This is a genomic window from Ensifer sp. NM-2 (assembly GCF_003024455.1).
In the GTDB taxonomy this organism is placed as follows: domain Bacteria; phylum Pseudomonadota; class Alphaproteobacteria; order Rhizobiales; family Rhizobiaceae; genus Ensifer; species Ensifer canadensis.
Map to the genome: position 1 here is coordinate 1 of NZ_PVZR01000012.1, position 56164 is coordinate 56164.

General features: G+C 62.8%; 56 protein-coding genes (1 of these 56 cut by a window edge). 31 read left to right on the forward strand and 25 right to left on the reverse strand.

From position 1 onward, the window contains the following. Together C6558_RS22160 and C6558_RS22165 are read left to right on the forward strand one after the other, a co-directional pair. The coding region (locus tag C6558_RS22160; RefSeq protein WP_245449194.1) for a Gfo/Idh/MocA family oxidoreductase at positions 1–602 on the forward strand (602 nt) is incomplete at its 5' end. Between the two features lie 161 nt (positions 603–763). Further along, the gene (locus C6558_RS22165; RefSeq protein WP_038576503.1) at positions 764–2131 is read left to right on the forward strand and encodes a GH1 family beta-glucosidase; all 1368 of its coding nucleotides are present in this window, start codon (positions 764–766) and stop codon (positions 2129–2131) included. 309 nt (positions 2132–2440) lie between these two features. Here C6558_RS22165 and C6558_RS22175 read toward each other — a convergent pair whose 3' ends face one another. Beyond that, positions 2441–3331, reverse strand: a complete 891-nt coding sequence (locus C6558_RS22175; RefSeq protein WP_025424901.1) for an NAD(P)-dependent oxidoreductase — start codon at positions 3329–3331, stop codon at positions 2441–2443. A 241-nt stretch (positions 3332–3572) separates the two neighbouring features. On the opposite strand from C6558_RS22175, the gene C6558_RS22180 reads away from it, so the two are divergent. The 5 genes from C6558_RS22180 (at position 3573) to C6558_RS22200 (ending at position 7650) form a co-directional block, all read left to right on the forward strand. Continuing rightward, positions 3573–4205: a TerC family protein gene (locus C6558_RS22180; RefSeq protein ID WP_025424900.1), complete on the forward strand. Its 633-nt coding sequence runs from the start codon at positions 3573–3575 to the stop codon at positions 4203–4205. Positions 4206–4583: 378 nt separating this feature from the next. After that, positions 4584–5666 carry a methionine ABC transporter ATP-binding protein gene (locus C6558_RS22185; RefSeq protein ID WP_025424899.1) on the forward strand — a complete coding sequence of 361 codons (1083 nt, stop codon included), beginning with the start codon at positions 4584–4586 and terminating at the stop codon, positions 5664–5666. Continuing rightward, complete coding sequence (locus C6558_RS22190) at positions 5656–6321, forward strand: methionine ABC transporter permease (RefSeq protein WP_025424898.1); 666 nt, start codon at positions 5656–5658, stop codon at positions 6319–6321. The genes C6558_RS22185 and C6558_RS22190 overlap by 11 nt, the downstream gene beginning before the upstream one ends. A gap of 38 nt (positions 6322–6359) precedes the next feature. After that, complete coding sequence (locus C6558_RS22195) at positions 6360–7136, forward strand: MetQ/NlpA family ABC transporter substrate-binding protein (RefSeq protein WP_025424897.1); 777 nt, start codon at positions 6360–6362, stop codon at positions 7134–7136. Positions 7137–7251: 115 nt separating this feature from the next. Continuing rightward, on the forward strand, positions 7252–7650 hold the full coding sequence (locus tag C6558_RS22200; RefSeq protein ID WP_025424896.1) for a GFA family protein: 399 nt from the start codon (positions 7252–7254) through the stop codon (positions 7648–7650). 225 nt (positions 7651–7875) lie between these two features. Here the strand turns inward: C6558_RS22200 and C6558_RS22205 are convergent, their stop codons facing one another. The 3 genes from C6558_RS22205 to C6558_RS22215 all read right to left on the reverse strand — a co-directional run bounded on the left by C6558_RS22205 (position 7876) and on the right by C6558_RS22215 (position 10277). Further along, the gene (locus C6558_RS22205; RefSeq protein ID WP_025424895.1) at positions 7876–8820 is read right to left on the reverse strand and encodes a rhodanese-related sulfurtransferase; all 945 of its coding nucleotides are present in this window, start codon (positions 8818–8820) and stop codon (positions 7876–7878) included. A 78-nt stretch (positions 8821–8898) separates the two neighbouring features. Further along, a complete protein-coding gene (locus C6558_RS22210) occupies positions 8899–9807 on the reverse strand; it encodes a CHAD domain-containing protein (RefSeq protein ID WP_025424894.1) in 909 nt (302 codons plus the stop codon). Then, the gene (locus C6558_RS22215; protein WP_025424893.1) at positions 9804–10277 is read right to left on the reverse strand and encodes a CYTH domain-containing protein; all 474 of its coding nucleotides are present in this window, start codon (positions 10275–10277) and stop codon (positions 9804–9806) included. The genes C6558_RS22210 and C6558_RS22215 overlap by 4 nt, the downstream gene beginning before the upstream one ends. 199 nt (positions 10278–10476) lie before the next feature. Here C6558_RS22215 and C6558_RS22220 point away from each other — a divergent pair, with 199 nt between their 5' ends. From C6558_RS22220 to C6558_RS22235, 4 genes are all read left to right on the forward strand, one after another. Further along, positions 10477–11115, forward strand: a complete 639-nt coding sequence (locus tag C6558_RS22220; RefSeq protein WP_025424892.1) for a 2-dehydro-3-deoxy-phosphogluconate aldolase — start codon at positions 10477–10479, stop codon at positions 11113–11115. Positions 11116–11317: 202 nt separating this feature from the next. Continuing rightward, positions 11318–12025, forward strand: a complete 708-nt coding sequence (locus C6558_RS22225; protein WP_025424891.1) for a tellurite resistance TerB family protein — start codon at positions 11318–11320, stop codon at positions 12023–12025. 145 nt (positions 12026–12170) lie between these two features. Continuing rightward, complete coding sequence (locus tag C6558_RS22230) at positions 12171–12860, forward strand: GNAT family N-acetyltransferase (RefSeq protein ID WP_038575716.1); 690 nt, start codon at positions 12171–12173, stop codon at positions 12858–12860. A 2-nt stretch (positions 12861–12862) separates the two neighbouring features. Continuing rightward, positions 12863–13099: a hypothetical protein gene (locus C6558_RS22235; protein WP_057207582.1), complete on the forward strand. Its 237-nt coding sequence runs from the start codon at positions 12863–12865 to the stop codon at positions 13097–13099. Between the two features lie 68 nt (positions 13100–13167). Here the strand turns inward: C6558_RS22235 and C6558_RS22240 are convergent, their stop codons facing one another. From C6558_RS22240 to C6558_RS22255, 4 genes are all read right to left on the reverse strand, one after another. Further along, complete coding sequence (locus C6558_RS22240; RefSeq protein WP_025424889.1) at positions 13168–13479, reverse strand: hypothetical protein; 312 nt, start codon at positions 13477–13479, stop codon at positions 13168–13170. Positions 13480–13591: 112 nt separating this feature from the next. Continuing rightward, entirely contained in the window at positions 13592–14641 is a 1050-nt protein-coding gene (locus C6558_RS22245; RefSeq protein ID WP_025424888.1) for a nickel/cobalt transporter, read from the reverse strand. Beyond that, on the reverse strand, positions 14635–15279 hold the full coding sequence (locus C6558_RS22250) for a DUF1007 family protein (RefSeq protein ID WP_025424887.1): 645 nt from the start codon (positions 15277–15279) through the stop codon (positions 14635–14637). Before C6558_RS22250 ends, C6558_RS22245 begins: the two co-directional genes overlap by 7 nt. Before the next feature lie 92 nt (positions 15280–15371). After that, the gene (locus C6558_RS22255) at positions 15372–16265 is read right to left on the reverse strand and encodes a LysR family transcriptional regulator (protein WP_025424886.1); all 894 of its coding nucleotides are present in this window, start codon (positions 16263–16265) and stop codon (positions 15372–15374) included. 707 nt (positions 16266–16972) lie between these two features. Here C6558_RS22255 and odc2 point away from each other — a divergent pair. Together odc2 and C6558_RS22265 are read left to right on the forward strand one after the other, a co-directional pair. Further along, the gene (odc2, locus tag C6558_RS22260) at positions 16973–18106 is read left to right on the forward strand and encodes an ornithine/lysine decarboxylase (protein ID WP_025424885.1); all 1134 of its coding nucleotides are present in this window, start codon (positions 16973–16975) and stop codon (positions 18104–18106) included. Between the two features lie 88 nt (positions 18107–18194). Continuing rightward, on the forward strand, positions 18195–18785 hold the full coding sequence (locus C6558_RS22265) for a GNAT family N-acetyltransferase (RefSeq protein WP_025424884.1): 591 nt from the start codon (positions 18195–18197) through the stop codon (positions 18783–18785). A gap of 96 nt (positions 18786–18881) precedes the next feature. Here the strand turns inward: C6558_RS22265 and C6558_RS22270 are convergent, their stop codons facing one another. Genes C6558_RS22270 through C6558_RS39710 form a run of 4 tightly spaced genes read right to left on the reverse strand, consistent with a single transcriptional unit; the run spans position 18882 to position 20763 of the window. Then, positions 18882–19289 (reverse strand): VOC family protein, encoded by a 408-nt coding sequence (locus C6558_RS22270; RefSeq protein ID WP_025424883.1) that lies wholly within the window; start codon positions 19287–19289, stop codon positions 18882–18884. Between the two features lie 29 nt (positions 19290–19318). After that, the gene (locus tag C6558_RS22275; protein ID WP_025424882.1) at positions 19319–19891 is read right to left on the reverse strand and encodes a hypothetical protein; all 573 of its coding nucleotides are present in this window, start codon (positions 19889–19891) and stop codon (positions 19319–19321) included. 1 nt (position 19892) lies between these two features. Next, the gene (locus C6558_RS22280) at positions 19893–20522 is read right to left on the reverse strand and encodes a LysE family translocator (RefSeq protein WP_025424881.1); all 630 of its coding nucleotides are present in this window, start codon (positions 20520–20522) and stop codon (positions 19893–19895) included. A gap of 31 nt (positions 20523–20553) precedes the next feature. Beyond that, entirely contained in the window at positions 20554–20763 is a 210-nt protein-coding gene (locus C6558_RS39710; RefSeq protein WP_038575712.1) for a hypothetical protein, read from the reverse strand. 272 nt (positions 20764–21035) lie between these two features. Between C6558_RS39710 and C6558_RS22290 the strand changes: the two genes are divergently transcribed. The 3 genes from C6558_RS22290 to C6558_RS22300 all read left to right on the forward strand — a co-directional run bounded on the left by C6558_RS22290 (position 21036) and on the right by C6558_RS22300 (position 24112). Next, positions 21036–21479, forward strand: a complete 444-nt coding sequence (locus C6558_RS22290) for a glyoxalase superfamily protein (protein ID WP_057207659.1) — start codon at positions 21036–21038, stop codon at positions 21477–21479. A 363-nt stretch (positions 21480–21842) separates the two neighbouring features. After that, entirely contained in the window at positions 21843–22928 is a 1086-nt protein-coding gene (locus C6558_RS22295) for a multicopper oxidase domain-containing protein (RefSeq protein ID WP_171520449.1), read from the forward strand. Further along, positions 22925–24112: a ZIP family metal transporter gene (locus tag C6558_RS22300; protein WP_025424877.1), complete on the forward strand. Its 1188-nt coding sequence runs from the start codon at positions 22925–22927 to the stop codon at positions 24110–24112. The genes C6558_RS22295 and C6558_RS22300 overlap by 4 nt, the downstream gene beginning before the upstream one ends. Before the next feature lie 224 nt (positions 24113–24336). Here C6558_RS22300 and C6558_RS22305 read toward each other — a convergent pair whose 3' ends face one another. Both C6558_RS22305 and C6558_RS22310 read right to left on the reverse strand, forming a co-directional pair. Then, positions 24337–25326, reverse strand: a complete 990-nt coding sequence (locus C6558_RS22305; RefSeq protein ID WP_025424876.1) for a WD40 repeat domain-containing protein — start codon at positions 25324–25326, stop codon at positions 24337–24339. A gap of 110 nt (positions 25327–25436) precedes the next feature. Beyond that, on the reverse strand, positions 25437–26531 hold the full coding sequence (locus C6558_RS22310; RefSeq protein WP_025424875.1) for a GTP-binding protein: 1095 nt from the start codon (positions 26529–26531) through the stop codon (positions 25437–25439). Between the two features lie 198 nt (positions 26532–26729). Between C6558_RS22310 and C6558_RS22315 the strand changes: the two genes are divergently transcribed. Next, complete coding sequence (locus C6558_RS22315; protein ID WP_025424874.1) at positions 26730–27821, forward strand: glycosyltransferase family 1 protein; 1092 nt, start codon at positions 26730–26732, stop codon at positions 27819–27821. A gap of 31 nt (positions 27822–27852) precedes the next feature. Here the strand turns inward: C6558_RS22315 and C6558_RS22320 are convergent, their stop codons facing one another. The 3 genes from C6558_RS22320 to C6558_RS22330 form a co-directional block, all read right to left on the reverse strand. Further along, positions 27853–28731, reverse strand: a complete 879-nt coding sequence (locus C6558_RS22320) for a glycosyltransferase family 2 protein (RefSeq protein ID WP_025424873.1) — start codon at positions 28729–28731, stop codon at positions 27853–27855. Positions 28732–28819: 88 nt separating this feature from the next. Next, positions 28820–30217: a hypothetical protein gene (locus tag C6558_RS22325; protein ID WP_025424872.1), complete on the reverse strand. Its 1398-nt coding sequence runs from the start codon at positions 30215–30217 to the stop codon at positions 28820–28822. A gap of 100 nt (positions 30218–30317) precedes the next feature. After that, on the reverse strand, positions 30318–31109 hold the full coding sequence (locus C6558_RS22330; RefSeq protein ID WP_025424871.1) for a creatininase family protein: 792 nt from the start codon (positions 31107–31109) through the stop codon (positions 30318–30320). A gap of 113 nt (positions 31110–31222) precedes the next feature. Here C6558_RS22330 and C6558_RS22335 point away from each other — a divergent pair, with 113 nt between their 5' ends. From C6558_RS22335 to C6558_RS22350, 3 genes are all read left to right on the forward strand, one after another. Further along, positions 31223–31720 carry a MarR family winged helix-turn-helix transcriptional regulator gene (locus tag C6558_RS22335; protein WP_025424870.1) on the forward strand — a complete coding sequence of 166 codons (498 nt, stop codon included), beginning with the start codon at positions 31223–31225 and terminating at the stop codon, positions 31718–31720. Positions 31721–31813: 93 nt separating this feature from the next. Continuing rightward, complete coding sequence (locus C6558_RS22340) at positions 31814–32836, forward strand: LacI family DNA-binding transcriptional regulator (RefSeq protein WP_025424869.1); 1023 nt, start codon at positions 31814–31816, stop codon at positions 32834–32836. A 130-nt stretch (positions 32837–32966) separates the two neighbouring features. After that, entirely contained in the window at positions 32967–33935 is a 969-nt protein-coding gene (locus C6558_RS22350; RefSeq protein ID WP_025424868.1) for a 2-hydroxyacid dehydrogenase, read from the forward strand. A 98-nt stretch (positions 33936–34033) separates the two neighbouring features. On the opposite strand, the gene C6558_RS22355 is transcribed toward C6558_RS22350, so the two are convergent. Next, positions 34034–34792, reverse strand: a complete 759-nt coding sequence (locus C6558_RS22355) for a gamma-glutamyl-gamma-aminobutyrate hydrolase family protein (RefSeq protein ID WP_025424867.1) — start codon at positions 34790–34792, stop codon at positions 34034–34036. Between the two features lie 419 nt (positions 34793–35211). Between C6558_RS22355 and C6558_RS22360 the strand changes: the two genes are divergently transcribed. The 6 genes from C6558_RS22360 to C6558_RS22385 all read left to right on the forward strand — a co-directional run bounded on the left by C6558_RS22360 (position 35212) and on the right by C6558_RS22385 (position 42258). Then, a complete protein-coding gene (locus C6558_RS22360; RefSeq protein WP_025424865.1) occupies positions 35212–37521 on the forward strand; it encodes a bifunctional diguanylate cyclase/phosphodiesterase in 2310 nt (769 codons plus the stop codon). 281 nt (positions 37522–37802) lie between these two features. Then, positions 37803–38525, forward strand: a complete 723-nt coding sequence (locus C6558_RS22365; protein WP_234907904.1) for a hypothetical protein — start codon at positions 37803–37805, stop codon at positions 38523–38525. A 189-nt stretch (positions 38526–38714) separates the two neighbouring features. Then, positions 38715–38939, forward strand: coding sequence for an aa3-type cytochrome c oxidase subunit IV (locus C6558_RS22370; RefSeq protein WP_025424863.1), 225 nt, complete (start codon positions 38715–38717; stop codon positions 38937–38939). Between the two features lie 341 nt (positions 38940–39280). Then, positions 39281–40429, forward strand: a complete 1149-nt coding sequence (locus tag C6558_RS22375) for a Re/Si-specific NAD(P)(+) transhydrogenase subunit alpha (RefSeq protein ID WP_025424862.1) — start codon at positions 39281–39283, stop codon at positions 40427–40429. Next, complete coding sequence (locus tag C6558_RS22380) at positions 40429–40848, forward strand: proton-translocating transhydrogenase family protein (protein WP_025424861.1); 420 nt, start codon at positions 40429–40431, stop codon at positions 40846–40848. The genes C6558_RS22375 and C6558_RS22380 overlap by 1 nt, the downstream gene beginning before the upstream one ends. A gap of 9 nt (positions 40849–40857) precedes the next feature. Next, the gene (locus C6558_RS22385) at positions 40858–42258 is read left to right on the forward strand and encodes an NAD(P)(+) transhydrogenase (Re/Si-specific) subunit beta (RefSeq protein WP_025424860.1); all 1401 of its coding nucleotides are present in this window, start codon (positions 40858–40860) and stop codon (positions 42256–42258) included. A gap of 153 nt (positions 42259–42411) precedes the next feature. Here the strand turns inward: C6558_RS22385 and C6558_RS22390 are convergent, their stop codons facing one another. The 3 genes from C6558_RS22390 to rpsU form a co-directional block, all read right to left on the reverse strand. After that, entirely contained in the window at positions 42412–42888 is a 477-nt protein-coding gene (locus C6558_RS22390) for a DUF992 domain-containing protein (protein WP_025424859.1), read from the reverse strand. Between the two features lie 258 nt (positions 42889–43146). After that, on the reverse strand, positions 43147–44031 hold the full coding sequence (locus C6558_RS22395; RefSeq protein WP_038575705.1) for a tetratricopeptide repeat protein: 885 nt from the start codon (positions 44029–44031) through the stop codon (positions 43147–43149). A gap of 263 nt (positions 44032–44294) precedes the next feature. Continuing rightward, a complete protein-coding gene (gene rpsU / locus C6558_RS22400; RefSeq protein WP_025424858.1) occupies positions 44295–44507 on the reverse strand; it encodes a 30S ribosomal protein S21 in 213 nt (70 codons plus the stop codon). A 337-nt stretch (positions 44508–44844) separates the two neighbouring features. Here rpsU and C6558_RS22410 point away from each other — a divergent pair, with 337 nt between their 5' ends. The 5 genes from C6558_RS22410 to C6558_RS22430 all read left to right on the forward strand — a co-directional run bounded on the left by C6558_RS22410 (position 44845) and on the right by C6558_RS22430 (position 51322). Beyond that, positions 44845–46098, forward strand: coding sequence for a sarcosine oxidase subunit beta family protein (locus tag C6558_RS22410; protein ID WP_025424857.1), 1254 nt, complete (start codon positions 44845–44847; stop codon positions 46096–46098). Positions 46099–46115: 17 nt separating this feature from the next. Next, positions 46116–46436: a sarcosine oxidase subunit delta gene (locus C6558_RS22415; RefSeq protein WP_025424856.1), complete on the forward strand. Its 321-nt coding sequence runs from the start codon at positions 46116–46118 to the stop codon at positions 46434–46436. Further along, positions 46433–49426: a sarcosine oxidase subunit alpha gene (locus C6558_RS22420; RefSeq protein ID WP_025424855.1), complete on the forward strand. Its 2994-nt coding sequence runs from the start codon at positions 46433–46435 to the stop codon at positions 49424–49426. The genes C6558_RS22415 and C6558_RS22420 overlap by 4 nt, the downstream gene beginning before the upstream one ends. After that, on the forward strand, positions 49419–49970 hold the full coding sequence (gene soxG / locus C6558_RS22425; protein ID WP_025424854.1) for a sarcosine oxidase subunit gamma family protein: 552 nt from the start codon (positions 49419–49421) through the stop codon (positions 49968–49970). The genes C6558_RS22420 and soxG overlap by 8 nt, the downstream gene beginning before the upstream one ends. Before the next feature lie 200 nt (positions 49971–50170). Beyond that, on the forward strand, positions 50171–51322 hold the full coding sequence (locus C6558_RS22430; RefSeq protein WP_051509185.1) for a zinc-dependent alcohol dehydrogenase family protein: 1152 nt from the start codon (positions 50171–50173) through the stop codon (positions 51320–51322). A gap of 46 nt (positions 51323–51368) precedes the next feature. On the opposite strand, the gene C6558_RS22435 is transcribed toward C6558_RS22430, so the two are convergent. From C6558_RS22435 to glgA, 4 genes are all read right to left on the reverse strand, one after another. Continuing rightward, positions 51369–51857 carry a MaoC family dehydratase gene (locus C6558_RS22435; RefSeq protein WP_025424852.1) on the reverse strand — a complete coding sequence of 163 codons (489 nt, stop codon included), beginning with the start codon at positions 51855–51857 and terminating at the stop codon, positions 51369–51371. A gap of 75 nt (positions 51858–51932) precedes the next feature. Further along, entirely contained in the window at positions 51933–53897 is a 1965-nt protein-coding gene (gene glgX, locus C6558_RS22440) for a glycogen debranching protein GlgX (RefSeq protein ID WP_025424851.1), read from the reverse strand. A 65-nt stretch (positions 53898–53962) separates the two neighbouring features. Beyond that, a complete protein-coding gene (locus tag C6558_RS22445) occupies positions 53963–55591 on the reverse strand; it encodes an alpha-D-glucose phosphate-specific phosphoglucomutase (protein WP_057205618.1) in 1629 nt (542 codons plus the stop codon). A gap of 6 nt (positions 55592–55597) precedes the next feature. Beyond that, positions 55598–56164: the final stretch of a glycogen synthase GlgA gene (gene glgA, locus C6558_RS22450; protein WP_025424849.1), read on the reverse strand. It continues 876 nt past the right edge of the window; the window shows 567 of its 1443 coding nt (coding positions 877–1443); its start codon lies off the right edge, out of view — the gene reads right to left on this strand; it ends in the stop codon at positions 55598–55600.

Here is a 56164-nt window from a genome sequence, read left to right on the forward strand (position 1 = left end):
GCACCGATCCGGCCCGCTCCGGCGCCGGCGGCTCGACCGGCGACATCGGCACCCATGCCTATAATCTCGGCGCCTTCGTCTCCGGGCTGGAACTCGAGGAACTTGCCGCCGACCTCGACAGCTTCGTTGCCGGCCGAAAGCTCGACGACAATGCCCATGTGATGATGCGCTTCAAGAAAAAGGACGGCGAGCGCGCCAAGGGGCTGCTCTGGTGCAGCCAGGTGGCGCCCGGCCACGAGAACGGCCTGATGGTGCGGGTCTACGGCACCAAGGGTGGGCTCGAATGGACGCAGAAGGACCCGAACTATCTCTGGTACACGCCGTTCGGCGAGCCGAAGCGGCTGCTCACCCGGGCTGGTGCCGGCTCCGGCCCGGCCGCCGCTCGCGTCAGCCGCATTCCTTCTGGCCACCCTGAAGGCTATCTCGAAGGGTTTGCCAATATCTACACCGAAGCGGCCCGGGCGATCTTCGCCAAACGAAAGGGCGAGGCGATCGATGCCGCCGTCACCTATCCGACAATCGACGACGGTATGAAGGGCATGGCCTTCGTCGATGCCTGCGTGCAGTCGTCAAAACGAAACGGCGCATGGGTAAAGGTGTAGTCGGAAAGCATGCCGGGGGGCAGGGCGAGGGGTGCCTCGCCCTTTTTCGCGAGTTGACTTTTGCCGGTGTCGCTTTAGGCCCGCCCGCAACAAGAATGAAAATACACAAGGTGAGCGGCCGCCCGCCGGATGCGGGCCGCTGCAAAGGACGAGACAGGCTGATGATCGAAGCAAAAACCCTTGCCCAACGTTTCCCGGGCGATTTCGTGTTCGGAGTGGCGACGGCCTCCTTCCAGATCGAGGGAGCCACCAAGATGGACGGGCGCAAGCCATCGATCTGGGATGCCTTCTCCAACATGCCGGGCCGGGTCTTCGGCCGGCACAATGGCGATATCGCCTGCGATCACTACAACAGGCTCGACGATGATCTCGATCTGATCAAGAGCCTCGGCGTCGAGGCCTACCGGTTCTCGATCGCCTGGCCGCGCATCATTCCCGAAGGCACCGGCCCGATCAACGAGAAGGGCCTCGACTTCTACGACCGTCTCGTTGACGGCCTGAAGGCGCGTAACATCAAGGCCTTCGCCACGCTTTATCACTGGGACCTGCCGCTGGCGCTGATGGGCGACGGCGGCTGGACGGCGCGCACCACGGCCTACGCCTTCCAGCGTTATGCCAAGACTGTCATCGCTCGGCTCGGCGACCGGCTCGACGCGATCGCGACCTTCAACGAGCCCTGGTGCTCGGTGTGGCTCAGCCATCTCTACGGCATTCACGCGCCGGGCGAGCGCAACATGGACGCGGCGCTGCACGCGCTGCATTTCACCAACCTGGCACATGGCCTCGGCGTCGACGCCATCCGCTCGGAGCGGCCGAACCTGCCAGCCGGCATCGTTATCAACGCTCATTCGGTCTATCCCGGCAGCGACGCTGCTGCCGACAAGGCGGCCGCTGAGCGCGCCTTCGATTTCCACAACGGCGTCTTCTTCGGTCCGATCTTCAAGGGCGAGTATCCCGAAAGCTTCATGAGCGCGCTCGGCCATCGCATGCCCGATATCGAAGACGGCGACATGGAAACGATTTCGCGGCCGCTCGATTGGTGGGGCCTTAACTACTACACGCCAATGCGCGTCAGTGATGATGCTGCCGCCGGTGCCGAATATCCCGCGACGATCAACGCCAAGCCGGTCAGCGACGTGAAGACGGATATCGGCTGGGAGGTCTATGCGCCGGCGCTCGGCCAACTGGTGGAGACGCTTAACGCCCGCTACGACCTGCCCGATTGCTACATCACCGAGAATGGCGCCTGCTACAACATGGGCGTCGAAAATGGTGCGGTCGACGACCAGCCGCGGCTCGACTACATCGCCGAGCACCTGTCGGTGACGGCAGACCTGATTTCCAAGGGCTACCCCATGCGCGGCTACTTCGCCTGGAGCCTGATGGACAATTTCGAGTGGGCCGAAGGCTACAAGATGCGCTTCGGCATCGTGCATGTGGACTATGAGACGCAAGTGCGCACGATCAAGAAGAGCGGCCACTGGTACAAGTCATTGGCCGAAGAGTTTCCCGCGGGCAACCACATCTGATGGCTGGTGCCTTGCGCGCCCGTTGAGGCGTGCAGAGCTCAGGTTGATGGCAAACCACTGCGATAGCCTGGTTGACGGGCGAAACATGCTGTTCTCCTCATCCTCGCCCTTGTAGCGGGGATCCAGCGGCCCGACGTCTGTCGGGCCAACAGATCTTTCAACCCAAGGACTTGGGCTGGCTGGATTCCTGTGACAGGCACAGGAATGAGGGCGCTTTGGGAGTCAACAAGACACGTGAATGTCGAACAGGTCATATGGATGACTTTGTCATCAGTCTTGCGCGCCCATTGAGGCGCGCAAGACGTCCTGTCAATCGAAGCGCCCTGGGGCCGCTTTGCGCACCGGCAGCACCTCGAGGCTGCCGCGGTCGAGCTGGGCCAGGACTTCCTTGAAACCGAAACGCGGCTTCCATCCGAGCGCGCCGATGGCGGCACTCGGATCGTAGATACGGTCGATCGATGCCGGCAGCGACCAGCCGCGCTCGGCAAAGGCCTGAGCAAATTTGCTCGCCCGCTCCCGCAGAACCGAGGCTGCATCGCTTGCCAGATGACGGCAATCGGTCGGCAGGAAGGCCGGCTCGCCTGAAATGACGAACCGCTGAAAGGCAGGCCCGTCATTGTCGAGCGCCGCCACATGCGCGTCCGCCACATCGCGGACGTCGATGCCGCGGTGCAGCCGATACGCCGCCATGCGGTCGGCCTGCTCCGGAAAACATCTGGACATACGCAGGACACGGATATGCAGCGCCCGGTCGGCGGCGTTTTCCAACAAAGCCTCGGCGGCAAGCTTGGTGTGATGGTAGATCGTGTGCGGTTGCGGTGGCGTTTCCTCGGTGATCCAGGTGCAGGCACCCTCTTTCACCGCATGGCCGTACAGTGCCGTCGTGCTGGTGAAGACGATACGGCGGACGCCGGTGGCTTGAGCCGCGGCAATGACGAGATGGGTGCCCATCACATTGACGCGCTCGAATTCCGCGTCCGGGATCGTATCGACGTGTGGCGCATGCAGAGCAGCCGCATGGATGACGGCATCGGCCCCCTGCATGGCGCGTTCCAGGAGGACACCGTCGACAAAGTCACCTGTGATCTCCGTCGTCGCAAAAGGCGCGCGGTCGATGCCGATCACGTCGTGATCGGGCGTCAGGGCATTGTAGATCGCCCGGCCGATGCGCCCCGAACTTCCGGTCAAAACGATGCGCATCCGCTCTCCTGCCTTTCGACTCAGTCTTGTTGTGTTTCGTATCAGAGAACTGTGCTCAGTAAACTGTGAAGTCCGCCACAATCTCTGCATAGCCGTTGAAGCAACAACGCGCTGCGCAGTGCCATCATTCCGGTGCGTATTGCGAAGCTGTCCGTCTCAACCCCTTGATCCGCCAACGCCCCTTGTTCTATGCGTTAGCGACAGCGAATAGGCGTGCGGGGCGCCTGGGGGACTATCGATCATGGAAATCTTCACCTCTGCCGGGCTGCTGGCGCTTCTGCAGGTCATCGTCATCGACCTGGTTCTGGCCGGCGACAATGCCGTCGTCATCGGCCTTGCAGCCGCCGGTCTGCCGACCGAGCAGCGCCGCAAGGCGATCCTGGTCGGCATTCTTGCCGCCACGGTCCTTCGCATCGCGCTTGCCAGCGTCACGGTACAGCTTCTCGATATCATCGGGCTGCTGCTGGCCGGTGGCCTTCTGCTTCTCTGGGTCTGCTGGAAGATGTGGCGCGAGATCCGCGCCGGCGGGGCCGAAGATTTTGAGGGCGAGGGGGCCAATTCGGCGCCGCGAAAGACCTTCCTTCAGGCAGCCATCCAGATCGTCATTGCCGACGTCTCGATGTCGCTCGACAACGTGTTGGCGGTCGCCGGCGCTGCGCGCGAGCATCCGACGATCCTCGTCTTCGGCCTCATCCTTTCGATCGCGCTGATGGGCATTGCCGCCAGCTTCATCGCCCGGCTGCTCAACCGCTATCACTGGATCGCCTATGTCGGTCTCGCCATCATCCTCTATGTGGCACTCAACATGATCTATCGCGGCTCACTCGAAGTCTGGCCGCATCTGGCGCCGGTCGCTCACGCCATCGGCGTTTGACCGTCATCGGCAGATCGTGCGCATCGGCCCGCTTATCGGGCCGGTGCGCAGCAGGCTTCTTTCAGCGCCATTTGCGAAAGAGCGGTTTTTTCCGCAAACGTGAAGCAACCCGGAAAATCATACCTGTAAAAGCCGGGATCTATTGTCCATAAGGGCCGTAGATTATGTCGCATGTTCTTCCTGCGGCAACGACGTTGAACTCACCGGTTGGCTAATGCTAGAGAAGTGCTCCCTGTTCCGAATGCGTTGTCGAATGTCGGCCTGACAAGACGCGCCTTCCATCCCGCGCCCCGAGTCCGGGATTTTGAGTTTCGAGCATCCGAGAGCACCTATGTACCCGTCCATAACGATAACGCCTCTTTCGGGGGTATCCGAACGATGAGCGTTTCCGCCTATAAAGCACCGGCGCCCGGCGATGCCGCCGTCATCTTCGACGGCGTTTCAAAGCATTTCGCAGCGTCCGGCAAGAGCGGCGGCTTTACCGCGCTCGACAACGTCTCCCTTTCGGTCGGCCGCGGCTCGATCACCGGTATCATCGGCCGCTCCGGCGCCGGCAAGTCGACGCTGATCCGCCTGGTCAACGGGCTGGAGAAGCCGACGGGCGGCAAGGTGCTCGTCGACGGCGTCGATGTCGGCGCGCTCGACGAGGCGGGTCTTCGCACGTTGCGCCGCTCGGTCGGCATGATCTTCCAGCATTTCAATCTGCTGTCGTCGCGTACCGTGTTCGGCAATGTGGCGCTGCCGCTCGAAATCGCCGGCATGGACAAGGGAGCCATCGAAAAGCGCGTGCGCCCGCTGCTCGACCTTGTCGGGCTTGCCGACAAGCATGGCCGTTACCCCTCCGAGCTTTCCGGCGGCCAGAAGCAGCGGATCGGCATCGCCCGGGCGCTTGCGACCGAGCCGAAGCTGCTTTTGTCGGACGAAGCGACATCGGCGCTCGATCCCGAGACGACGCAATCGATCCTGGAACTGCTGAAGCGCATCAATGCCGATCTCGGCCTGACCGTGCTGCTCATCACCCACGAGATGGAAGTGGTGAAGGCGGTCACCTCCGATGTCGCCGTCATCGATCACGGCCGCATTGTCGAACGCGGCCACACCTTCGATGTCTTCACCCATCCGAAGCACGAGACGACACGGGCGATGCTCTCCGGCCTGCCGGGCTCGAAGCTGCCCGACGCAGTGTCCCGCGCGCTGAAGCCGCAGGCTGCCGTCGGCGACCGCGCCGTCGTGCGCCTGACCTTCTTTGGCGCGGCGGCAGAACGGCCGCTGATTTCGCAGCTGATCAAGTCGGTCGGCGCCGAGGTCAACATCATCGCCGGAACGATCGACGAGATCGGCGGCCGGCCCTACGGCTCGCTGGTCGTCGCCTATGGCGCGGATGCGGAAACCGCAGGCCGTGCCGAACGCTTCTTCACTGAAAACGGTCTGGTCACGGAGGTGCTCGGCTATGTCGCCTGATATCCTGTTAAAGATCTGGGGTGCCACGCTCGACACGCTCTACATGGTCGCGGCCGCCGGCCTGATCGGCTCACTGATCGGCTTGCCGATCGGCATATTCCTGGCGACCAGCGGCAAGGGCGAACTCTTTCCGGCACCGACGATCAACCGCATCGTCGGGCTGATCGTCAATGCGGCGCGCTCGACCCCGTTCATCATCCTGGTCGTTGCCATCATTCCCTTCACCCGGCTTCTCACCGGAACGTCGATCGGCACCAAGGCGGCGATCGTGCCGCTGACGATCGCGACCATTCCCTTCGTTGCACGTCTGGTGGAGGCGGCGATCCGCGAGATTGACAAGGGACTGATCGAGGCGGCCCGTGCCATGGGTGCCACGCCGATGCAGATCGTCTTCAAGGTTCTGCTCGCGGAGGCCCGCCCGGCGCTGACGATGGCGCTGACCATGACAGCCGTCAGCCTCATTGGTTACTCCGCCATGGTCGGCGCGGTCGGCGGCGGCGGGCTCGGCGATCTCGGCATCCGCTACGGTTACCAGCGCTTCATGCCCGACGTGATGCTCGTCGTCGTCATCGTGCTCATCGTGCTGGTGCAGCTGGTGCAGAGTGCCGGCGACGGACTGGCACGCCACTTCGACAGGCGTAGCCGCAAGAACTGATTTCCCAGGACATTCAAATCACCAACAAGGAGATACCCATGAAGAAGCTCATCATTGCTGCGGCAATCGCAGCCCTTACGGCCGGTACCGCACTGGCCGAAACCATCAAGGTTGGCGTGACGCCGGGCGAGCACGCCCAGATCATGGAGAAGGTGAAGGAAGTCGCGGCGCCCAAGGGCCTCGACATCGAGATCCTCGAATTCTCCGATTACGTCGTTCCGAACCAGGCGCTTGCCGACGGCGACCTCAACGCAAATTCGTTCCAGCACCAGCCTTACCTCGACAACCAGATCGCCGATCGCGGTTTCGATATCGTCAGCGTCGGCACCACCATCACCACGCCGATGGGCGTCTATTCGAGCAAGGTGAAGAGCCTCGACGAGCTGAAGGATGGCGCGACGATCGGCATCCCGAACGATCCGACCAATGGTGGCCGCGCGCTGCTCGTGCTCGCGTCCAAGGGTCTCATCAAGGTCAAGCCGGAAGTCGGCCTGAAGGTGACCCCATCCGACATCACAGAAAACCCGAAGAACATCACATTTGCCGAACTGGATGCGGCCCAGCTTCCGCGCTCGCTCGCCGATGTCGACGCAGCAGTGATCAACACCAACTACGCGCTCGAGGCCGACCTGCATCCGAAGGAAGACGCCATCGCCATCGAAGGCGAGAAGTCGCCCTACGCCAACGTCATTGCCGTGCGCACCGCCGACAAGGACGCGCCCTGGGTGAAGACGCTCGTCGAAGCCTACCACGACGAAAAGGTGAAGACCTTCATCAACGAGACCTTCAAGGGCGCGCTGATCCCGAGCTGGTAATTTCCAGCCCGTAGAAACCCGATATCGAACCGCGCGCCGTACCCCGGCGCGCGGTTTTCTTTTGAATGCTGGCTGCGGCGCGCTATCTCCTCTGCAATCACAGGAGGAGGCCGGCATGAAGGGTGGATGTCACTGCGGCGCCATACGGTATGAGGCGAAGCGGTCGCCGTCCTATTCCGGCTTTTGCCATTGTCGCGATTGCCAGCGGATCACCGGTACCGGGCATTGCTGCTACATGATTTTCGATCGTTCGGATGTGATTGCGACGGGGTCTTGTCGCGGCTACCAGACCATTGCTGCGAATGGCAACATTTCCATCCGCCATTTCTGCGAGACCTGCGGCAGCCAGGTTTTTGGAAGTGGCCTGCCGGATGATGGTCGACTGACGGTCTATGCCGGCACGCTTGACGATCTCTCCGAGTTCACGCCAACGGATGCGATCTTCACGCGCAGCCGGCCCAAATGGGATCGGGCGGCGATGGCCCTGCAGGAATGCGAGGCGCTGCCGGGCTAGAGGCGAGACAGCAAGATTTGCCCCTCGCTCTAACCCTCTCGCCGCATGCGGGGAGAGGGTACGTGGCCCGGGTGCAGGGTTGCCGGCGGTTCCGTTACGGAAAATACTGACTTGATGTGAATGGGCGGTTCTTTGGGATACGGATGGCGCGGCATCTCCCTTCGCCCCGCTTGCGGGGAGAAGGTGCCGGCAGGCGGATGCGGCGCGACTTCTTCGACAGCCGCTTCAGCTTCCGAGATGTTTCTCGCCGCGCTTTTTGGCAAGCGTGATCTGGCGTTGCCGCTGGCGGTAACGCTCGCGGTCCTCGTCGGTGCGGACTTCGTGGCAATGGATGCAGGACACGCCTTCCTCGTGGTGCGGGGAGGCGAGGTCGGCCGGGGTCAGCGGCTGGCGGCAGGCGTGGCAGAGCGTGTGCTCGCCCTCTTCAAGCCCGTGCGTGACCGACACGCGGTCGTCGAAGACGAAGCAGGCGCCTTCCCAGAGGCTTTCCTCCTGCGGCACCTCTTCGAGATACTTCAGGATGCCGCCCTTGAGGTGGAAGACCTCGTCGAAGCCCTGCTCCTTCATGAAGGCGGTCGCCTTCTCGCAGCGGATGCCGCCGGTGCAATACATGGCGATCTTCGGCTTGTTGTGCAGGCCGGCATTGTTGCGCACCCAGTCTGGAAACTCGCGGAAGGTCTTGGTCTGCGGATCGACCGCGCCCTTGAATATGCCGATCGCGGTCTCGTAGTCGTTGCGCGTGTCGATGACGATCGTTTCGGGATCGGAGATCAGCGCGTTCCAATCCTTGGGATCGACATAGGTGCCGACGATCTTGTTGGGGTCGATGTTGTTGACGCCCATGGTGACGATTTCCTTTTTCAGCCGCACCTTCATGCGCAGGAACGGCATCGAGGAAGCACGGCTTTCCTTGTGCTCCAGGCCCGAAAATTCCGGCTGCGAGCGCAGATAGGAAAGCACCGCCGTGATGCCGGCGTCGGTGCCGGCGATCGTGCCGTTGATGCCCTCATGGGCGAGAAGCAGGGTTCCCTTGACGCCATTCTCGTCGCAAACGGTCTGCAGCGGTTCGCGGAATTCGGCGAAACGCGGGAAGGCGACGAAATGATAGAGCGCTGCGACCATGAACTGGCCATGCGTCTCGGGGCGCGGGGTCGTTGAAATGTCGGTCATGGGGCGTGCAAATACAGCTTTCGCGCCGCAAGTGCAATCCGGACCTCCCCTCCAGGGGCCATCTGTCGCGGCCGGCGGCTAGCGACTGGCCTCCAGCCAAAGGAGCCGGATGGTCCGGCTCTCGACATCCGGCGCATCGAGAAAGACGTTGGCTGCGCGATCCAGCGCCTCTAAGCGCAGGCTTTCCTGGCGAGCGATGACAGCGGAGATCAGATGAGCCTGATCCTGGCTGTCGCCGGCAAGGCCTGGATCCTCGTTGACGAGCGAGGTCATGACGTCGAGGTCGTTGAGGTGGCCGAGAATTTCGACCAGCGCTTTGGCATCCAGGCGTTTTGCCTGCATCGCCGAGGGCCAGGCCTCACGCATCAAGGCAAGGTGCATGCGATAATCCTGCGCGCGCTTGCGCAACTCGTGGAAGGCGGCGGCCTCGGTGCTTGCCTGGCAGGCCTCAACGGCGCGGGCAGCGCGCTTCAACGTGCGCCGCCAGCCCTTCGCCAGCCGGTCGGCCGTCTTGCGGCGACGGTCGTCGAAGGAGACATGGGCAAGCGCCGCCATGGCCTGTTCGCAATTGACGATGGTGGCTGCGATCCTGTCCTCGATATCGGTTTGGCCGGCGGCAATCCGGTCGCGTCGCTCGGCCAGTCGCGAGCAGACGCGGTCGAGCGCCTTCTCCTCGTCGTCGCTACGGGCGCCCTCATGCAGATAGCGGGCATTTTCGACGAGCGCGGCGGCGTCCCTGACAGCCGAGAGATTGCGCGCCATGTTGCGAATGCGGGCATTCTCCTGTTTTTGAAACAGCGGCGCGTCGGAGGCGATGAGCCGATAGAGTGCACGCAGGCGCTTGAAACACTTGCGGGCGTCGTGGATTGCCTCGTGCACGCCATCAGGGCGCAGCCGCAGGACCTCGATCGCCTGCTCGAATTGTTCGGCGCCGACATTTTTGAAATCGTCGGTGAAGGCCCCGCCTGGGCGGAAGGCGTAGCTCATGCTTGTTCTTCCACAGGCCCGTTGGTGGCGAGCGCCTGGTTGGAATAGCGCCGGTCCCCGGTGATCTCCGGTCCCAGCCAGTCGGGAAGTGCGGGCAGATCGGTCTCCCGCTTCATCTCGACCTCGGCGACGACGAGCCCCTCAAGTGCGCCTTCGTAGACGTCGACCTCCCACACAAAGCCCTTGTGCGGCACCCGGTAGCGCCGTTTCTCGATAACGACGCCCACTGCCTGGGTCAGCATTTCGCTGGCGTCGTCCATCGGCAGATCATATTCGTATTCATTGCGGACCAGCGCCGACTTGCCGATCTTGATTGTCAGCCGCGCCCATTTGTTGCCGTGGATCCGCACGCGCACGGACCGGTCGTCCATAGTGACGACATAGGCCTGCCGGAGCTGGGTGCCCTTGTCGGCACGCTCCCGCCAACCGTCGGAGGCCACCAGGAACTTGCGCTCTATCTCCTTCGCCATGGGTATCCCGCATTTCGAGAGGGTCGATGTCATCAAACTATCGTTTTACGGGCAAGGCTCAAGCATCTCTTTGTTGTCGAAGTTATTTTCTTTTTTGCTTATGTATGAATGGTGAACCGGCTTGGTGTTCGGCCTCGACAAGCGGCAGCAGGCGGAGTATGCGGAACGCATATTCAATCGTTTTAAAAGGACGATCTGCATGAGTGCGAAAACCGACAAGCTTCTTTCCATCCTCAAACTGCAGCCGGTCGTCCCGGTTCTGGTGATCGACGATGTGGCGACCGCCGTGCCGCTGGCGCGGGCGCTCGTCGCCGGTGGACTGAAAGCGATCGAGATCACCTTGCGCACGCCCGCGGCGCTCGAAGCGATCCGCGCCGTTGCCAACGAGGTCGAGGGTGCGGTTGCCGGTGCCGGCACCATCCTCAATGCCGCCCAGTTCGAGGCGGCGATCGAAGCCGGTTCGCAGTTCATCGTCAGCCCGGGCACGACGCAGGAGCTGATCGACGTTGCCAACGACCACGACGCCCCGTTGCTCCCGGGTGCTGCGACCGCCAGCGAAGTCATGGGCCTGCGCGAAGAAGGCTACGACGTCATGAAGTTCTTCCCGGCGGAACAGGCCGGTGGCGCTGCCTATCTCAAGTCGCTGTCGTCGCCGCTTGCCGGCACCTTCTTCTGCCCGACCGGCGGCATCTCGCTTTCGAACGCCCGCGACTACCTGTCGCTGCCGAACGTCATCTGCGTCGGCGGCTCGTGGGTGGCGCCGAAGGATCTGGTGACGAAGGGCGACTGGGCCGGCATCACCAAGCTTGCGGCCGAGGCCTTTGCGCTCAAGGGCTGAGGCTCGCCCGATCGCTTGAGAATTTCGAGGCCGGGCGTCAGTCCGGCCTTTTTCGTGTGCCCGGCCATTTTCGTGCGCAACGCGAGTTTGTATTTCCAGTGCAACGTTCCTATGTCTCAATCGGTTTGATGGAGCGGGTGCAGGCGGCGCCCTGTTCCGCATGGTTTTTAATCCGCCTGGAACCGACAAGGAGCGAAACCCCATGTTCGACGCGAAGAAATTGCTGGACCAGTTTCTCGGATCGCAGGTGCCGGGAGCGGGTGGCTCGGTGCGCGACCGCGCCGGCCAGGTTACGCAACTCGCCAAGGACAATCCGCTGGCAACCGGTGCCATCGCCGCCGTTCTGCTCGGCACCAAGTCGGGCCGGCAGCTGACCGGCAATGCGGCCGTGCTCGGAGGGCTCGCAGCCATCGCCGGCCTCGGCTATCAGGCCTACAAGAACTATCAGTCCGGCAACGCGCCGGTCACCGATCCCACCGCCCAGAAGCAGCCTGAACTCTTGCCGCCGCCGACCGATTCCGGATTTGCCGCCGAGCCGGAAAAGATCAGCCACGACTTCGCGCTTATTCTCGTGCGCGCCATGATCGCCGCCTCGCGCGCCGACGGCCATATCGACGAGGTCGAGCGCCGCCACATCATGGATAAGCTTTCGGTGTCCGGTCTGTCGGCCGATGCGTCGGCGTTCCTCGAGGGCGAGCTGGCCAATCCGGTCGATATCGACGCCATCGTCAACGCTGCGAAGACCGAGGAAGAGCGCGTCGAGGTTTATACCGCGTCGCGCCTGACGATCGAGCCGGAAAGCCGCGCCGAGCGGGGCTATCTCGATCTGCTCGCCGGTCGCCTCGGCCTTCCCGATGCGCTGGTCGATCATATCGAAGCGACCGTGTCGTCGGCCAAGGTCCCGGCCTGATCATTTCGCTCATGGATTGATCACCAGTTTGAATTTGTGTCGGCCGCTTCTCTGCCCTATGCCGAAGTCGATAGCGCCGCGCGTCTTACCAGACGCGCAAAGGTCGCTATAGCACTTTGAATTGCTGCAGCCGGAGAGGTGGCCGATGCGTGATCTGAGCAACTGGAAGGGATGCCCGGCACCGAAGCCGGTGGCGATCGAGGGTCGCTATGTCCGGCTTGAACCCTATGACCGTGCGATGCACAGGCAGGACCTCTGGGATGGGCTCGGCGGTATGGGCATCAATCCGCTGCTCAAGTATTTCGCGCAGGCCGATTTCCGCGGCATCGACGATTTCGACACCTGGCTGACCACTGCCCAGGAAAAGGGCGGCTGGGTCACGGAAGTGTTCCGCGACAAGGCGAGCGGCAAGGTCGTCGGTATGGCGAACTACATGCGCGCCGATCCTGCCAATGGCGTCGTCGAGGTCGGGTCCGTTGCGCATGGTGCGGCGATGGCCCGTTCGCCGCTGTCGACCGAGGTGCATTACCTCATGGCCAAGCATGTCTTCGAGGATCTCGGCTATCGCCGCTACGAGTGGAAGTGCAACAGCGAGAATGAGCCAAGCCGGACGACGGCACTCCGCCTCGGCTTCAGTTTTGAAGGCATTTTCCGCCAGCATATGATATCCAAGGGCGGCAACCGCGACACGGCCTGGTTCTCGATGATCGACAGCGAATGGCCGCTGCTCAATGCCGCATTCGAAAACTGGCTGTCGCCTGATAATTTCGATGCCGATGGTCGTCAGAAGCGGCGGCTGGAAGATATTCGCGCGGACCTCGCGCCAAAGGAGTGAGCGTGAACGCGCCCGAGAAGACGAGAGAAAACCAAGCCCCTAAGGAAAAGTCGCCGGCGATCGCCGCGGCCGTCATTCTGGCCGTCGTCGGCGTCGGCTTCTTCGTGCTACCGTCGATCATGCTGAGGCTTGGCGATATCTCGGTGTGGCTCGCCGGCGCCTTTGGCGTCGTCTTCGTTCTCGGCTTCTTCCTGATCTTCTGGCTGCGCGCGCGGCATCAGCGCAAGCGCGGGCTGTGATGGTAAGGTCTAGGGGCCGACGTGCAGGGAGTTGCCTCGGAAGACCCGTCCACAGCGTGCCTGGTTCCTCAATAGCGTTTTTTCTTTCGCACACGCGTGAAGCCGATTTGATCGGGCGTTAGCTCTGGGTCGTCTTCAAGACGGTAGCCGAATGAGTACCACGCGTCAGAGACATTCCGCGCGCCGGATGGCGGCGCCCAATAGTGATCGACAACCCAGAACGAGTAGCCGCCTCCAACGTCGGTCGCCGCAATCCCGTGCGTTTCGGAAAGCCAGAGCCTGAAAGCGGTGGCTTCACCGGACCAGATGTATTTGATTGCCCAGCCGGCCCGTGCGAGGTTGGCGGCGATTTCCTCGAACTCAAGCGTGTCGAAATTCATCTACCGTGTCCGTGTGGCGGCTCCACGCACGACGTACGTTGACCTCCCCCGGGGTGGGGGAAAGGGGCGGGCTTGCGGAAGCGGCGCACGTCCTGGCGAACACATAGCTGCCTTATCCTTGCAGCGCGGCGCCCAGCAAGACCAGTCCCAAGATAATCACGAGCAGGGCGCCTGCGATCTCGATGCCGTTCGAGACGCGGGCGGCCGATGCGGCGCTTGACGCGTAGCGCACGGCGAAACCCTTTGCCGTGACGGCCAGCGTCGCCAGGATCGATACCGTGATGGCGGTGCCGATCGACATGGCGAAGACCGACAGGATGCCGCCGAGATAAAGGCCGTTGAGTAAGGCGAAGGACAGCACGATCAGTGCGCCCGAGCACGGACGCAGACCGACGGCGACGATCGCCGACCAGGCCTCGCTGATGGCGAAGCGATCGCCCTTGAGCATCGACGGATCCGGCGCATGCGCATGGCCGCAGGTGGAGCAGACTTCGCCGGCGCCATGGTCGTGGTGATGATGCGTGTGGTCATGGCGATGGTGGGCATGGTCGTGATGATCGTGTTCGTGCTCGACGTGAACATGCCCGCCGCCGGCCGTTGCCATGAGAGCCGTCGGACGCATCATCGAGCGCAGTTTGCGAAACAAGAGCCAGCCGCCGAAGGCTGCGATCAGGGCGTAGCTGGCAATTTCCAGAGAGCGCGTCGCGTCAGTCATGCTGATCGAGGATCCGCGCAAAAGAAGATAAACCGCGCCGACAAGCAGGATGGCGACGACCCCCTGCAGGATCGACGACATGAAGGAGAGCAGCACGCCGCGCTTCAGCTCAGTCTCGTTGGCGATCATGTAGGAGGAGATGACCGCCTTGCCATGGCCGGGGCCGGCGGCATGGAAGACGCCATAGGCAAAGGAAAGGCCAATCAGCGACCAGAGCTGCCAGGGGTTTTCGCGCATGCCCTTCAGCGAGCCTGTCAGCGTGCGGTAGAAGCCCTGCTGCTCTGCATTCACCCAGGCAAAGAAGCCGCCGAGAAAGCCGGTGGTCTGAAACGACGGTTCGGCAGTGCCGATGCCGAGCGGCGATTGCGCCGCGGCAAGGCCGGCCGACAGAGCGGTCAACACGAGCGTCGCGGCAATCAGGCGGCCGATCCTGCGGGTGTTCAGCATGTGATCTCTATCCTGGTTGCAAAGAGCTTCGACATGTCGGTGCCGGTCGGGTCGCTCCAGAAAGCATCGGTCAGCGTGTCCTTGTTCTCGGCAAGGACTTCGTCAGGATCAGGGCGGACGACCTTGTGTTCGCAGGCGGCGATCTTGTCGCCGACCACGGTCAGGTCGTCATCGGTCGGGAAATCCATGGCCGTGTACATGGTCGGGTCGTAGACGCCGAAGGAGAGCTTGCCCTTGAGCGGCATCGGCTCGGCCGGCTTGACCGCGAAGATCATCAGCAACTGGCCGTCCTTGTAGTCGACGGTGATGTGCTCAGGTTTGCTGACCTTGATGGATTTGCCGTTTTCCAGGGCCGTCGTGTAGTAGTTGTACTCCGACAGTGACTCCAGCACGGTCTGGCCGACTTCCGCCAGTTCGTCCGGGTCGAGCGTGGCGTTCGAGTTCTTGTCGAAGTCGAGAACGACACTTGCGGAAAATAGCTCGTCGAAACGCCAGACATTTCTCAGCTCGCTCACCTCACCCTTGTCGTCGGAGGCCACTTCCAGGCGGGCCTCGGCGAAGATGTGCGGATGGGCAAAGGCCAAAGTCGGCGCAAGCAGGATGGCAAGGCCGGCCACGACGAGGCGCTTAATTCTCATGAAACGGCAATCCTTTCAGTCAGGGCGCAGCAGTGCCTTCGAATCGTTCCCGCAATGTACTGGAAATGGGACGGATTTGGGACCTTGCCGCGTCAATGCGGCTTGCGGAACCAGGCGTGCAGGTAGTCGACGAGGGTGCGCACTTTGGCCGGCAGGTAGCGGCGGTGCGGATAGATCGCATAGATGCCGCGGTCCCTGGGCAGGAAATCGTCAAAGAGCGTGACGAGTTCGCCGGTGGCAACCTTGGGCCGTGCGATGAAATCGGGAACCAGCGCCACACCGATGCCGGAGACGGCAGCGCGCACCGAGGCAAGCGGACTGTTGACCTCGATCGGGCCACTGACGGGAACGGTGAAGGAGGAACCGTCAGGCTCGATGAAGCGCCAGTTGGAATAGGACTTTCCATTGGTGTCGAGAATGCAGGGGATCTTCGAAAGGTCGGTCGGATGTGCGATCGGCCCGACCTTCTCCACGAAGTCCGGAGCGGCACAGATCAGGACCTGGAAGTCGTCGAGCTTGCGCGCGATCAGCGTCGAATCCTCAAGTCGGGTGATACGGATGGCGACATCGAAGCCCTCTTCGACGAGGTCGACGAAGCGGTCGTCCGAAACGATCTCCAGCGACAGTTCCGGATGCTGCTTGCCGAAATCGACCAGCGACTGGCCGATCTCGGCGTCGACGAAAGTGCGGGGCGCGGTGATGCGCAGCCGGCCCTTGAGGTCGGAATTGTTGGCGCGCACGAGATCGGCGAGATTGTCGATTTCCTTCAGGATTTCCGACGCGGTGCGATAATAGGTGTGGCCGGCTTCCGTCATCGAGAATTGACGTGTCGTGCGGTTAAGCAGAAGCGCGCCGAGTTCGTCCTCAAGCTCGCGCACATATTTCGACAAGAGCGCCTTCGACCTGCCGACGCGGCGGGCGGCGGCCGAAAACCCTTCGGCGTCCACGACATCGATGAAGGCGCGGATGCGGGTGAGCGTGTCCATGGCCGGTGTTTCCTTCGTCTTTCCTGGTCGCGGGAGCCTTGATTCGCCGCGAATGCTTCTTTCACGTTTCTCTGTTCGGCGGCTGTCTTTGTGGCCGGTTCGGTCCGCTCTTCGAATTTTGACGACCGGATAGGCGAGGTCTTAAAATAAATCCAGTTCTTTCAAGCGTTTGTGGCGGTCACTGCGTCGCTGTCGATTGTTCAGTAAACGTGAACACTGACAGTGTTGCCGGTCTCGAAAAAAATTCAACAGCGGCCGCGAAAAAACTCTTGATTACGACAAGGTTTTTTCTTACCTACGCCCTTGCCCAAAGTCGCACGTGCCTGTGGGTGTCCGCCGACCCTCGATTAGGTGAGGGTATCGGTAAGGTACCTGGAACTAACCCCTCCAGTCGCTATTCCGGCCAACCGGGAAATGCGAGGACATCTTGAAGCAACGACGGTGCGGGCCTTTCTGGTGTCTGCCGGCTCTCCAACAGCCGGGGTTACTGAAGAGGCACACCTTCATTGCCGGAAGTGCGGTTGGGTTATCCCCTCCAATCCATGGCAGACAAAGCCGAATTGAAGCCTAGGCGGGCTTTGATTCACCGTTCGCGCATCGAGCGCATGCTTGGTTCCGGGGTCTCCACCGGCTGGTTCCAGAGCATTCGCGCGTATGCCCTTTGTCCTCCGCGAAAGCGGAGCATTTTGGATCAGGGGAATAAGGCCATGACCACGGCACGCATCATCGACTTCATCAACACCCGACGACCCGACGGCCCTTGCCTCGTTGTCGACCTCGACGTCGTGCGCAACAATTTCAAGGCCTTCCGCCACGCGATGCCGGACAGCTCGATCTATTACGCCGTCAAGGCAAACCCGGCGCCGGAAATCCTGCGCCTGCTCGCCGGCATGGGCTCCTCCTTCGATTGCGCGTCCGTCGCTGAAATCGAAATGGCGCTCGACGCCGGTGCGACCGCCCAGCGCATTTCCTATGGCAACACCATCAAGAAGGAGCGCGACATTGCCCGCGCGCACGCTCTCGGTGTGTCGCTCTTTGCCGTCGACAGCCATGAGGAAGTCGAGAAGGTTGCACGTGCCGCCCCTGGTGCCCGCGTGTTCTGCCGCGTCCTGACCGATGGCGAAGGCGCCGAATGGCCGCTGTCGCGCAAGTTCGGCTGCGTCCCGCAGATGGCTGTCGACGTGCTCGTCTACGCCCATCAGCATGGCCTCGTTTCCTACGGCGTCTCGTTCCATGTCGGTTCGCAGATGACGAAGCTCGACGCCTGGGATTCGGCTCTTGCCGATGCCAAGCGCGTCTTTGTGCAGCTGGCCAAGCAGGGCATCGAGCTCAAGATGGTCAACATGGGCGGTGGCTTCCCGACGAAGTACCTCAAGGACGTGCCGACCGCTGAAGCCTACGGCCAGGCGATCTTCGGCGCGCTGAAGAAGCACTTCGGCAACCACATCCCGGAAACGATCATCGAGCCGGGTCGCGGCATGGTCGGCAACGCCGGCGTGATCAAGGCGGAAGTCGTTCTCGTTTCGAAGAAGTCTGATAACGACAGCCACCGCTGGGTGTTCCTCGACATCGGCAAGTTCGGCGGTCTCGCCGAAACCATGGACGAGGCGATCCGCTACCCGATCCGCACGGCCCGTGACGGCGACGAAATGGAGCCCTGCGTGCTTGCCGGCCCGACCTGCGATTCGGCCGACGTGCTGTACGAGAAGAACATGTATCCGCTGCCGATCACGCTCTCGATCGGCGACGAGGTTCTGATCGAAGGCACCGGCGCCTACACCACGACCTACTCGGCCGTCGCCTTCAACGGCTTCGAGCCCTTGAAGTCCTACGTGATCTGATCCGGTTTGCTCCCGTCCTCGGGCGGGAGCGCCATTTCACAATTTCCTTAGATGCCGCCTGAAGCGGTTTTGATGACGGGAGGCCCGGATGGCCGCTGTTGTTGATGCCCTGCGCGCGTTTTTCGCGCCGTCCACATTCGTTATCGATAACGAAAACCCGGGTGACGTCGTTGCCCGCGAAAACCTGCTCGATCGGGCGATGGGGCCGGAGCGGCGTCGCAAGTCGTCGGAAAAGCTGCGCAGCGGCCGCGTGCCTGCCGAAGGCCTCGCCTTCGTCGCCCGCGATCTCGATGGTCACGTGATCGGCACCGTTCGCCTGTGGAATGTCGAGGCCGGCGTCAGCCGCGAAGGCCACAGCATTCCAGCCCTGCTGCTCGGTCCGCTGGCAGTCGATCCCGCCCATGAAGGCAAGGGCATCGGCGGCATGCTGATGCGTGCAGCGATCGAAGAGGCCAAGAACCGCGGTCACGGCGCGATCCTGCTGGTCGGGGATGCCGCCTATTACGAGCGTTTCGGCTTCTTCGCCGCGCGCACGCAGCATTTGGTCATGCCCGGTCCGTTCGAGCGCAACCGTTTCCTGGCGCTTGAGCTTCGGGATGCCTGGCTCGAGGGCGCTGCCGGCCTCATCGTCGCCAATGGCCGCAAGTTGGCGCTGCCGCCGGTCAGGCGCGCGGCCTGATCTCTTTCCGTCTCCAACCCTGCGGGGGCGGATTTTTCGCTGCTCCCCCATCCGCCTCATGCGAGGGGTGGGGGAGCAGGTCATAAAAACCCGAGATCACGCCTCCGTGGCAGACGGTCGCGCGTCGTAGCAGACGAAGGCAAGCTTGTTGCCATCGGGATCGCGCACATAGGCGGCGTAGAAGCCGTCTCCGTATTGCGGGCGAAAGCCCGGTTCGCCCTCGACACTGCCGCCCTGTTCCATCGCCGTTGCAAACAGCCGGTCGATGATCGCAGCGCTTGGCACGAGGAACGCGGTCATGGCGCCATTGCCGATGCCGGCGGGATTTCCGTCGAAGGGATAGCCGGTGAAGAAACGCGGCGCGCGGTCATCATCCTTGCGTCCCCAGGACGCCACCTGCTCGTCGCACCAGCAGCGCTCCTGACCGATCAACGCCATCAGCGGATCGTAGAACCGTTCGGCGCGTTTGAGATCGGTCGTTCCGACCATCGTATATCCGATCATGTCTTCTCCCTTGTCTTGGCTGGCATCGCTCATACCTGGCTAAGGAAGGACCGTCCGCGCGGCGACAGCCGATAGCCGACCGTCAGGCTTTCCGTCAGCCCTAGTTCCTTCAGTTTGCGGATGCGTGGCTTGAGCTTGAGTTTATCCATGCCGACCTGTTCAGCGATCTCGGCGGCGGTAATCCCGTCGCGCGAAGCAATCAGGCGGAGTGTCGCTTCGGCCCAGATCTGACCGGCGGCCTCGTCAAAGCGGGCGAGCCTGGCGGCAATCTTGGCCCAGTCGGATTTCGCAAGCGTCGCGTCATCGCGCAAGGACAGACGCGGATCGTCGCCCGCGCGGTGGAAGGCGATGCGGTAAAGCGTGCCATCGGGCCTGCCGTCGAGTTCGGCGAGCAATGCCTCACGCGTCGGGAACCCGGCGCGACGTGCGTCCTCTATGCTGATGTCTTCGGCCTCGGTGGTCTCGATCGCGTCGATCGACAATATGCCGGCCGCTGTGCGCAGGCTGCCGCCGGCCTTGACTGTTGGCCTGGTCCAGCGCCGAAAGGCCAGTGTCACGTCGCCCTTGGCGATCTGGTAGAGAATGGCCTTGCGGAACAGCATGTCAGTTTGTGGCGCGGCGATAGAAAGCGAGGGAACCGGCAAGGGCAAGCAGGGCGCCGCCACAGATACGCTCGAGCCAGACGGCCCCGGAATGCTTGAGAAAACGAGCCGCCTGGGAGCCGAGTAGCGCGTAACCGAGCATCACGGCAAAATCGACAGCGGCGAAGACCAGGGCAAGTACTGCGTATTGCGGCGCCTGCGGCAAGGCGAGGTCAATGAACTGCGGCAGGAAGGCCGAGAAGAAGAGATAACCCTTCGGGTTGGTGACGGCGACCAGAAAGCTCTTCAGAAAAATCGCAGGCGTCGCGACGTCGGCGGCGCCTTTGTCGATGGCGACATCGAGCGTTCCCTTCGACCGCAACAGCATGACGCCGAGAAAGGCGAGATAGGCGGCGCCGAGCCATTTGACGACCGTAAACCAGAATTCCGAGGCAGCGAGTAGCGCGCCGAGACCCAGCGCCACCGCGCCGATCAGCACGAAATCCGAGAGAACGGCGCCGATCATGCCCACAAGCGCACGCTTGATGCCGTAGCGCGAACCGTTGGTCAGCGCCAACAGCACGGTCGGGCCCGGCGTGGCGATACCGATGAAAGCGACAAAGGCGAATGCGAGGATGGTTGTACCGCCCATGGGACACTCCGGTGTGCAGGGCGAATCTGTCTCACACCTTTGGCGTCGGAGCAACCGCCAGAATGCGTTCAGAAAGATCCACCGAGCGCGCGACGACGAGATCGACGCGATGGTCCTTCTCGGGATCGGTCTCGCGCTGGAGGGAGTGGGGGTAATCGACTTCGAGTTGAGGCTTCCTCTCCGGCCCGAGCAGCAGCGATGCCGTCAGCGCCTGCGTTTTGCGCGGTAGAGATAGGCGCAATAGGTGCTGCGTCTCGTCTTGAGACGATGAGCTGATGACCCCCAGACATGTTATCCGCTCTTTTTCTTCGTCGGCAAGGCAAAACGCCGGATTTGACAGTTCAGGTCGCTGGCCCTAATGGACGCGGAGGGCAAGGGCCCCTGCCGTCCGCGAGCGTCATGCTTTGGTGAAGCCCTTCTTTCAGACACGGTCAGCCGAAACGGCATGCGAACCGGTGGCAATGCGGGCTCCCATCTCTGATAATGCATGCCGCAGCAGGAGACCCTGTCATGATGCGCGGATCAAACACGCTACCATCGCTCGATGCCCTCAAGGACCAGGCGAAACGCCTGCGATCGCGGCTATCCTGCGAAGGCGAGAATATCAACCACTCCCGTTCCCTCGAACTGGTCGCCGCCCAATATGGCTACCGCGATTGGAACACGCTTCACGCTGCCGCCGGCAATCGGCCGCCGTTCAATCCCTGGATGCTCGGCTCGCGGGTGAAGGGCCTTTATCTCGGTCAGCCCTTCGAAGGCGAAATCCTTTCAGTGCAGGCGCTGACGGCCCAGCCGGGGCGCTACCGGTTGACGATGAAATTCGACGAGCCGGTCGATGTCGTTACCTTCGAGAGTTTCTCCGCGTTTCGCCAGCGGGTGACCGCGACGGTCGACGAGACCGGGCGCACGATCGAGAAGACGTCCAACGGCCGCCCACAGTTGGAGCTGGAATGGTGAGCGGCCCTTGCTGCTGCCGTGCGATCATCACGGTTGCGACTTGCCGGCTGTTGGCTTTTCAGCAGACTTCCCCGAAGCCAAGTGCTTCGGGGACTTAATCACCGTAGCTTTTCGCGCGACGATACCCCACTGATGCACCAATCCGTTCATCGCATCCGTTGGCATCATCATTAGTTGCGAATGAGTTGCATTTGCATTATCAATGTAGTTGCGAACGGTTCGCAATAAGGCGAGCCGATCAAATCGGGCCTTGTGGCATCGCCTCTGCAATCCGGAGCGGACACGTGGAGCCGTATCGGGCGAGGGGCGACTTCTATGGACAATTCGGTGAGGCAAGATCTGCTGAAACGGCGCAGCCTGCTGATGGGTGGGCTGGCGGCCGCCGGCGGCACCGCGATCTGCGCCGGCGCGGCGCCGGCGCAGATCGCGTCCCACGGTGGCGGCCACCAGATGGCCGCGCGGGCGTCCGAAGGCATGGCGGCACCGATGCCGGCGATGGGGCACGGCGCCATGATGACGGTCGGCGACGTCGATAACACCGCCAACGGTTTCGATCCGACCGACATGCTGACCGACTGGGACACCGGCACCGTCTCGGTACTGCCGGATGGGCGAACGCTCCGGACCTTCGAGATGGCTGCCGAGGATCGCGACATCGAAATCGCGCCGGGCATCACCTTTCCGGCCTGGACCTATAACGGCCGCGTGCCTGGCCCGGCGCTTCGGGCCAAGGAGGGCGAGCGCCTGCGCATCGTCTTTCGCAACTACGCCTCACACCCGCATTCGATCCACTTTCACGGCATTCACGCGGCGCGGATGGATGGCGTACCGGGGGCCGGCATGGTCGATCCCGGCGATGAGTTCGTCTATGAATTCGACGCCAAGCCTTTCGGCTGCCATCTCTATCATTGCCATGCGATGCCGCTGCGTCGGCATATCCACAAGGGCATGTACGGCGCCTTCGTCATCGACCCGGACCCGGAGCGCCATCCGGATCAGATCGACGTCGCCCGCTCGCGGCTCATCGGCACGCCGGAGAACGCCGGCTGGCAGGAACTGGTGATGGTGATGAACGCCTTCGACACCAACTTCGATGCCGAAAACGAATTTTACGCGGTCAACACCGTCGCCCATGCCTTCATGAAGCGGCCCATCCGGATCGTGAAAAGCAAGCCGGTGCGCATCTACCTCATCAATGTCATCGAGTTCGATCCGATCAATTCGTTCCATCTGCACGCGAACTTCTTCGATTATTACGACCAGGGAACGACGTTGACGCCGACGCTTAGAACTGTCGACCTCATCACCCAGTGCCAGGCACAGCGCGGCATTCTGGAGTTCACCTTCGCCGAGCATGAACCCGGCCTCTACATGTTCCATCCGCACCAGACCGAGTTTACCGAACTGGGTTGGGTCGGCATGTTCGACGTCGTGGAGGCGCTGGCATGAACGAAACCCTGCCGAGGGCCGCTATCCGTGCGGCGAAAACCAATCTGGTTTGGCTGGCGCTGCCGCTCATCGCGTTGGCCATCGCCGTCGCCTGGATCCTGTCGGCCGATCCGCTGTCGGGCTTTCGCAACGGCGCGCCGCCGGTGGAAAACCTGACCTTCGAACGAACCGTGCTCGACGACAGCGGCCTTCGCCTCTTGGTTCGCGCCGGTGGATCGGAGCCGATGACGGTGGCGCAGGTTCAGGTGGATGACGCCTACTGGCAATTCACCCAGGATCCGCCTGGTCCGATCGCGCGGGGCAAGGCGGCATGGCTGAGCCTGCCCTTCCCATGGATGCTGGGCGAGGCGCATGCGCTGAAGGTGGTGACCAACACTGGCGCCACCTTCGCCCACGACATTGCCGTTGCCGTGCCGACGCCGCAGGCGACGGCAGGTCAATTGCGACTGCAGGCGCTGGTTGGCATCATCGTCGGCATCGTGCCGGTCGCCGTCGGCCTGATGTTCTACCCGCTGCTGCGTGGCGTCGGCCAGGCGGGCATGGCGTTTCTATTGTCGCTGACGATCGGCCTGCTCGCCTTCCTGCTGATCGATGCAAGTGCGGAAGCCCTGGAACTGGCGTCGCAGGCCGCGGCAATTTTCCAGGGGCCGGTCATGGTGGTGCTTGCGGGGCTTGGCAGCTTCCTGTTGCTGATGGCGATCGGCCGGCGCGGCGGCGTGCCGACCGGGCTGGCGCTTTCCACCTATATCGCGCTTGGCATCGGGCTGCACAATCTCGGCGAGGGGCTGGCGATCGGTGCTGCCTTTGCCGCAGGATCGGCCGGGCTCGGTACCTTCCTGGTGCTCGGCTTCGCCCTGCACAATGTGACCGAAGGCATCGGCATCGCCGCGCCGATCCTGAAACAGCGGCCCTCGCTATGGGTCTTTGTCGGCCTGACGCTGCTTGCCGGCGGGCCGGCGGTGATCGGCATGTGGCTCGGCAGCCTGGCAACGTCGGCGCAATGGTCGGCGCTGGCGCTGGCGATCGGGGCCGGCGCGATCCTGCAGGTGATCGTCGAGGTCAGCGCTTACCTGATGCGCCAGAGCGGAAAGCGGATCGAGGTCCTCCTGACGCCGCCCGTCATGAGCGGGCTCGTTGCCGGCGTCGCCTTCATGTACGTGACCGCGGCAGTGGTGAAAATCTGATTGTTTGTGGATCGCTGTCATGAGCGATTTGGCAGCCCCTCATCCCGCTGCCGCGACCTTCTCCCCGCAGGCGGGGAGAAGGGACTCGTGGCGCGGTTTCGTCCGGCCAGATATTTCGGCATTCTTTGACAGAGCGTATGCCACGTCCCCTCGCCCCGCTTGCGGGGAGAGGGTTAGGGTGAGGGGCAACTGCGCTAACGCCGTCGAAGAGCGTCGAGCGAATGTTATCCGGCGATATCGACGATGCCGCAGTCGCCCTCGGCCGAGCCGAAAACGAGCTGGCGCCCGTCCTTGCTCCAGGCCATGGCGGTGACCGCACCCTTGCCGGGACGGCGCAACAGCACTTCCTTGCTGTCGGCGAAACGGGCGGCGAGGATCATGCCGTCCTGATAGCCGATGGCGACGATGTCTTCGGCCGGATGACAGGCGACGGAAGTCACCATGATGTCGGCGCGGGTGCCGAGTTCCAGCGGCGCCTTGCCCATCGGTCCGTCTTTGCCCTGGAAGGGCCAGACGATGGCGGCCGGCGCGCCCGAAGATGCGAGCCACTTGCCCTTCGCGGACCAGGAGAGCGACTTCACCTTGGCCGGGTAGCCGGTCATGCGCATGTGGCGTGCCTCGCCGCCGGGCTTTGCGTCGAGCTTCCAGCCGTGCAGGGCATTTTCCTGCATCGTGGTCACGAGGAAACGGCCGTCGGGCGAGAAGGTGACGCCGGTATGGGCGCCCTTCCAGTCGAGATCAATCGGCTGGCCCGCGGTCGCGACCCAGTGCATCGACACGCCGTTGTAGCGGGCGGCGGCAACACGCAAGCCCTTCGGCGCAAAGGCGACGCCCTCGACCGTGCGCTCCTCGGCAAATTCTTTCGTCGTGCCGTCGGCCAGCCGCACATGGGTGGTCTTGCCATAGGCATAGCCGACGGCGCCCTGCGGGCCGGCTGCGACTTGGGCGATCCACTTGCGCGGCGCTTCGGCAACCAGCGTCGCGGTGCCGTCGGCAGCCGTGCGCATCACCTTGCCGTCCTCGCCGCCGGTCAGAAGCGTTTCGTTCGCCTCGTCGAGAACCAGAGACAGCAGGCCCTCGTGGACTTCCGTCGTCTTGTGGCCGTGGTCGAGGCGGTGGATGGCGCCGGTGGCTTCGGCGAAGAAAGGTATGCCCTTGAGAAAGGCCACGCCAACGACGTGGCCTTCGAGATCGAGCGGAGCGACTGTCGGCATCAGATTGTCATGGTCCCCTGGTTCGGCATGCTGTTGGAGCATGATGCCGAAAAGGACCGACGCCATGCTCTCCTTAATTTGATCTTAGAGCCGCATCGCGGCTTCCGGAATCAGGCTGAAGCTTCGCAGGCCTTGAACGTGCGCTCCAGCTTTTCGCGGTCGAGGTCGCGGCCGATGAAGACCAGGCGGCTTTCGCGCTTTTCGCCTTCCTTCCAGGCACGCTGATGGTCGCCCTCGATGATCATGTGCACGCCCTGCACGACATAACGCTCGGCGTCGCCGGCAAAGGCGATGATGCCCTTCAGGCGCAGGATGTTCGGGCCGTCCGTCTGGGTGATCTTCTGGATCCAGGGGAAGAAGCGATCAGCGTTCATCTCGCCGCCGCGCAGCGAGATCGATTGCACCGTCACATCATGGATCGGCGAGGGGGCGTGGTCATGGTGGTGATGGTCGTGATCATGATGGTGGTGATGATCATGGTCATGATGATCGTGGTGATCGTGGCCGCAATCCGGGCCGCAGGTGTGATCGTGCTCGTGATCGTCCTGGTCGAGGAAATGCGGGTCGTTTTCCAGCGCTCTCTCAAGGTTGAACGCGCCCTGGTCGAGAACCTTGGTGAGGTCGATCTCGGAGCGCTGCGTTCTGTAGATGCGGGCCGACGGATTTATGACGCGAACCGTCGCCTCGATCCGCTCCAGCTCTTCCGGGCTGACGAGGTCGGTCTTGTTGAGGAGCACGACGTCGGCAAAGGCGATCTGGTCTTCGGCCTCGCGGCTGTCCTTCAGCCGGAGCGGCAGGTGCTTGGCGTCTACCAGCGCGACGACGGCATCAAGCTCGGTCTTGGCGCGCACATCGTCGTCCATGAAGAAGGTCTGGGCGACCGGAACCGGATCGGCAAGACCGGTGGTTTCCACGATGATCGCATCGAAGCGACCGGGCCGGCGCATCAGGCCTTCCACCACGCGGATCAGGTCGCCGCGCACGGTGCAGCAGACGCAGCCGTTGTTCATCTCGTAGATTTCCTCGTCGGATTCGACGATCAGGTCGTTGTCGATGCCGATCTCGCCGAATTCGTTGACGATGACGGCGTATTTGCGCCCGTGGTTCTCGCTGAGGATGCGGTTCAACAGCGTCGTCTTGCCGGCGCCGAGATATCCGGTGAGCACGGTGACGGGAATCGGCTTCTGCGGGGATGTTTCGGTCATGGGAACCTCTGGGATCTCGGGATGCGGGGAGCGGGCATCCATGTCGCGTTTCATATAGGAGATGCGGCGGCGATGCGCAAATGGCGAAGCCGATTTTGGCCACGCCTTTGCCGCCTCCGGGACGGGCGAACCGGGCAGCGATAACGCTCCTTTCATCAAAATCAGGGAGAGTTCGCGTCCTACCGAAGGGGTGCATGCGTGAAGACGATTTCCATCAACGGCCGGTTCCTGACTCAGCCGCTCACCGGCGTGCAGCGCTTTGCCCGCGAGATCACCCGCGCGCTCGATGCCCGCATTGCCGCGGGCGACGTGCCGCCGGCGCTGAAGGATGTGCGCTGGCGGTTGCTGGCTCCAGCGTCCGCGCCGGATGATCTGCCACTGTCGGCGATATCGATCGAGCGTTTCGGCTCAGGCCCGGGCCATCTCTGGGAGCAGGGGCCGCTCTATTGGCGGACGCGGCGCGATACGCTGGTCGGCCTCGGGGGCAGCGGACCGGTGCTGCATTCCGACCAAGTGGTGGTGATCCACGACGTCACGCTCTTCCGTCATCCGGCTTCCTTCGGGCGCGGCTACCGGCTGTTCCACGGCGCGCTCGGCTACATCCTGACGCGTCGCGCGAAGATCGGCACCGTTTCCTATTTTTCGCGCGGTGAACTGGCGGATGTCTTTCGCGTTCCAGCATCGGGTATTGACGTGATCTACAACGCCACAGATCACTTTTCCGACCTTCAGCCGGACCGGGAGATCGTTGCGAAGCTGGGGCTTGCCGAGACCCCCTTCTTCCTTCTCGTCGGCACACTGAAGCCCAACAAGAACGTCGAGTTTGCGGTGCGTGCCTTCGAAGCCCTGGGTGCTACCGGCAGCAAGCTCGTGGTCGTCGGCGGTACGGATCCCAGCGTTTTTCGCGACATCGCCCCGACGTCGCGGGGCAACCTGATCTTTCCCGGGCGGCTGACGGACGCCGAGATCGCCGGGCTGCAGCGCCACGCCACCGCCTTCCTGTTCCCGAGCCTCTATGAAGGGTTCGGTATCCCGCCGCTCGAGGCGATGACACAAGGGTGCCCGGTGCTGGCCGCTGACATACCCCCGGTCAGGGAAGCCTGCGGCGAGGCGGCTCTCTATTTCGATCCGGCGAAGGCGGAAACCCTCGTCGAGGTTATGCGGAAGATATCCGCCGATGATGCGCTTCGGCGACAGCTGGGGCGTTCGGGGCATGAAAATGCAATGCGGTTCTCATGGAACGCAAGCGCGGTCATTCTGCTCAACCTGCTGGTCGCAGGGCAGGGCTGACTAGCTTGCTTATTCGGAACTGAACGCGCGATTAGAGTTCGAGTGTGCGCAGCGGATCTATCCTGCCGCGTAGGAGATCTACGAGGGCGATAAGGTTTCCCTTAAGGCGGCCCCGTCTGTCGACAAGCCCCTGAGATTTCAGACTGCCGACGATGTTTGCGGCGATGTTGGAGCTCAAAAGCTTCAATGCCCAGCCCAGACCGACCGTGCCTTTGCGGAAAAGGTAGAGCGGGTTTGCCACCTGTGAGTAACCGAAGCGCAAACCCGAAGTACGTCCCCGTTTGTTGCCGAGATGGACGCCGCGCAGGGTGGCGCTGCGCACAATGCGGCCGTGGCGGGCGAGGCGGCGGCAGAAGTCGACATCCTCCTGCCAGCCGTAAAGCGGCAGGTTTTCGTCGAAGCGGGTGGCGTCGGCTTCAATGGCCGACACGCGAAAAACCATATTGCAGCCATAGGCGTTGTAAACGGGTTCGAGGGTGGCCTGTCTGCCCGTTGCCCGATCGCGCGCAAGGATTTCCAACCCTTCCTTGACCGGGATGCCCGGGCCATGAATGCCATCGGCCAGCACCAGGCCGGTCGCCACGGCAATGTCGGCCCTCTTCTCGAAGAGGGTTTCGACTTCAGCCAGAAAATCGCACTGGGGCAGGAAATCATCGTCGAAAAACACGATGATATCGGCGGTCCCCGTGTGGTCGAGGATGGCGTTGCGCTGCGCACAGGAGCCCTTGCTGCCCGTGACCAGGGTGATCTCCGATGCGAGCGTGCTGACAAAGTCGAGATCGACGTCCTGCGGCGACGAGGGGCAGACGAGGATCGCGTCCGCCTGGCGATCCTGCCGGCTCAGGTGCAGCAGTGTTTCGGACAGCACTTCGCGGCGACCCGCCGTGGCTATTCCGACAATGATCTTCATGGTGTTCTTCGCCTCTCGGTTTGCCCAGATCTAAACCGAAAGAGGTTCAGTTTTCCTTATCGCGCCCGGTTCACTATCGCGCCCGAGATCACGCGGCGGTTGACGCGCGCATGCCGAGCCGCAGGCGATTGAGCGCCAAGAGGCAGCAGACCCCACCAATGACAATCCCGGCGGCAGTAGCGACGGTGGCGGACCGGTAAGACAGCACGAAGGCGACAATGGTGACTCCAAGGCCGGCAGCGGCGAGGAGAACCGGCGACCAGGTGAAGTCGAAGGGCAAGGTCGCCATCAGGCGCAGGCCGATCAAGGATGCGAATATGGCGCCGAGCGCGCCGCCTGCCATCAGTGTGGCGGCGCTTGGCGCCAAAAGGAACGCGCTGGCAAGCGCGAAGAGATTGAGAAGCGCGCAGTCGATGGCCGCGAGCGCGAAGATCGCGGTCAGGCGCTGCTTCAAGTGCAGCGGTGTCGGCAGCATGATCTGGGTCAGAACGCGCGCGAGCGAAAGGATAATGACGAACGGGGCCGTCGCGAGGAAGCCGGCCTGCAGGTCAGGGCTGATGACCAGCCATGTCGCCGGCACCAGAACGGCGAAGATGCCTGCCGCCATCATCAGCGCGAAGCTGGTGAGCAGCGCGTAGTATTGTCCGAGCTCACGGCGAAGCGCCAGGGTATCGCCGCCCTTGTCGTGAGCAGCGACGATTTCGGGATACTGGATCGCCTGGAGGGCGGAGACGATCAGCACGAACGGGCGCTGCAGCAGATCGAGCGCCAGCAGCGCACCGGCAGCGCCGCCGGGGCCGAGGACCGAGGTGAATATCGCCTTCAGCGCAAGCGGTGCAAACATCGAGGCGCTGGCGGCACCCGCCGAAACGCTGCCATAGACGAGGTGCTTTCGCACGCGCGCCATGTCGAGCGAGGCGGAAGACCGCGGGCCTGATCTGCGCGAAAGTAGGGTTGCGAGCAGAGCGTAGAGAGCATAACCGCCAAGCAGGCCGGTGACCGTCGACAGGAAGGTTGGCGATACGAGCGCGCCGATCAACGTTCCCGCCGCCAGGATGGTGGCGCGAGATCCCTGGAGTACCGAGAAGGCGCGAAAATCCTGGCGGAAGCGCAGCATGGTCAGGTGCAGGTCGCTGCCGCCTTGCGCAACGGCAACGAGGCCGCCGACCAGCGCCACCAGCGGCGAGACGCCGAAGGCGAGCGACGCGGCCGCAGCGACAAGGCAGAAAAGCGCGCAGGCCGCTGCCTCCGCAACGATCGTTCGCCGCTCCGCCGCTTCGATTTCCGCCGTCTGGCCGGGATAGAAGCGCATGCAGGAGAAACGCACCCATTCGAAAGCGGCGATCGCGCCGAATTGGCTGAGCGAGATGAACAGCGAATAGGCGGCATAGTCGACTGGGGCCAGCCAGTGGGCGACGACGATCAGCAGGCCGAAGGCGATCAGGGCCTGGTAGAAATAGGCGCCGAGCGCGATGATCTTCGCCATGGGGTTCCGGCCTAGCGCCGCCTGTCGTCGTTTGCTGCTGTCCATGCTGATAGCGCAAAAGCACAAACAAAGTGTTTTGTCGGCGCGCCCTGCCGGTCCTTCAGGCGAATTCGGTCATGTCGAAGTCGGCGACATCGGTCAAAAGCTCGATCACGCCCGTAACCGCGTGGGCCAGCAACTGTTCGCCGCGCGCCGCGGTTGCCACCGAGGCATTGCCGGCAACACCGTCACGGTTGAGGTCGGACATCTTCCAGCCGAAGGCATGCGGGCCATAGGCGCGCAAATGCCGGAAGCGTCCGGCGTAGTCGCTCTGGCGCGAGGGGAAGGCGCGGGCTTTCGCCATCTCGACCTTTTCGGGATGGAGCGCCAGCATCACCGACGTCTCGATCTCGCCGCCGTGAATGTCGATCGCCTTGTCTTCGGGCGCGATCCAGCCATCTGGCTGGCCGAAACGGGTCCAGCTGGTCGCCACCGCCAGCATGCCGAAACGCACTCGCGCCTCAGTCGCAACGATCGTCATCAGCGGCGAATTGCCGCCATGGGCGTTCAGCATCACGAATTTGCTGAGGCCGAGACCGTGCAGGTTTTCGGCGATCCCAAGCCAGCGACGCACGGCTTCGTCGTAGCCGAGCGACCGGCTGCCGGCCACATCCATATGCTCGATCGAATAGCCGACGGGTTCGGTCGGCAGGAAAGTAACGGGCAAGTTCGCGGGCAGGGCGGCGATGCAGCGTTCGACAATACCCTCGGCAATCAGCGTGTCCGTATCGAAGGGCAGATGCGGTCCATGCTGCTCATGGGCGCCGAGCGGCAGCACGGCGATCCAGTCGCGGCGGGCCTGTTGCGGAAGATCGGTCGGATTGTCCTGCCATCGGGCTTGGGGCATCGACATCTCTCTTCGATCCTTCACGTCAATTGTCGTAAAAATGTTATTTGAGTCATACAGTTCGTAATCGCAAGCTGTATTGCTATAAATGTCTGAGGCGGGATTCGGCAGGAGGTCCAATGGGCAAGAAGAACAAGGCCGAAAAGAAGGGCAAGAACGGCAAGAAGAAGGACGATCTTCTCGCCGAACCGCACGATCTTGCCTCGATCCTTGTCCAGGCGGCGCGTTCGATGCGCACGGTGATGTCGCGCAATCTGCTCGAAAGCGGTCTCTATGCCGGCCAGGACGGTGTGATGCTGGCGCTTGCCGAAATGGACGGGCTGACGGCGGGCGGGCTTGCCGCCAAGCTCGGCGTCAAGGCGCCGACGATGACGCGCACGATCGGTCGCATGGAAGCGCAAGGTTTCCTCGAGCGGCGCCCTGATGATGACGATGCGCGGCTGACCAAGGTCTATCTCACCGAACCGGGGCGCAACCGGCTGCAGACGATCGCCGAGGCCGGCCAGCATTCGGAAAACCTTGCGACGCGCGGACTGACCGACAAGCAGGTGCGCACGCTGATGAAGCTTTTGCGGGCTGTCGACAGCAACCTGCAGGCGGCACGCGCAGCCGACTGAGCCTTGTTTCGCGGCATATTGCGGCGGCGATTTAAACAGTTTAAATAGGATTTAAATTTGAGGGTAGGCAACTAGGCTTAAACAGGGGGCATCGTGGCGCAAAAAGTCAAGCTTTCGACGATCGCGGAAACACTCGGTCTTTCGACGGCAACAGTATCCCTGGCATTGCGTGACAGCCCATTGGTGGCGACCCTCACACGCGATAAGATCAAGGAGCAGGCCCGCGCACTCGGTTATATCTATAACCGCCGCGCTGCCAGCCTCAGAACCTCCCGGTCCGGCATCATCGGCGTCGTCGTGCACGACATCATGAACCCGTTCTACGGGGAAATCCTGAAGGCGATCGAAGCGGAGCTCGACCGCGACAAGCAGACCTTCATCCTCTCCAACCATTACGATTCGGTCGACAAGCAGCGCGATTTTATCGAAACGCTGCTGCAGCTCGGCGGCGACGGCGTCATCATGTCGCCGGCGATCGGCACGCCGCCGGAAGATATCCAGCTTGCCGAGGACAACGGCATGCCGGCGATCCTGATCGCCCGTTCGATTGAGGGGCTCGACGTGCCGATCTTCCGCGGCGACGACGCCTATGGCATCTCGCTGGCGACCAACCATCTGATCGGCCTTGGCCATCGCTGCATCGCCATGGTCGGCGGCACCGACCAGACCTCGACCGGTCGCGACCGCTATCAGGGTTATGTCAACGCGCTGCGCAAGGCCAACATCGAGGTCGATCCGGAATTGCGCATTCCCGGCCCGCGCTCCAAGCAGGGCGGCTTCGAGGCGGCTGTGCATCTGCTGTCGCTGCCGCAGAAGCCGACCGCAGTCGTCTGCTGGAACGATCTGGTGGCGATCGGCATGATGAACGGCATCGCGCGTGCGGGCCTTGTTCCAGGCGTCGATATCTCCGTCACCGGCTATGACGACCTCGAGGAGGCCTCGATCGCGACACCGGCGCTGACCACCGTCTGGAACGGCCAGGCCGATGTCGGCCGCAGTGCGGCACGCGCACTTCTCGACAAGCTTTCCGGCAGCCACGAACCCGACGGCATCCACCTGATCAAGCCGGAAATGCGCATCCGCCAGTCGACAGGCCCGTTGCGCGTCACCGCCTGAAGAAATCCCTAATGCATGTCGCGCAAAAGTGTGCAGCGGTTTTGCGAAGGCGACATGCACAAAAGCAAGAACCTAAAGTGCGGCAAGCGAATCCTGGAGATCGCGACGCGCTTTAATACCAGGAGTGCCCATGTCCGCGAGCCTTCCCCGCATCCTCGTGCCCGGAAAAATCAACGAACAGGTGCTGCTGCGGTTGCCCGAGATGTTCGAGATCGTGCGGCTGGACCGTGCGGACCCTGACCTTGTGACGGCAGACATGGCCGATATCAGGGGTATCGCCGTCTCTGGCCGCGTTCCCGCCGGTCTGATGGATGCGCTGCCCGGTCTTGAGATCGTTGCCAATTTCGGTGTCGGTTATGACGGGGTCGACGTGAAACATGCCGCCTCCAAGGGCATCGTCGTCACCAACACGCCTGACGTTCTGAGCGAAGAGGTCGCCGATACCGCCATCGGCCTGCTCATCAACACGCTGCGCCTGCTGCCGCAGGCGGAACAGTGGCTGCGCCAGGGGCGTTGGGTGCGGGATGGCGCCTTTGCGCTTTCGCCCTTGTCATTGCGGGGTCGCACGGTCGGGCTTTACGGCCTCGGACGCATCGGGCTTGCCATTGCCAAGCGGCTCGAAGCCTTCGGCGTCTCGGTCGCCTACCATACGCGCAGCCCACGCGATGGGCTTGCCTATGCCTATCACCCGACGCTCGAACGGCTTGCCGCCGCCGTCGATACGCTTGTTGTCATTGTTCCGGGAACGGAGGCGACACGAAAGACGGTCAACGCCGCGGTGCTTTCGGCACTGGGAAGCAATGGCGTCCTGATCAATGTCGGGCGCGGCTCGACGGTTGACGAGGCAGTGCTGGTCTCAGCACTTCAGGCCGGTGTGATTGCGGGGGCGGGGCTCGACGTTTTCGACAACGAACCGCATGTGCCCGATGCGCTGCTGGGGTTGCCGAATGTTTCGCTGTTGCCGCATGTGGCGTCGGCTTCGGTTGTTACCCGCAACGCCATGGCGGATCTGGTGGTCGATAACCTCATGGCCTGGTTTTCGACCGGCAAGGCACTGACGCCAGTGCCGGAAACGCCGTTCACGCGCCGAGCCGGTTAAAGCGTTGCCGGTTCAGACGGAGGTGCAGAAACGCTCCATCTCTTTGTTTTTGCGCATTTGCTGATGGAAAACCGCTTCGCACTTTTCCTGGAAATGCCCTAGGCGGCCATGCGCCGCGCCGCGTAGGCGCGCACGGCATCGCCGAAAGCCCTGAACAGGCTCGCCGACGGTGCGTCCGTCCGCACCCAGTATTCCGGATGCCATTGCACGCCGACGGCGAACGCCTTGGCGCCAATCACCGAGACCGCCTCGATGGTGCCATCGTCGGCAACGGCTTCGACGGCGAGGCGCGGCGCCGTTGCGCCGATGGCCTGGCGATGCAGGGAATTGACGCGAACGCGACCGGCACCCAGCACCGGCGCAAGACAGCTGCCTTCCTTGACGATCACGTCCTGGCGGATGCCGTAGGCGACATCCAGCTCGGAAACGTCGGGCTTGCGGTGATCCCAGACACCCGGCTGCTCCTGGATTTCGCTTGCGAGCGTGCCACCGAGGGCAACGTTGAGCTCCTGGATGCCGCGGCAGATGGCAAACAGCGGAACGCCGCGCTCGAGCGCGCGCCGGATCAACGGCAGGCTGGTGGCATCGCGGCCAGGATCGAAGGGGCCGTCGGTGTCCTTGGCCTCGCGGCCGTAGAGCGAGGGATGAACGTTGGATCGGGCGCCGCTTGCCAGCACGCCGTCGACGCGATCGAGGATCTCGTCGATATCGTTGCCGGTCTCAAGCGCCGGAATGAGGAAGGGCATGACGCCGGCGCCTTCGACGGCGGCACGGACATACTGGTTGGCAACGACATGCCAAACATTGCCGTCGAATTCGCGGAAATCGCAGGGGATGGCAACGACAGGTTTCGACATCATCAGGCTCCGTATCTCGCTTTGCAAAGCCTTGCCGCCAGATGTGGCTGAAAGTCAACTGCGAAGCGCGCAGATGTGATGGTGATACCGGCCGCAACTAGGCTCGTATGTGCATGGCAGGAATTGATGCGTTTTCTTCAGCTTTGGGTAACCACATCCTGAGTGAATCGGTGGATATGATGTTTGCCAAGCAGAATTGCCTTAAATACAATGTCAGAAAGCAAAACGTGATTTTGTCTATGCATGGTTGTAGAAGGCATCCGCCGGCCGTTGGTTTCGCAATACTAGGTTGAGTTTGGGAAAAACTCCCATGGGGCACCGTTTGAATGTTGCAATACAAGGCTTGGAGGCGGTGTTTTCACGAAATCTTTCGTTAAATCATCGCCTCTAAAAATCCGGAAAACCGGAGCTATGGGTTCATGACGCGCAATGAACGGGGCGCTCTCCCGACGGATGTCTATCTGTCGTCCGTGAGCTCGCTCTACGAACATCGCAGGACTCTGCTGATCGGCATGCTTTCGCATGTCGTGACTTTCGTGCTCGTCTATTTCAAGACCACCGACCCGCTCTATCTCTTCTGCACGGCCGCCATCGTTGTGCTCTGGGGGCTGCGCAACCTCGACATGGCGCGCTTTGATCGCCAGGATTTCTCCAACGCCGACCGAGCGATGGTCCGGAAATGGGAGAATCGCTACATTCTCGGCGGCGTCAGCGTGACGCTCACCTGTGGTATTGCCTGCGGCTACGCGATCGCCGTCAGCCGGGATTCCTTCTCGGAACTGGCCTGCATCTCCGTCACGCTCGCGTCGATGATCTCGCTGGTCGGGCGAAACTACGGCTCCGAACGGGCGGTGCTGCTTCTGTCCTCGTCCGCCTGCCTGCCGATCGTGATCGGGCTGATCACGCTTCAGGATGGTTTCATGCTCATCCTGGCGGTTCTGATCCTGCCATTCATCTTTTCGACCTGGATGATGGCCAACAATGTGCGCGCGTTTCTCTACGAGAACGTGCTGGCCGCCCGAGAAATCGCAACGATCGCCGGCCAGTTCGACGCAGCACTCAACAACATGACGCACGGGCTGCTGATGCTCGACCGCGACAACCGGATCGTCGTTGCCAACGAGCGCGCCTGCGCGCTGCTGATGCTGGGCGACAAGGCCGACCTGAGGGATCGGCTGCTGGATGACGTCGTGCGCCGCGGCGTCCGGCGCATGTCGCTCAGTGTCGAAGAGACGCGCGCGATCTCGCGGCAGCTCGACCTTCTGATCAAGGGCAAGAAGACTCAGGTTCTGGTGCCGGTCACCGACAACCTCTTTCTCGAGTTTTCCGCTGGGCGACACGAGAACGGTGAGGTCGTGCTGATATTCGAGGACGTGACCGCACGCGTCCAGGCCGACAGACAGATCCTTCAGATGGTGCGCTTCGACACGCTGACCGGCTTGCCGAGCCGCGATTACTTCGCCGAACTTGCCCACAGCGCTGTGGCGCTCGAAGGCAAGGAGGACGTCGAGGTCGGGCTGATGGTGCTCGACGTTGCCGAGTTCAAGCATGTCAACGACATGCGCGGCCACATCGTCGGCGACAGGCTATTGCAGGCGATTGCCGGGCGGCTGAAGACACTGGTCGGCAATACGGCGATCGCCGCGCGCCTGATGGGCGACGAATTCGTCGTCTTCTTCCCCAACAGGATGCATCGGCCGGATCTCGAAGAGCAGATGCGCGCGGTTCACGCCGGGTTGCGCGGTGCCTATATGGCGAATGGCTTTACCTTCAACGTGACCATGAGCGCCGGCGTCGTTCTCGTGCCGAGCAGCGCCTTCCGGCTGGAAGAACTCCAGATCAAGGCCGATCTTGCGCTGTCGGAAACCAAGGCACGCAACAAGGGCGGCTGCACCGTATTCGAAGAAGAGATGGATGCCCGCTATCTCGACCGCCAGAAACTGAAGAGCGATCTGCGCGATGCGATCAATGCTGGTGCCCTGACGCTTTCCTACCAGCCGATGTTCACGCCGAACGGCGCGCGTCTCGAATGCTGCGAGGCTTTGGCGCGCTGGACGCATCCCGAGCGCGGCCCGGTACCGCCGAATGTCTTCATCCAGCTTGCCGAGGAACTGGGGCTCGTCACCGAGATCACCCGCTTCGTGCTGGAGCAGGCGTGCAAGGATTGCATGGGCTGGCCCGGCGAGGTTTCCGTTTCGGTCAATCTGTCGGTGCTCGACCTGCGCAGCAACGACATCGTCACGGTGGTGGCGGATACGCTGCGGGCCACCGGGCTCGATGCTTCGCGGCTGCATCTCGAAGTCACAGAGAGCTGCCTGATGGATGAGCCGGCCAAGGTGCAGGCCATTCTCGGCGAGCTGCGTGACAGCGGCATAACGATCGCCATCGACGATTTCGGCACAGGCTATTCCAGCCTCAGCTACCTGGATGCGCTGCCGGTCAACATCATCAAGATCGATCGCTCTTTCGTGCGCAACATCCGCGAGGACTCGCGCCGCTTCAAGCTGCTGCGCGGCACAGCCAACCTCGGTCGTGCTCTCGGCCTGAAGATCGTCGTCGAGGGTGTGGAGACGGCGGATCAATTGCAGCTGATCAACGACTACCACTGCGCCGATCTGATACAGGGTTTTGTGTTCGCGGCCCCGATGCCGGCGTCCGCCATCGCGGCCTTCTGCAAGAATGGTGTCCAGAAACCGGTCACCACGCCGTCAAGCAAGCGTATCGCCTGACAACTCGCCACGTCGCCCGTCATTTCCTCCGCGATCCGCGTCCTCCATCCTCTTCCTTGCTCCGCCGCTTGTCCAAGATGGTGAGGTGGCGGGCTTAACCAATCGTTAACCATAAAACTTTACGAAATATTAAGGTTAACAATAGGTTAATCGTAATGTGTGCCATTTTGTTGTTGCTGCTGTGCCGACCGTCAATAGGTTAACGATCTGTTAACCATGAGGGTCAGGAAATGGGTGAAGGTCTTCACCGGGCGGAGCCTGGGAGTTTTTCTGAGAAGCTGATGCTTCTTCTCGATCGCGTCGAATACCGGCGGGTCGAGACGGGCGAGGACATGGAGGATATCGCCCGGCTCCGCTACAAGGCCTACAAGGCCGTCAATCTGATGGAACTCACCGGCTCGACCTTGATCGACGATCTCGATTTCGACAGTCACGCCTATGTCTTCGGTATCTATCTCGACGAGAACCTGGTCAGCACGGTGCGTGTTCATCACGTGACGCCTGAGCACAGGGCGAGCACGTCTGGGCTGATCTTCGGGCCCGAGATCGACGTCTTTCTCGACGCGGGCATGGTGCTGGTCGACCCCGGCCGGTTGGCTGTCGACCCCGATGTCACCGGCGACGAGATGCGCGCGCTTCCCTACCTGACGCTGCGCCCGGTGGCGATGGCATGCGAATACTTCACCGCCGACCGGTGCCTGACCGCCTGCCGGCCGCGGCATGCGGCGTTCTACAAGCGCATTTTTGCGTCGGAGACCGTTGTCGCCAAGCGCGAGAACCTCGGCGTCTACAATGCCGACGGTGCGCTGCTGGTTGCGCAGGTGAGGGGGCAGCGGCCCTCGATCCTCGATCGCTATCCGATCTTCGATTCGGAGCCGTTCGAGCGTCGCCTGATGTTCGCGGGCCGACAGGAAGTGCCGTTCGCGCCTTTGACGATTCTGCCGACGGCGCGGATCGCACAGAACGGTTCCGGCCGTTCCTATCGCACATCCGTATTCCGCTAGAGACGCACGCGGCATATCGCCCCAGGTGACCGGGCGCAGCGGCGGGTTTTCGTTGCGCCCGGGCCTGGCATTGTGTATGGGCAGCTAAAGGGCTTCCGTGCGGTTTTCCGCCAAAGCCGTTTCGTGGATCAAGGTTGAAGGGCGGCGAGGGCCAAGGGTCGGGCCGCAGCATTCTGGGAGAATTGGACGATGGCTGAGCATCATTCTGGACCGGTCGAAATGGGCGCTCCGATGGATTATGCGGAACACGAGAAGACCTACAATTTCTTCCTCAGTGCAACGAAATACCTCACGCTGTTCTGCGTGGCTCTGCTGATCGCCATGGCTGCCGCCTTCTTCACCACGATGGGCTTCTTCAGCTCGCTGGTGCTGTTCATCCTTATCAACGTCGCTGGTTTCTTCTTCCTTCGTTAATCGGCACTACTGACACGACTTGCCAGGGACAGGCCGGGTGGAGGCTTGCCCTTGGCTGCCGGACTCAAGGTCCGGATTGAAGCCGCATGACATCGACCGGGAGCGTCGATGGTCTTGCTTCGGCTGATGAAAGTTCGCAGCGCCTTGAAGCGTTCGTTGGAGAACGCGCGGCGCTTATCCTCACTGCGTGAGGGGGAGAGTGGAGGACAGGCTGAGCCTGTCTCCAGGGGAATGTGTGCTTTGCACATGGGAGGGCGCCTGCTCGCATGAGCGGCCGCTTTGCAGTCGGACAGGATGCCCGCATTCCAGCCTTGGCTCGATTGCGGCCAGGGAGGGGACTTGTGAGCGAAATTGTCTTTATTGCCAAGGAAACGGATCCGAACGAGGGTCGCGTTGCGGCATCGCCGGATAGCGTGAAGAAACTGAAAGGGCTGGGCTTCGACGTCGTCGTCGAGACCGGCGCCGGGTTTCTGTCGCGTATTCCGGATACAGAATATGAGAAGGCTGGTGCCAGGATCGGTGCTGTTGCCGATGCGAAGACGGCGGATGTCGTCCTTCGGGTTCGCCGGCCGAACAGCGCCGAAATCGCCGGCTATAAGTCCGGCGCCATCGTCATCGCCATCATGGATCCCTACGGCAACGAGGATGCGGTCGCCGAAATGGCCAAGGCCGGCCTTAGCGCCTTTGCGATGGAGCTGATGCCGCGCATCACCCGCGCGCAGTCGATGGACGTGCTGTCGAGCCAGGCAAACCTTGCCGGCTACCAGGCGGTGATCGATGCGGCCTGCGAATATGACCGGGCGCTGCCGATGATGATGACGGCGGCCGGCACGGTTCCCGCGGCGAAGGTCTTCGTCATGGGTGCCGGCGTTGCCGGCTTGCAGGCAATCGCGACGGCCCGCCGTCTCGGCGCCATGGTTTCGGCGACCGACGTGCGTCCCGCCGCCAAGGAGCAGGTGGCCTCGCTCGGCGCCAAGTTCATCGCCGTCGAGGACGAGGAATTCAAGGCGGCCGAAACCGCCGGCGGCTACGCCAAGGAAATGTCCAAAGAGTATCAGGCGAAACAGGCGGCACTCGTCGCCGAGCACATCGCCAAGCAGGACATCGTCATCACCACGGCGCTGATCCCGGGCCGGCCGGCGCCGCGCCTCGTCACGCGCGAAATGTTGAAGGCGATGAAGCCTGGTTCCATTGCGGTCGACCTCGCTGTCGAGCGCGGCGGCAACGTCGAAGGCGCCGAGGCCGGCAGGGTCGCCGATGTCGAGGGCGTCAAGGTCATTGGCCACCTCAACGTGCCCGGTCGGATCGCCGCATCGGCTTCCGGTCTCTACGCCAAGAACCTCGTGACCTTCCTCGAGACCATGGTCTCCAAGGAAACGAAGGCGCTGGCGCTCAACATGGAGGACGAGCTCGTCAAGGCGACGGCGCTCACCCATGGCGGCGCCATCGTCAATGCGAATTTCGAGCCGAAGAAGAAGGGGGATCTTTGATGGCGAACGAAGCATTGGAAAAAGCGCTCGATGCGCTCGACAAGGCGGTTGCCGCTGTCCAGCAGGCAGCGCTGAACCTTCCCGATGCCGCGGAAGCTGCCGGCGCGCTCGCGCACGGCGCCACCGGCGGCGCAATTGATCCGTTCGTCTTCCGACTGGCGATCTTCGTCCTGTCGATTTTCGTCGGCTACTATGTCGTCTGGTCGGTGACGCCGGCCCTGCACACGCCGTTGATGGCGGTCACCAACGCGATCTCTTCGGTCATCGTCGTTGGTGCACTGCTCGCCGTCGGCATCTCGGCCTCCGGGCTTGCGACCGGTTTCGGTTTCATCGCGCTCGTGCTCGCCTCGGTCAACATCTTTGGCGGCTTCCTGGTCACCCAGCGCATGCTCGCCATGTACAAGAAAAAAGACAAGTGAGGCCGGCCGATGAACGCTAACTTCGCAGCCTTCCTCTATCTCGTCTCGGGCGTGCTCTTCATCACGGCGCTCCGCGGCCTGTCGCACCCGGCCACCAGCCGCAAGGGCAACACCTACGGCATGGTCGGCATGGGCATTGCCATCGTCACCACGCTGCTGCTGGCCAAGCCCACCTTCGGCGGCTTCCTCTTGATCGTGCTCGGCCTTGCCATCGGCGGCGGTGCCGGCGCGGTCATCGCCCGCCGCATCGCCATGACGTCGATGCCGCAGCTTGTCGCCGCCTTCCATTCGCTCGTCGGTCTGGCGGCGGTGATGGTCGCGGCCGCGGCGATGTATGCGCCCGAGAGCTTCGGCATCGGCACGCTCGGTGACATCCACGCCCAGGCGCTGGTCGAAATGTCGCTCGGTGTCGCCATCGGCGCGGTCACCTTTACCGGTTCGGTCATCGCCTTCCTCAAGCTCGACGGACGCATGTCCGGCAAGCCGATCCTGTTGACCGGCCGTCACTTCGTCAACGCTGGCCTGGCGATCGCGCTCGTCGTCCTGGTGATCATGCTGGTCTTCACCCAGAGCACGACCGTGTTCTGGCTGATCGTCGCCCTGTCGCTGGCGCTCGGCGTGCTGATCATCATCCCGATCGGCGGCGCCGACATGCCGGTGGTCGTCTCGATGCTCAACTCCTATTCGGGTTGGGCCGCGGCCGGCATCGGCTTCACGCTCGGCAACCTGGCGCTGATCATCACCGGCGCGCTCGTCGGCTCGTCGGGTGCGATCCTGTCCTATATCATGTGCAAGGGAATGAACCGCTCGTTCATCTCGGTCATCCTCGGCGGCTTCGGCGGCGAGGCGGCGGCAGCCGCTGTTGACGATGGCGTCCAGCGCACCGTCAAGCAGGGCGCGGCCGACGACGCGGCATTCCTGATGGCCAATGCCTCCAAGGTGATCATCGTCCCGGGCTACGGCATGGCCGTCGCCCAGGCGCAGCATGCGCTGCGTGAACTCGGTGATCAGCTGAAGGCGGCGGGCGTCGACGTGAAATACGCCATCCATCCGGTTGCCGGCCGCATGCCCGGTCATATGAACGTGCTGCTCGCGGAAGCAAACGTGCCCTATGACGAGGTGTTCGAGCTCGAAGACATCAACTCGGAATTCGCCCAGGCGGATGTCGCCTATGTCATCGGCGCCAACGACGTGACCAACCCGGCAGCCCGCGACGACCCGTCGTCGCCGATCTACGGCATGCCGATCCTCGACGTCGACAAGGCCAAGACCTGCCTGTTCGTCAAGCGCTCGCTCGGCTCCGGTTACGCCGGCATCGACAACACGCTGTTCTACAAGGACGGCACCATGATGCTGCTCGGCGACGCCAAGAAGGTGACGGAAGACATCGTCAAGGCCATGAACCACTGAGGTTCCTTGCCATTCGGGTGAGCGACACAAAGGCGTCTATCCGTTGGGTCAAATGTTGGAAAAGAAAACGCCCGCCACATGGCGGGCGTTTTCGTTTGATGCGTCGAACTGCCGGCGAAGGTCGTCTTGCCGACTTTTCGTCATCTCGCCTTATCAGCTAGCCGGGGCGAGCGTCAGTTCGTCGACGCCGATCGCGATGTTCAGTCCTTCCTGGACCTGCACGTTAACTGGCTGCAGCATGAAGGCCTTGTTGGTACCGCCGCCGATCACCTTGGCGCCGCCGCCAACGGCAAGGCTCGCGTCGGCGCCGATGCCGTAATATTCACCGGCAAGCGCGTATTTGGTGATCGGAGTACCTGTCTTGGCCAGGACATCCCAGACCATCGTGCTCTTGCCGGTCTTGCCGATGTCGATGCCGATCTTGCGAATGGTGCCGGCATAGCTTGCGGCCGGCGCGCCGTTGGCGGGCCTGAAGGTGCACAGCAGGTTCTTTGTCGAGGTCAGAATCTGCCCCGTGCCGCCGTCGGAGCCGCAGACAAGGCGGCCGAGCGCGACATAATTCTGCGCTGCGGACGGGCCGGCGCAAAGGGCTGCCAGGGCCAGTGTCGCGATGAAGGTTTTCTTGATCATTGGCTCAGTCTCCGTTTTTCGTTCCTGGGCAAACGGATGGTGGCCGGGAAGGTTCCGTTCGTCATTGGAGGAGCAAATGGCTAATTCCTTAAATCGACATCGATTTATGGACAAAATTACGCAGCAGGTTCAGGGCGTTACGGCGTCCTTTACGCGTCATGCCGGACGCGCGGCGCAACGACGTGACGAAAAAACGAAAACGGCCGCGAACCGGTCGCGGGCGTTGAAACGGGAGAAGTGCTTTTCTCTCCTAAGAGGCTAAGCGGCTTTCACGCGGGCGAGACCTGCGCGCGCCGGCTCGTATTTCGGGTCGAGCTGCAGTGCGTGCGAGTAGGACTTCGCTGCCTTGGCCTTGTCGCCCTTGCGCTCGTAGACCAGCGCCTGGTTTGCCCAGGATTCGGCAACCTTGCCGTCGAGCGTGATCGCGGTGTTGAAGTCGGAGAAGGCATTGTCGTCATCGCCCTGGGCGACGTAGGAGATGCCGCGGCCGTTATAGGGCTCCGGCGAGCTCGGCGACAGCGAGATCGCCGTCGAGAAGTCTTCGATCGCCTGGCCGTGCTGGTTGCGGGCCTGGTAGATCAGGCCGCGATTGTGGTAGGCGCGCGGGTCGGTGGTGTCGAGCTGGATCGCCTTGTTGAAATCGTTGAAGGCGGAATCGAGCTGGCCGGCCTGGCGATAGAGATTGCCGCGGCCGATATAGGCGACGTCGTAGTTGGGGTTCAGCTGCAGCGCCATGTTGTAGTCGGCAAGTGCGGCCTGGGTGTTGCCCATGTTGCGGTGAACGAGCGCGCGGTTGGCATATGCCTGGTAGAAGCGCGGGTTGAGCTGGATCGCCTGATCGAAATCGGCCAGGGCGCGTCGGTATTCGCCTGCACGGCCATAGGCGGAGCCGCGGACGTTATAGCCCTCGGGGTCGCTCGGGTTGGAGGCGATCACGCTCGACAGCGATGCGATATTTCCCTGGGAGCCCTGTTCGCGCTCGACCTTGGCCATCGATTCCGGCCCTTCGGTCTGGCATGCCGACAGAAGCAGAGCCGATCCGAGGAGGAACAGGGCCGCAAGCTTCGGCTTGCGCTGGTGGCGGCGGCGCGCCTCTTGGGTGGTGAAACCGGCGACGTCCGCAGTCATGGCAGCAAGTGTCAAAGGTCGATCCCTCAATGCGACTAGGTCCGAAAGCCAACGGCTTCCCGTTCAAGGAGGCCGGCGAATTTCGCGGGGCCCCACAGCCGAGGCTACCAGGGCCTGCGGCAAACCGTCCGGCGTCAAGCGCCGCGACCGGCTACCGTTGCCGGCTGCATTGTCACGCTAGCCCGACGACGGAAAAGATGTCCATACCAAAAGAAAGGCGGCGGCGATATTTCGCCCCCGCCACGACTTAGATCGAAAAGTGTCGAAAAATCGACAAATTAACGGGCCACGAGGCCTTCGCGCTGTGCACGCTTGCGCGCCAGCTTGCGAACGCGGCGAACGGCTTCAGCCTTTTCGCGGGCGCGCTTCTGGGACGGCTTTTCGTAGAAATCACGCATCTTCATTTCGCGGAAAATGCCTTCGCGCTGCATCTTCTTCTTGAGAGCGCGGAGCGCCTGGTCAACATTGTTATCGCGGACAAGTACCTGCACGTGAAATCCCGTTCCTTTGGTTGTTTCGAGTTGTTGCCTCACGTCAGGTGTCGGAGGCAAAAAAAGCTACGTTCGCTGAGCCGAAAGCTCGACGATTGAAGGTGCGGATACCAGATCGTCAGCGGAAAGTCCAGCGAGGACATGAGGCTGTGCTGAAAAATCCGCAATGACGCCACGCTATGTGTATCATCGCGCCGCAGATGGTGTGATGCAGCGATGTCGCAACTCCGCGCAAGTCCGCCCGTTTGCGTCGCAAAAGAAACGTTGCGCAGGCGTCGGATTTGCGATTTCTAACGCCAACGAGAATGATCACCGGGGTTCATGGAGTAACAGGCGGATGCGCAAATATTCAGTTTTTGCCGTGGCGCGCGAGGCTTTGCGCGGCCACAAGGGATGGGGTCCGCAATGGGCCTCGCCCGAGCCCCGCAAGGACTATGATGTGATCATCATTGGCGGTGGTGGCCATGGGCTGGGCGCTGCCTACTATCTTGCCAAGGAGCATGGCATCACCAATGTCGCGGTGCTCGAAAAGGGTTGGATCGGCGGCGGCAACACCGGCCGCAACACGACGATCATCCGGTCCAACTATCTCTATGAAGAGAGCATGGACATCTACGAGCATTCGCTGAAGCTCTGGGAAAACCTGTCGCAGGACCTCAACTACAACGTCATGTATTCGCCGCGCGGCGTCATGATGCTCTCGCACAACATCCACGACCAGCAGTCGTTCAAGCGCCATATCAACGCCAACCGCCTCTATGGCATCGACAATGAGTGGCTGACGCCGGAACAGGCCAAGGCCTACTGCCCGCCGCTCGATATCGCCAAGAACGCCCGCTACCCGATCAACGGCGCAGCGCTGCAGCGTCGCGGCGGTACGGCTCGGCATGACGCGGTTGCCTGGGGCTATGCCCGCGGCGCGTCCGACCGTGGCGTGCACATCATCCAGAATTGCGAAGTGACCGGCATCCGCCGTGACGAGAACGGCCGGGTGACCGGCGTCGACACCAGTCGCGGTTTCATCGGCGCCAAGAAGATCGGCGTTTCTGCCGCCGGCCACTCGTCGGTGCTGATGGAAATGGCCGACGTGCGCGTGCCGCTGCAGAGCCAGCCGCTGCAGGCGCTGGTCTCCGAGCCGCTGAAGCCGATGTTCCCCTGCGTCGTCATGTCGAACTCGGTGCATGCCTATATCTCGCAGTCCGACAAGGGCGAGCTCGTCATCGGCGCCGGCACCGACCAGTACAATTCCTACTCCCAGACGGGCGGCCTGCAGATCATCACCCATACGCTGGATGCGATCTGTGAACTCTTCCCGATGTTCCGCCGCGTCAAGATGATGCGGCAGTGGGGCGGCATCGTCGACGTGACACAGGACCGTTCGCCGATCCAGGGTGTCACCCCGGTTCCGGGCCTGTTCCTCAATGCCGGCTGGGGTACGGGTGGCTTCAAGGCGACGCCGGGTTCGGCCAACCTCTTTGCGCACCTCATTGCGAGGGGCGAGCCGCATCGGCTGGCTGCCGGGCTGACGCTCGACCGTTTCCGCACCGGCCGACTGATCGACGAGGCGGCAGCTGCCGCCGTTGCGCACTGATTGCCAAGGATTTCGAGATGCTTTTGATCTATTGCCCCTATTGCGAAGAAGAGCGCTCCGAGCTCGAATTCCGCAATGCCGGTGACGCCCACATCGTCCGCCCTGCCAACATTGCCGAGATCAGCGACGAGGAGTTCGAGGAATTCTTCTTCCTCCGGCAGAACCCCAAGGGCCTGATCTTCGAACGCTGGCGCCATATCCACGGCTGCGGCCGCTTCTTCAATGCCGCGCGCGATACGGTCAGCGACCGGTTCTACACCACCTACAAGGCGGGCGAACCAAAGCCCGATGTTGCCGCCATTCTGAACAGCGAGCAGGACAAGGGAGCGGCACGATGAGCGGCACCAACCGTATTGCAGGTGCCGGCCGTCTGACGCCGGCGCGTACCGCCCGCTTCACCTTCGACGGACGCACGCTGACGGCGCTCGAAGGCGATACCGTCGCCTCGGCATTGCTTGCCAACGGCATCCATCTCGTCGGCCGCTCGTTCAAGTATCACCGTCCGCGCGGCATTCTTTCCGCCGGAGCCGAGGAGCCGAACGCGCTGCTCGATATTTCGCGCGATGCGGCCCGCCGCCAGCCGAACGTGCGCGCGACGGTGCAGGAAGTCTTCGATGGCATGAAGGTGGAATCGCAGAACCGCTGGCCGTCGCTCGCCTTCGACGTCGGCGGGTTCAACGACCTGCTGTCGCCGTTCTTTGCCGCCGGCTTCTACTATAAGACCTTCATGTGGCCGAAGGCTGCCTGGCACGCGATCTACGAACCCTTCATCCGCCGTGCGGCCGGTCTCGGCGTCGCGCCGACGGAAGCCGACCCGGACCATTATGCCAGTCGCTATGCCCATTGCGACGTGCTGGTGATCGGCGCCGGTGCTGCCGGCCTCTCCGCAGCGCTTGCAGCAGCCAAGGCCGGTGCCAAGGTGATCGTCTGCGACGAGCAGCCGGAAGTCGGTGGCGCGCTGCGCTATGAAGGCGGCACGACGATCGACGGCAAGGACGGCTGGGACTGGGCGCAGGCGACAGCCAGGGCGCTTGCCGCGATGGACAACGTCACGGTGCTCACGCGCACCACCGGCTTTGGCTACTACAACCACAATTTCGTCGGCCTCGTCGAAAGGGTGACGGACCATCTGTCCGTGCTCGACAAGGCATTGCCGCGCGAGCGCCTCTGGCAGGTGCGGGCGAAGAAGGTGATCCTCGCCAACGGCTCGATCGAACGCCACATGGTGTTTGCCAACAACGACCGCCCGGGCATCATGCTCGCTTCGGCCGGACGTACCTATCTCAACCATTACGGCGTTGCCGTCGGCTCCAAGGTCGGCGTCTACACCGCGCATGATTCCGCCTATGAGGCGGCCTTCGATCTCAAGCGCGCCGGCGTTGCCGTTCCTGCCATCGTCGACTGCCGCGACAATCCCGGCGAAGCGGTGCTTGCGGAAGCCCGTCGCCTCGGTATCGAGGTGCTGACCGGCCACTTCGTCGTCAATGCCGGCGGCAAGCTGCGCGTCTCCTCGATCAGCGTTGCCCGCAATGGCGGCGGGTCGGCGCGCAAGATCGCGGTCGATGCGCTGCTGGTTTCATCCGGCTGGACGCCGTCGGTGCACCTGTTCTCGCAGTCACGCGGCAAGGTGAAGTTCGATGCGGCAACGCAGCGCTTCCTGCCGGGCACCTATCTGCAGGATTGCCTGTCGATCGGCGCCTGCAACGGCACCGACGACCTGCAGGCAACGATCGACGAGGCGTTGGCAGCCGGCGAACTGACCGCACGCGCGGCAGGCGCCGAAGGTGGCGCCCAGGTGACGCTCCACGGCGACAATGCCTTCAGCTGGACCGGCGGCATGATCGGCGCTGCCGAAGGGGCCGGACCCGACACCACCGTCAAGGCCTTCATCGACTTCCAGCATGATGTCTGCGCCAAGGATATCCGGCTTGCGGTGCGCGAAGGCATGCATTCGATCGAGCATATCAAGCGCTTCACCACCAACGGCATGGCGTCAGACCAGGGCAAGCTGTCCAACATGCATGGCCTTGCCATTGCCGCCGAAGCGCTTGGCAAGGACATTCCGCAGGTGGGTCTGACGACCTTCCGCCAGCCCTACACGCCGGTAACCTTCGGCACGATCGTCAACCATTCGCGTGGAAGCCTGTTCGATCCTGCCCGCAAGACGCCTGTTCATGCCTGGGAAGAGGCGCATGGCGCCGAGTTCGAGGATGTCGGCAACTGGAAACGTGCCTGGTTCTACCCGAAGGCGGGCGAGAGCATGCATGAGGCGGTCGCGCGCGAATGCAAGACAGTACGCGAGGTCGCCGGCCTGTTCGACGCCTCGACGCTCGGCAAGATCGAGGTGGTCGGCCCGGATGCGGCCCAGTTCCTCAACCTGATGTACACCAACGCCTGGGACACGCTGAAGCCCGGCCGCTGCCGCTACGGCATCATGCTGCGCGACGACGGCTTCGTTTATGACGACGGCGTGGTCGGCAGGCTTGCCGAGGACCGCTTCCACGTGACGACCACCACCGGCGGTGCGCCGCGGGTGATGCACCATATGGAAGACTACCTGCAGACGGAGTTCCCGCACTTGAAGGTCTGGCTGACGTCGACGACGGAACAATGGGCCGTTATCGCCGTGCAGGGTCCGAAGGCGCGCGAGATCATCGCTCCGCTCGTCGAAGGCATCGATCTTTCCAACGAGGCTTTCCCGCATATGAGCGTGACCGAGGGCAAGATCTGCGGCGTGCCGACCCGGCTGTTCCGCATGTCGTTTACCGGCGAGCTCGGCTTCGAAGTCAACGTGCCGGCCGATTATGGCCAGGCGGTCTGGGAAGCGATCTGGGAGCGGGCCGAACCCATGGGCGCCTGCGCCTACGGCACCGAGACCATGCACGTGCTGCGCGCCGAGAAAGGCTACATCATCGTCGGCCAGGATACCGACGGGACGCTGACGCCCGACGATGCTGCCCTGTCCTGGGCAGTCTCGAAGAAGAAGGCCGATTTTGTCGGCATCCGCGGTCTCAAGCGCCCTGACCTCGTCAAGGATGGTCGTAAGCAGCTGGTCGGGCTCCTGACCAAGGATCCGAAGGTGGTGCTGGAGGAGGGCGCACAGATCGTCGCCGATCCGAACCAGCCGAAGCCGATGACGATGCTTGGCCATGTGACGTCGTCCTACTGGTCGGAAAATTGCGGCCGTTCGATCGCGCTCGCCGTCGTTGCTGGTGGCCGCGCACGCCTCGGTCAGACGCTGTACGTGCCGATGGCCGACAGGACGATCGCCGTCGAGGTGAGCGACATGGTGTTCTTTGACAAGGAAGGGGGTCGCCTCCATGGCTGATCTGGCAACTGCAACCCGCAAGGCTGCTCTTACTGCCCGCGGCGGTTTCGCCGAGGTGGTCCTGACGCCGGCACCCGCCGCTTCGCGCCTGTCGCTGCGCGCCGGTGCCGATGCGCTCTCCGGTCTTTCGGCGGCACTCGGCGTGACCTTGCCGGCACGGCCGAAGACCTCGGCTTTGAGCGGCAAACGCCATGCGCTCTGGCTCGGGCCGGACGAGTGGCTGGTGATCGACGAGAGCGAAGGTGACCTGATGGCCGCGGCCGCATCGAGCGGCACGCTGCACTCGGCGGTCGATGTCTCCCATCGCAACGTCGCCGTCATCGTCAGCGGTCCGGGCGCCGAAGTCGCGATCAACAGCGGCTGCCCGCAGGACCTGTCGCTGCCGATCTTCCCGGTAGGCGCCTGCTCGCGCACCATCCTCGGAAAGGTCGAGATCGTATTGCTGCGCCTCGCCGAGGACACGTTCCGCGTCGAATGCTGGCGGTCGTTTTCCCCCTATGTCTTCGGCATGCTGTCCGAAGGAGCGGCGGACGCTGGCCACTAAAGCTTTTCCAGGAAAACTGCGAAGCGCTCTTTCGTCAGGAAATGCGTACAACAAAGAAATATAGCGTTTTCAGGCGTTAAGCTGGAAACGCTCTCGGGCCGGCAAATTGCTGCGCGATCTTCGGGATGCGCAACGCCCTGTGGCCGGGTCCGCAATCCGACCTTGCCGCCGGCCTTCTCCGGCGGCTAAGCTGCCCCCGTTTGCAAGCGGGAGGACATCTTGAAGACACGGGCAGCAGGGCAGCAGTGCTCAGGCACGCACCGGTCGAGCGGCCCTATGCCAGGTCGCGACCGCTCTCGATCGAGACCGTCGACCTCGACACACCGGGACCCGACGAACTGCTGGTTCGCATCGGCGCTGCCGGTCTCTGCCACTCCGATCTTTCGGTGATCAACGGCGACAGGCCACGGCCCGTGCCGATGGCGCTCGGGCATGAGGCGGCAGGCACGGTGGAGGCCGTCGGCAGCGCAGTGCGCGATCTCAAGCCCGGCGATCGGGTGGTGATGAGCTTCATGCCGAGCTGCGGCGACTGCCAGCCTTGTGCGGAAGGGCGTCCGGCGCTCTGCATTCCAGGTGCCGAGGCGAATGGCAGGGGAACGCTGCTTTCCGGCGAGCGCCGGATTCGTTGCGACGCTGTTCCAGTCCATCATCACCTCGGCGTTTCCGGCTTTGCCGACTATGCGGTCGTCTCGCGCCATTCGGCAGTGAAGATCGAGGCGGACCTGCCGCTGGTCGAGGCGGCACTCTTCGGCTGCGCGGTGCTGACCGGCGTCGGTGCGATCGTCAATACCTGCCGCGTCCAGGCGGGCCAGTCGGCCGCCGTCGTCGGTCTCGGTGGCGTCGGGCTTGCCGCGGTGCTCGGAGCGGTCGCGTCGGGCGCGGAGCGGGTCGTCGCGATCGATCTCTCAAAGGACAAGCTGGCGCTGGCACGCTCGCTTGGCGCGACCGACACTTTTGTCGCCACCGATCCGGATGTGGGGGATGCGATCCGCGAGGCGACGTCAGGCGGTGTCGATCATGCGCTGGAGGCGGCCGGTTCGGTCAAGGCGTTCGAGCTTGCCTATCGCATCACCCGCCGCGGCGGAGCGACCGCGTCGGCCGGCCTTGCCCATCCCTCAAGCCAGATTGCCATCCCAGCCGTCAGCCTGGTCGCCGAAGAACGCACGCTTCGCGGCAGCTACATGGGAAGCTGCGTGCCGAGCCGCGATATTCCGCGCTTCATCGGGCTTTATCGGCGTGGCAAGCTGCCGGTCGACAGGCTGCTATCGAGCACCGGTCCGCTCGAGGAGATCAACGAGGCCTTCGACCTGCTCGACCAGGGCAAGGTCATCCGGCACGTGATTGCGTTTTGATCAGAGCCGCGCCGTAGAGGGTGAGCTTGGGCTGCCATCGCAGGATTTAGGCATCGGCAGGGCGGTCCTTCGGATCGAACTGGATGATCGTCTGCCAGGTGGCCGTCAGTGCCGGTTTGCGTTCACCCTCGATTTCGACCGTGACCTCATAGGTGATCATCAACATGCTGCTGCCACGGAAGCGCGCGTCTGCGATGGTGAAGTGCCCGCGCACGCGGGTGCCGCTCTTCACCGGTGCGATGAAGCGCACCTTCTCGAAGCCGTAGTTGATGCCCATCGTCTGTTCGCGGATTTTGGGCAGGCAGCTGTAATTCATCGCCGACAACAGCGACAGCGACAGGAAGCCGTGGGCGATCGTGCCGCCGAACGGCGTCTCGGCGGCGGCGCGCACCGGGTCGACATGGATATACTGATAATCGCCGGTTGCCTCGGCGAACTTGTCGATCGTGTCCTGCGTGACCGTGATCCAGTCGGAGACGCCGATCTCGGTGCCGACCAGCGGTCTGATTTCGGAAAGTGAAATATCCTTCAGCATATGGCTGTCCTGAAAGTGGCCCCCCAACGAATCTATAGGACGGTCGGGTGAGTTCTAGCAAGTGGTGGGAATAGTTCAGAAATTTTCGACGAAGAAGGAAACGGAGCGAGGAGGGACAAAGGTGGGTGGGAGTTCTGCAGAAAGCGCATCTTGCCACTGGCCGTCGAGGCTTTCGGGCAGATGGATCGGGTGCGGCGCGTGGCTGCGATTGACGACGACGGCAAGCCGCGTCGATCGCGTCTTCTTGCCGTCGCGTGTGGCAAGCACCATCGTCAGGTTGTCCGTTGCCGGGTGCTCCCAATCGGTCACCGCCATCGGGCGACCATCGAGGCGCAGCCATTCGACATCGTCCTTGCCGGTAAAGAATGTCGTCTCGCCGAACACACCGAAGCGCTTCCTCAGCGACGAAAGCGCTGCCGTATGGGCGACCAGCGTCTCATCCATCGCGCTCCAGTCGATCCAGGTGATGGCGTTGTCCTGGCAATAGGCATTGTTGTTGCCACGTTGGCTGCGTCCGCCTTCGTCGCCGGCGGTCAGCATGATCGTGCCGCGGGACGCAAACAGGGTGCCGAGAAGCGCCGCCACGTCATGCCGGCGCGCAACCGTGATCTCGGGGTCGGTTGTCGCGCCCTCGGCGCCGTTGTTCCAGGAATGGTTCTCGTTGTGGCCGTCACGGTTCTCTTCGCCGTTGGCCTCGTTATGCTTGCCGGCATAGGCAACGATGTCGGCAAGCGCAAAACCGTCATGGGCGGCGATGAAGTTGACCGTTCGGGTGCCGGTGTCGCCCCAGCGGGAAAACGTATCCGAAGAGCCCGCAAGCGCTGTCGCAAGCGCACCGATCACGTGCCGGTCGCCGCGCCAGTAGAGCCTGACGTCGTCGCGCGCCCGGTCGTTCCATTCCAGAAACGGAGCGGGAAAATTGCCGAGCTGGTAACCGCCGGGGCCGACATCCCAGGGCTCGGCGATCAGCACGCGGTCGGCAAGCACCGGATCGGCTTGGATTGCCTCAAACAGGGGAGCGTTCCGATGGAAACCGGTCATGTCGCGGCCGAGGACAGAGGCGAGATCGAAACGGAAGCCATCGACGCCGGCGGCCAGCACGAAGTGGCGCAGGCTGTCGAGGATCAGCGCCTGGACGACAGGGTGGTCGCAGGCGATCGTGTTGCCGCAGCCGGTGTCGTTGATGAGATCGCCCGGCCTGTCGGTGACGTGGCGATAATAGGCGAGGTTGTCGAGCCCTCGCATCGACAGCGTCGTGCCGAGCCGATCGCTTTCCCCGGAATGGTTGAAGACCAGATCGAGGATGACGCCGATGCCGGCCTTGCGCAGTGCCTCGACAGTCTGGCGAAGTTCCTTCAACCCGCCCGGCACCAGCCGTGGATCGAGCGCCATCGGCGCGATCGGATTGTAGCCCCAGCCATTGCTGAGCCCCAGTAGCGGCAGGTGACGTTCGTCGATCCAGGCGACGATCGGCATCAGTTCGACGGCGGAAACGCCGAGCCGCTTCAAATGGTCGATGATGACGGGCTCGGCGAGCGCTGCGACAGTGCCGCGTTTCGCCTCGGGAATGCCTTGATGCAGCGCTGTGAAGGGTTTGACGGCGATCTCGTAGATCAACCCGCCCGCCCTGAAGATCGGCGGCTTCGGCTTGGCTGTCTTGACGTCCCTGACGATTGCCTTAGGCACCAGATCGGCGGTGTCCTCGCCGAAGATGGTGAGCCTCGGATCGTGCCGGAAAGGCCGGTCGAGTTCGATGGCGTAGGGGTCGACGAGCAGCTTCGCTGGATCGAACCAGAGGCCGTGGTCGGGCGAATAGACCCCATCAGCGCGAAAACCGTAGCGGGTTCCCTTCGGCGCATCGGCAACCATCAGGCTATGCACATCGCCGTCGCGCAACATCGGCAGCTGACGCAATGCCTTGGCGCCCGCCTTGTCGAACAGGCAGAGGTCGATGCACGCAGCATTGCGCGACCAGACGGCAAACCGTGTACCGTCAGGGGTAAGCGTGGCGCCGAGGGGTAACAATGCATCGGTCGGCATTAATCAGTCACCCCTCGGGTTTTCTTGCTATATCAGTCTCTTGCGCGCCCCTGATGGGCGCTCCGTCAGGTGATCACGCTCGGCTCGGTGCGGCCGGTGCGGGTCTTGATGCCGGCGATCTCATCGGCAACGAGGATCAGGTCGGCGAGCGCCTCCTGGGTGTCGATATCATGGCGGGCCGGATCCGGCTCGAAACGCTCGATGTAGACACGCAGCGTTGCGCCTGATGTGCCGGTGCCCGACAGGCGGAAGACGACGCGCGATCCGCCCTCGAACAGGATGCGGATACCCTGGTTCTTGCTGACGGAATGGTCGACCGGATCGTGATAGGAAAAGTCGTCTGATGTCGCGACCTTGAGCGCGCCGAAGGATTTCCCGGGCAGGGTCGCGAGCTGGTCGCGGAGCGCTGCCACTAGGCCGTTGGCGGCATCGCTGTCCACTTCTTCGTAGTCGTGGCGCGAGTAGTAGTTGCGGCCGTAGGTCGCCCAGTGCTTGCGGGCGATGTCGAGCGCGCTTTCCTTGCGCACGGCAAGGATGTTGAGCCACAGGAGGACCGCCCAGAGGCCGTCTTTTTCGCGGACGTGGTTGGAGCCGGTGCCGGCACTTTCCTCGCCGCAGATCGTTGCCATGCCTTCATCGAGAAGGTTGCCGAAGAACTTCCAGCCGGTCGGCGTTTCGTAGAGGCCGATGCCGAGTTTTTCGGCGACACGGTCGGCGGCGCCGCTTGTCGGCATCGAACGGGCGATACCGGCAAGTCCCTTGGCATAGCCCGGCGCCAGATGGGCGTTGGCGGCCAGCATCGCCAGACTGTCGGACGGGGTGATGAAGATGCCGCGGCCGATGACGAGGTTGCGGTCGCCGTCGCCGTCGGAGGCTGCGCCGAAATCGGGGGCGTTGGGCGCCATCATTGTCTCGTAGAGCGCGCGGGCGTGTACGAGGTTCGGGTCCGGGTGATGGCCGCCGAAGTCCGGCAGCGGAATGAAGTTCATGACCGAGCCCTTCGGCGCGCCCAGACGCTTCTCGATGATCTCCTTGGCGTAAGGCCCGGTGACCGCGCTCATTGCATCGAAGACGACGCGGAAGCCGCCCGAGATCAGCTTGCGGATAGCGCCGAAGTCGAACAGGCTTTCCATCAGCGCGGCGTAGTCGGCCACCGGGTCGATGACGGTCACAGTCATGCCGTCGATCTCCTGCGAGCTCTCGGCATCGAGGTTGACGTCGGCGACATCCGAGATCTTGTAGGTGTCGATCACCTGGCTGCAGGCATAGATCGCGTCGGTGACCTTCTCCGGTGCCGGACCGCCATTGCCGATATTGTACTTGATGCCGAAGTCTTCGGTCGGGCCGCCGGGGTTGTGGCTGGCGGAGAGCACGATGCCGCCGAAGGCTTCGTATTTGCGGATGACGTTGGAGGCGGCCGGCGTCGACAGAATGCCGCCGCGGCCGACGAGTACGCGGCCGAAGCCGTTGGCGGCCGCCATCTTGATGGCGATCTGAATGACTTCGCGGTTGTAGAAGCGGCCGTCGCCGCCGATCACCAGGGTCTGACCGGCAAAGCCTTCGAGCGCGTCGAAGATCGACTGGATGAAGTTCTCGGCATAGTTCTTCTGCTGGAACACCGGAACCTTCTTGCGCAGGCCCGACGTGCCGGGTTTCTGATCGCCATAGGGTGTGGTGGTGACTGTTCTTATCATTCTGACTTAGCCTTTCCCGAGAAGACCGGAATATAGTGAGACGTAACGCTCGGCACTTCTGGCCCAGGAAACGTCCGATTTCATGCCCTGGGTCTGCAGACGCGCCCAGACTTTCGGTTCGTTGTATGCACGGAAGACGCGCCGGATCGCAAGACGCAACCCGTCGGCGGTGACCGGCGTGAACTGGAATCCGGTCGCCACCTTGGCTGACAACCCGGCTTCGTTCGCGTCGATGATGGTGTCGGCGAGGCCGCCGGTACGGGCAACCACCGGCACGCAACCGTAGCGCAGGCCGTAGAGTTGGGTCAGCCCGCAGGGCTCGAAGCGCGACGGAATGAGGATTGCGTCGGATCCCGCCTGCATCAGGTGCGACAGCGGTTCGTTATAGCCGGTAACCATGCCGACATGGCCGCGATGGCGCGAGGCGGCGGCGAGAAGCGCGCCTTCGAGCGCCGTGTCACCGGAGCCGAGAACGATGAGCTTGCCGCCCATCGCGACGATCTCGTCGGTGACTTCGGCGAGAAGGTCCATACCCTTTTGCCAGGTCAGCCGGCTGATGACGCAGAAGATCGG

Bases quoted from the DNA above. Each gene is read 5' to 3' on its own strand.
- C6558_RS22325 (WP_025424872.1), bottom strand. From the start codon at position 30,217: ATGGCGAAGATCATCGCGCTCGGCGCCTATTTCTACCAGGCCCTGATC.
- C6558_RS22190 (WP_025424898.1), top strand. From the start codon at position 5,656: ATGTCGCCTGATATCCTGTTAAAGATCTGGGGTGCCACGCTCGACACG.
- C6558_RS22210 (WP_025424894.1), bottom strand. From the start codon at position 9,807: ATGAGCTACGCCTTCCGCCCAGGCGGGGCCTTCACCGACGATTTCAAA.
- C6558_RS22200 (WP_025424896.1), top strand. From the start codon at position 7,252: ATGAAGGGTGGATGTCACTGCGGCGCCATACGGTATGAGGCGAAGCGG.
- C6558_RS22445 (WP_057205618.1), bottom strand. From the start codon at position 55,591: ATGATAAGAACAGTCACCACCACACCCTATGGCGATCAGAAACCCGGC.
- C6558_RS22365 (WP_234907904.1), top strand. From the start codon at position 37,803: ATGCTTCTTCTCGATCGCGTCGAATACCGGCGGGTCGAGACGGGCGAG.
- C6558_RS22290 (WP_057207659.1), top strand. From the start codon at position 21,036: ATGCGCGGATCAAACACGCTACCATCGCTCGATGCCCTCAAGGACCAG.
- C6558_RS22230 (WP_038575716.1), top strand. From the start codon at position 12,171: ATGCGTGATCTGAGCAACTGGAAGGGATGCCCGGCACCGAAGCCGGTG.
- C6558_RS22265 (WP_025424884.1), top strand. From the start codon at position 18,195: ATGGCCGCTGTTGTTGATGCCCTGCGCGCGTTTTTCGCGCCGTCCACA.
- C6558_RS22360 (WP_025424865.1), top strand. From the start codon at position 35,212: ATGACGCGCAATGAACGGGGCGCTCTCCCGACGGATGTCTATCTGTCG.
- C6558_RS22335 (WP_025424870.1), top strand. From the start codon at position 31,223: ATGGGCAAGAAGAACAAGGCCGAAAAGAAGGGCAAGAACGGCAAGAAG.
- C6558_RS22250 (WP_025424887.1), bottom strand. From the start codon at position 15,279: ATGAGAATTAAGCGCCTCGTCGTGGCCGGCCTTGCCATCCTGCTTGCG.
- C6558_RS22410 (WP_025424857.1), top strand. From the start codon at position 44,845: ATGCGCAAATATTCAGTTTTTGCCGTGGCGCGCGAGGCTTTGCGCGGC.
- C6558_RS22270 (WP_025424883.1), bottom strand. From the start codon at position 19,289: ATGATCGGATATACGATGGTCGGAACGACCGATCTCAAACGCGCCGAA.
- C6558_RS22330 (WP_025424871.1), bottom strand. From the start codon at position 31,109: ATGTCGATGCCCCAAGCCCGATGGCAGGACAATCCGACCGATCTTCCG.
- C6558_RS22175 (WP_025424901.1), bottom strand. From the start codon at position 3,331: ATGCGCATCGTTTTGACCGGAAGTTCGGGGCGCATCGGCCGGGCGATC.
- C6558_RS22215 (WP_025424893.1), bottom strand. From the start codon at position 10,277: ATGGCGAAGGAGATAGAGCGCAAGTTCCTGGTGGCCTCCGACGGTTGG.
- C6558_RS22370 (WP_025424863.1), top strand. From the start codon at position 38,715: ATGGCTGAGCATCATTCTGGACCGGTCGAAATGGGCGCTCCGATGGAT.
- C6558_RS22415 (WP_025424856.1), top strand. From the start codon at position 46,116: ATGCTTTTGATCTATTGCCCCTATTGCGAAGAAGAGCGCTCCGAGCTC.
- odc2 (WP_025424885.1), top strand. From the start codon at position 16,973: ATGACCACGGCACGCATCATCGACTTCATCAACACCCGACGACCCGAC.
- C6558_RS22420 (WP_025424855.1), top strand. From the start codon at position 46,433: ATGAGCGGCACCAACCGTATTGCAGGTGCCGGCCGTCTGACGCCGGCG.
- C6558_RS22305 (WP_025424876.1), bottom strand. From the start codon at position 25,326: ATGCCGACAGTCGCTCCGCTCGATCTCGAAGGCCACGTCGTTGGCGTG.
- C6558_RS22350 (WP_025424868.1), top strand. From the start codon at position 32,967: ATGTCCGCGAGCCTTCCCCGCATCCTCGTGCCCGGAAAAATCAACGAA.
- C6558_RS22205 (WP_025424895.1), bottom strand. From the start codon at position 8,820: ATGACCGACATTTCAACGACCCCGCGCCCCGAGACGCATGGCCAGTTC.
- C6558_RS22320 (WP_025424873.1), bottom strand. From the start codon at position 28,731: ATGAAGATCATTGTCGGAATAGCCACGGCGGGTCGCCGCGAAGTGCTG.
- C6558_RS22380 (WP_025424861.1), top strand. From the start codon at position 40,429: ATGGCGAACGAAGCATTGGAAAAAGCGCTCGATGCGCTCGACAAGGCG.
- C6558_RS22390 (WP_025424859.1), bottom strand. From the start codon at position 42,888: ATGATCAAGAAAACCTTCATCGCGACACTGGCCCTGGCAGCCCTTTGC.
- C6558_RS22195 (WP_025424897.1), top strand. From the start codon at position 6,360: ATGAAGAAGCTCATCATTGCTGCGGCAATCGCAGCCCTTACGGCCGGT.
- C6558_RS22180 (WP_025424900.1), top strand. From the start codon at position 3,573: ATGGAAATCTTCACCTCTGCCGGGCTGCTGGCGCTTCTGCAGGTCATC.
- glgX (WP_025424851.1), bottom strand. From the start codon at position 53,897: ATGCCGACCGATGCATTGTTACCCCTCGGCGCCACGCTTACCCCTGAC.
- C6558_RS22185 (WP_025424899.1), top strand. From the start codon at position 4,584: ATGAGCGTTTCCGCCTATAAAGCACCGGCGCCCGGCGATGCCGCCGTC.
- C6558_RS22165 (WP_038576503.1), top strand. From the start codon at position 764: ATGATCGAAGCAAAAACCCTTGCCCAACGTTTCCCGGGCGATTTCGTG.
- C6558_RS22435 (WP_025424852.1), bottom strand. From the start codon at position 51,857: ATGCTGAAGGATATTTCACTTTCCGAAATCAGACCGCTGGTCGGCACC.
- C6558_RS22255 (WP_025424886.1), bottom strand. From the start codon at position 16,265: ATGGACACGCTCACCCGCATCCGCGCCTTCATCGATGTCGTGGACGCC.
- C6558_RS22280 (WP_025424881.1), bottom strand. From the start codon at position 20,522: ATGGGCGGTACAACCATCCTCGCATTCGCCTTTGTCGCTTTCATCGGT.
- C6558_RS22300 (WP_025424877.1), top strand. From the start codon at position 22,925: ATGAACGAAACCCTGCCGAGGGCCGCTATCCGTGCGGCGAAAACCAAT.
- C6558_RS22310 (WP_025424875.1), bottom strand. From the start codon at position 26,531: ATGACCGAAACATCCCCGCAGAAGCCGATTCCCGTCACCGTGCTCACC.
- C6558_RS22385 (WP_025424860.1), top strand. From the start codon at position 40,858: ATGAACGCTAACTTCGCAGCCTTCCTCTATCTCGTCTCGGGCGTGCTC.
- C6558_RS22225 (WP_025424891.1), top strand. From the start codon at position 11,318: ATGTTCGACGCGAAGAAATTGCTGGACCAGTTTCTCGGATCGCAGGTG.
- C6558_RS22275 (WP_025424882.1), bottom strand. From the start codon at position 19,891: ATGCTGTTCCGCAAGGCCATTCTCTACCAGATCGCCAAGGGCGACGTG.
- C6558_RS22245 (WP_025424888.1), bottom strand. From the start codon at position 14,641: ATGCTGAACACCCGCAGGATCGGCCGCCTGATTGCCGCGACGCTCGTG.
- C6558_RS22295 (WP_171520449.1), top strand. From the start codon at position 21,843: ATGGGTGGGCTGGCGGCCGCCGGCGGCACCGCGATCTGCGCCGGCGCG.
- C6558_RS22355 (WP_025424867.1), bottom strand. From the start codon at position 34,792: ATGTCGAAACCTGTCGTTGCCATCCCCTGCGATTTCCGCGAATTCGAC.
- C6558_RS22220 (WP_025424892.1), top strand. From the start codon at position 10,477: ATGAGTGCGAAAACCGACAAGCTTCTTTCCATCCTCAAACTGCAGCCG.
- soxG (WP_025424854.1), top strand. From the start codon at position 49,419: ATGGCTGATCTGGCAACTGCAACCCGCAAGGCTGCTCTTACTGCCCGC.
- C6558_RS22240 (WP_025424889.1), bottom strand. From the start codon at position 13,479: ATGAATTTCGACACGCTTGAGTTCGAGGAAATCGCCGCCAACCTCGCA.